This window comes from Citrobacter sp. Cf088 (genome assembly GCF_030334295.1).
In the GTDB taxonomy this organism is placed as follows: domain Bacteria; phylum Pseudomonadota; class Gammaproteobacteria; order Enterobacterales; family Enterobacteriaceae; genus Citrobacter; species Citrobacter freundii.
In genome coordinates this window covers 284,225-341,895 of record NZ_JAOWEE010000053.1, presented here as the reverse complement: position 1 = coordinate 341,895, position 57,671 = coordinate 284,225, and the positions used below count along the sequence as shown (strand labels likewise).

Sequence of the window (57,671 nt, the reverse complement as noted above, 5' to 3'; positions counted from 1 at the left end):
TGGCTGGAAGGTCTGGAAGAGGTGACACCGTTTATCGATTTTGGCCCGCGCATCGGCGACATTCCCGAGCCCTTACTGGTACGAATTATGGCCTGCCGTCCGCTGGTGTCACTTAATCGTCAGGAGGCGGAAATTGCTGCCGAGCGATTTGCATTGAGTCAGGATGTGGAAGGTTTTGGCGCAGAATGGGTGCAGCGTTTCACCGCACCGGTGGTCGTGCGTCACGATAAAGACGGCGCATGGTATTTCAGCGCACAGACATCCGGCTGCGTACCGGCATTTGCAACGGCGGTCATTGATACTATCGGCGCAGGAGACAGCCACGCCGGCGGCATGCTGGCCGGACTAGCGTCTGGCTGGACGCTGGCCGACTCAGTGCTGTTAGGTAACGCGGTGGCGTCCTGGGTAGTTGGGCATCGCGGCGGCGATTGCGCGCCCTCGCGCGAGGCGCTACTCCTCGCACACAAAAACGTATAGATCGCTACGACAGTAACTGATGCTGTATTCAATAGGCCGTTGCTGCTGGTCAAGCGCTACCTGCTTGATCACCAGTACCGGCACTTTACTATCCATTTGAATGTGCGCCTGGAACTCTGCATCCGGCATTCTGGCGCTGACGCGTGAGCGCGTACGCTGCGGGAAAATATGCTGGCTACGAAAATAGTCATACAGAGAAACACCAATGGCATCCACGTCATGAATTAGATGTGCGGGTACCCAAGACTCTTCAATAGATACTGCGTCTTCGTCAACGTAACGAATGCGTTTGAGCAGAAAGACATCACTTCCTGTGACAACAGCCAACTGCTGTGCCACCTCTTCCGGGCAAGGTACAATTCTTTTGTTAACCCACAACGTATCCGGTTTTTTACCGCGCAACACCACCTGCTGAGAAAAACCGCGCGCTTCTTTGAGCGAATACTCGAAGATATTGTTGATTTGCGTTCCGTAACCGCGGGCACGTGTTACTACACCTTCTTCTTCCAGGGCCTGCATCGCCTTGCGTACCGTAATCCGAGAAACGCCGGTCAACTGGCTGAGGTCGCGCTCGCCGGGCAGGATATTGCCGTGTTCCAGGATCCCACTGCGCACAGCATTCTTCACCGTCTGCGCAAATTTCATATACAGCGGCGTGTTATCCGCCGCTGAAATACGTTCATTCAGTTGTGCGATAAGCTGGGTATGCGCTTGTTCCATTTATCTTTTCCCTGGCCGCCGTTTCTGCAGCCAGTATACCCATTACCACCACGCGTGAAAATGATGCACCGGACCAATTCCCTCGCCAACTTCCAGCGTGTCTGCCTGTGCCAGCGCCGCTGAAAGCCACAGTTTGGCTTCCTGTACGGTATCGGCCCAGTTGTTATGGCGCGGACGCAGGGCTGCCAACGCCGCCGATAGCGTACAACCGGTGCCATGGGTATTTTTGGTCATCACCCTCGGCGCGGTAAAACGCTGCTCGCCTTCGCGAGTAAAGAGCCAGTCGGGGCTTTGCGCGTCATCCAGATGACCGCCCTTCATCAACACCGCCTCGCAACCCAGCGCCCGTAGCGCTCTTCCCTGCTCTAACATCTCCTGCTCAGTCTGCGCATGCGATGCCCCGAGCAGTGCAGCAGCTTCGGGTAAATTAGGGGTGATAATCGAAACCTGTGGCAGCAAACGGGTACGCAGCGTTTCTACCGCCGAGGGTGACAGCAACGGATCGCCACTTTTCGCCAACATCACCGTGTCCAGCACCACATTTTGTACCCGATGGCGACGCAAACGTTCGGCGACCGCTTCAACAATATCCGTCTCCGCCAACATACCAATTTTTGTGGTGTCGATACGCACATCACTCAACACAGAGTCCAGCTGCGCAGCGACAAAGTCAGGTTCAATACGATACACCGACTGCACCCCGCGCGTATTTTGCGCCACCAACGCCGTAATAACGGAACAGCCGTATGCGCCCAGCGCCGAGAAGGTTTTTAAATCGGCCTGAATACCCGCGCCACCGCTTGGATCGGTTCCGGCGATCGTTAATGCGTTAATCCGTTTCATGCTTACTCCTGGGCGTTCAGGTTATAAAGGGCGTCGAGAAATGCCGGGACAAAGCTGCCCGGTCCGTTTGATTGCTCGGTGGCGATTTGCCCGGCCTGTTTCATCCAGCTACAGGCGGAGGCGACGTTATCAAGTCGGTCACCATGCAAGGCACAACTGGCTGCAACAACCGCTGATAGCGCGCATCCGGTGCCCACCACACGAGTCATTAACGGGTCGCCGCCGTCCACGCAAACGGTACGCTGACCATCGGTGACGTAATCCACTTCGCCGGTAACCACGACAATGGTCCCAATCTGACGAGCCAGCGCCTGCGCTGCCGGAAGCGCAGCGACAGCTGTATCGGTTGTATCCACGCCGCGTCCCCCACCGTTCATGCCGGCCAGAGCAAGTATTTCCGAAGCGTTGCCACGAATAGCAGCAGGCTGTAGCGACAGTAAATCCAGACAAAAGCGGCGGCGAAACTCAAGCGCGCCTACGGCAACGGGATCGAGCGTCCACGGGGTTTTAGCATGATAAGCCCGCTCAACGGCGGCGCGCATCGCCGTGGCCCGCTCCTGAGTTAAGGTACCGACATTAACCAGCAATGCACTGGCAATAGCGGCGAATTGGCTGGCTTCTTCAGGTTCGATCACCATCGCCGGCGATGCGCCCAGCGCCAGTAGTGTATTGGCAGTAAAGCTTTGCACGACCTCATTGGTCATACAGTGTGTGAGCGGGGATAGGGTTCTAAATTGGTGCAAAGTGTGAGCCGCGAGCGCGCGGCTGTGCAGGTCAGGCTGCATGGTTCAGCTCCTGCCCGCGCGAAGAAGGGACACGGGCAGTGTCAGACTTCCCTACGCTGGCATTATCCAGATCAGGTGGTACGGGTATTTCTCAGCCTTCACAAGGAAGGGCACCCCGAGTCGTTGAAACACAAACGTAATATGCTGGTTTCAGTAACAGGATACTGCCTGTGCTTAGCGATGTAAATTGGCGTACTACCCGCCCTCACAGTGAAACTACTGGTCAAGGTTGCTGCAATTCTGTACTTTCATTTACACTTTTTACGAAATGACTGGAGTGATCACAAAATAGTCCTTGTCAGACATCCGGTATGCCAGGAATGATACATGACTGATTTTGATGACCCGAAGAGGTAGAGAGGATGGGTATGAAGAATAAAATGTTGCTGGGTGCACTTCTGCTTGCAAGCAGCGTCGTCTGGGCCGCGCCAACCGCAACAGCTGCCCCCACCGGTATCGATAAGTATGAACTGAGCAGCTTTATTGCTGACTTCACCCATTTCAAACCCGGTGACAAGGTTCCACCACTGTATCTCACCGAAGAATACACCATTAAACAGTGGAATCTACGCAATCTGCCCGCGCCGACGGCAGGCACCCACTGGACCTACATGGGCGGCGCGTATGTGCTGGTCAATGATGCCGATGCTAAGATCATTAAAGCCTACGATGGCGAGATTTTTTATCACCGCTAATCGAATAAAAACACGTACTTTCAGCAAGAAAGTACGTGAGATAACCACCAATCAATTAGTCGTAAGATACCGCAAAGGTCACTTTACTTTGTACGTCACCAGGCTGTAGTGATTCTCCTGTTACGCGAACATATTTCGCAGTGATGGGAAAAGTGTAACTACTTTTGATTTCAGTCAGTTTAGCTATTTTGTTCATCAGCGTATCCCCCAATTTCAACGGCGATGTCGCACTGCCGTTAAAAATCTGGAAACCCACTCCCTTTGCGCCATTCATTACGGTATTTTTCAGTATCGTTCCACTGCTATCCCAGTCGCCGCGTACCACTTTAAAACTCACTGGATTGGTAGTGACGTTATTGATGCTTTCGCATTTCAGTTCCAGTTCTGTGGAACCAGATTTAGTATTGTTTGCGCTTAACATTTCTTTTAGCGTCGTATTCGGCATCTTAATTTCGTATGTCGACTGGGAGAAACGACAGGTTGTTGGTTTGTGCTTGACGGTAAATGTAATATTTTGTGCGTAAGTGTTTTTACCACTCAGTTTACCTGTCAACCAACACCATAGCCACGCCCCAAGACTCTTCCGACATGAATTATCAGCTAAAATATTTATTGCCGGACGCCCCAAATTTATCGTATTACCACTAGATATCGTTAAATCAGCACTGCCAGGTGTTATATATGAAACTTCAAGAATAAATGGTTTTGAGTTAAACGCCTCTTGTGTTGTATATGATTTTGAGGCAATTACCCCTCCCCCATTACCCGTCGCAACAGGAAATTCAGTGTTTTCGAGCATGTTAAACTTTAGAAAAATAGATTTATTCGCACCGGGTTCCTTCAATTCTATGACATAGTTTTGAAATGGCGTCGTATAATCCATAAAATCTGTATTTTCATTACATGAAAAAGTATCGTTTAGGTTTGTGTTTATTACAAGACGAACAGGAGAACCCACCGTTACTGTCGTCATGTCCAGCTCTATCGTTTGTTGTGCTGATGTATTCGAACCTAAGGTACATTTAGCCTGCACCAAGAAAGGAAGCAAACATAAAATTAAAACCCAATATTTTTTCATAAACGAATCCCTTATCGGCAAATATAGACTTTATTCTCATCAATCACCTTATCGAAGGTAATCGTGCAGAATTGTCCCTGATTTTTATTAACCACGACGCGTACCGATGCGGGAATATCGTTGGTGCGAATAAATAACCGACTGCCCTGGCCGATCAGACCGACGTTATTACCTGCGCTATCTTCAACCTCATAGCCGAACGATAACGGAGAGCCGTCTGGTCGTTTGGCGAGGAAATACCATAGCTTACGCTGATCGGTTTCAAACTCCGTCATCACGACCGCGCCGCGATAAGGAACAGTAGCTTTACGATTACCCAGCAGCGCCACGTCGCTTTTACTATCGGACAAATCCAGCATCAGCATATTTTCACGATACGGCGTCAGGCTGTCATACATAGCGTAACCTTTACTGTCCGTTGTTAAGTAACGGTGCCCCTGCACCGCCGCCCCCTGTAAACCCGGCGCTTTAACAATGGCGAAAGTATCGGAAAGCCGTGACGTCAGCGCCACGCCGTCAGACCACACCACAACACCGCCCTGAATATTACCGCTGGCCTGTTGATACTTATTCGACTGGCTGTAGCTGCCGCCTATGGTCGCTATCTGCGCGCGCCAGGCCATATTACCGCCCGCAGTTGTTTCATTCCCCTGCCGTTGGTGACTGAGGTTGGCGCCGTAGCTGAACTGATCGCGATTACCCGCCACCCCGCTTAAGCTGGTGTTATTCGACTGATAACCGTCATCATCGAATGTCGTTGAGTTAGAGACAAACAGATCGCGGCGAGGGGTAGATATCCCGTCCCCCCACGAGAATGGGATGGAGATATACAGGTTAAAACGCTTATCCTCGTGATTATCCTCATCGTACGTTTGGCTAACGGCAAAGGTATAGCTGATACGTTGCCAGGAGTTCGAATAACTTATTTGATAATCTTTACCCGTTCCGCTGCGTTGCCAGTAATCACGCCACAAACCGCTTACGGCCAGAAATCCCAAGTCGCCAGGCAATGCCTGATTGATGTTCAGGGAAAAACTATTCTTACGGCCAAAATCATTCTGATAATAATCAGCAATGTCATAAACATCATTTTCATCACGGTTGTAGCTATTTTTGTTATTCGCCCAAACGTGATCGTTAAAGGTACGATAATCCCGCGAAGAGTAGCGAAAGGCCGCCAGCGCAAACTGAGTTCCGGTCTGTGCGACATATTTATTCCATGCTACCTGATAACTCTGTCCGTCAAAAACGCCGTTATCCTGCTCACTGTGCGATCGTGTGGCGTCTACCGAAACCGCACCAATTGGCGTATTCCACCCTGTGCCAAGCACAAATGAATAATAGTTATCCGATAACATTGAGCCGCCATAAACTGTAAGCAGATTATTCAAGCCATAAAAATAACTACCCTGCATAAAATCAGACTGATTACTCGCACCTGCAATATCGCTACGTCCGGCAGCCAAATCATATTTCGCCACACCTGCCTGCAACATATTCGGTACCGATGAATAAGGTACCAGGTAATGTCTTATCGAACCATCTGCCTCTTTAACACTCACATCCAGATCTGCACCACCACCTGCAAGCTGCAAATCATCAATGGCAAATGGGCCTGGAGAGACCTCTTTTTGATAAATCACAAAACCATTTTGTTCGATGGTTACCAGCGCGTTACTCTGGGCAATACCACGTACTACTGGGGTAAAATTCTGTTTTGAGTTCGGTAACATTTGCATATCACGCCAGATACGCACCCCGCGAAAGCGTACCGCGTCAAAAATATCCGCCCCGGTATACATGTCCCCGACGCGCAATGTACCGAGAATTGACGGAATACCACGTTCCATATATAACGTATTACTTTTCCACTCGCCGCTACCTTCGTTGCCTTTGGTATAGTTGGCATTCGAATGCAGCTGCCAACCCAGCAAATTCAACCCGCTGTTCAGATTAACATAGCTACTTTTATCATTACCGCCGTGTTTATAATCACTGTAATACTGGCTGGCATAATAAGCCGTATAAAATGCGTTAATTCCACGGTCCCAAGTTTCGGGAGGCATATAACCCGGTTCATATTCGTTCACAAATGCCTGAGGCACGCTTAGATTTAATGCAAACTGCCCAATATCATACCCTATGTTGCCGCCCTGGACTGCTGATCGTAGCGGAACACAATCCACGCTTTTATCCGCTTTAATACCGTCGGTACGAATGCCTATCTGCTGTAATTGCGCCCAGGATAAACATGTTTCATCGGGATCGGTTTTAATATTAATATCATAATGACCACGCCATTGATTATTCAGATAAATATCCATCTCGTACATGCCTGGCATGGGCTTATCACCATCAATTAGATAGCGTGATATTTTCTCACCATTTAAACCACCAATCATAAAGTGGGTATCAAACGTTTCTTCTTCAGCCCATACAGATGATGAAGTCGCCAGCACCGACAAAATGGCCAGTGTAATCGAATTAATCTTTGACATAGCCAGTCCTTGAGCTATTTTTCAGCTTTGATTTTTTCACTCAAATAATTGCCGTGATCATCAATAAGCGTAACATTGTAATGACTCACAATAGCAGCAGTGCTCAGCATTTTTTCTGACCACGGTGCCAACAGCATAGTTTCTTTATTAAGTTTCGCTTTACCGCTAAGCTCAGGGATAGTTATCCAGTTAGCCGAATTATTCTTGATTGTAATACCGCTACCACTATTTCTGATGTTCAGCTGGGTAAAGCTACTTTTATCAACGCCGGCAATTCCCTGCGGGCGATAAATAAATTTAATACGGTTTTGCATCGCAAATTTAATGATGTTCTTACCTTCGGAATCCGCAGAGTTCGGTGGGATATCCAGCACGTTAAGGAAGAATAAACTTTCGCGATCTTTCGGCAACGTATTTGGCAACAGCTTAATTTTCAGCTGTTGGCCAGAACCACCGCTCACCTTTGCCACCGGCGGTGTCATCACAAACGGTACCTGAATTTTCTCCGGCGGCAGGTCGGTGTCACCATCATCAATCCACGACTGGACGAGTGCACTGCGATTGCCTTCATTCATTAACTGCACGGTAATCTCTTTTTTCTGCGCCGGATAAATGATACGCGTACCGTAAATATAAATCCCACCCCACGCAGGCAATACTGTGCCAGCCAAAAATAATGCTAATATCTTTTTCATTATAATTATCCTTACTACAGAAATAATCGGCGGCCGCAGCCGCCGACAAACAGGATAGTAATCTTAATCAGTAACTACGGTCATCGTAAGCGAAGAGGCAACATCACCACTCTCGACAATACCAGTTCCAACTTTCGCATAACGCGCACTAAAGTCCAGAACATATTTATTGTCGGCTGTTTTGGTTAACTGAATACCAGACTCAGGATTAACCTGTTCATTACCATAATAGACTGCAAAACCAGCACCGTTATTCGAGGCAGTATTTCGTGTAATGTATTTATTCGTGCTGTCGAATTGAGAACTGGAGAAAGTAATTTTCGGTGCTTCAGTCCCCGTACACTCTACTGTCAGTGGTACAGTAGTTTTATTTGTGTAACCATCATAAACACCACCTGCACTCAAAGCATTTAATCTGTCAGCACCAATTTGGTTCATACCAATAGTCGCGGTGGAATCACCAGTAAATTTACAGGTAGTTCCAACCACCTTACCCGTAATAATTAATTCACCTTGATCGGTATCAGCAGCAAAAGCCCCAGCGCTCATAAATACAACAGACAGAACAGCAGCAGAAATAATTGAACGTTTCATAATATCTTCCCTAATGAATTAATTTCGATTTGTTAAGAGCAGTTATCTCTTGAAAAGAAATTCTCACAACTGAAACGTTGCCGCAATGTAAACACGTTGTTTTATTGATTTAAAACAAGTTACAAATCGCAATATACATGCAACAAATAAATCAGGATTTGTATTATTTTCAGAATTAATAAATCTATGCAATTAACTGCCAGGAATGATTTATTCTATGCATAAAAAAACCACATATCATTCATTAAAATGATATGTGGTTAATAAAGGCGTTCTTTTTAATCGTAGCGATTGAGTACGATCTGTCGCGTGGTATCGCCAGGGACAGTAACCATTTCCGTCACCACCCCGCGCGCAGGTGAAGAAGCAACATCGTTAACATTTGAAAAATGAAGTGTCTTGCCACACCGCTGTTGCACGTCGTTATTCACAACATCGGTACTACAGGTTGGTTCGGTTACTCGTCCACTGATTGTTAAGGTCGCGGTATCGGAAGCAAACGCAGATGCACTTATTCCATAAGTCAGAATGATAGTTCCCATCAGCGAGCTAATTTTCATTTTTATCGTCACCTCTGTGGTTAACATCAAATAACATGCAGATGGCCTGTCAGCGTAATACGGGCAAAACGCGCTGTTCAATCCAATTGAAATTGTAGATTAATGAGATAGATTTGATCAATTACAATGATGCATTGAGATGATTTATTCGGAAAAAGGTATGAATTATAAACGCAGAATGAACAATATCGTAATATTTTTAAATTTAATATATTCACCGCATCAATAATACATTAATGCGGTGAATATCTGTAACGCTATAAATTACACCGCGCGGAAAGCAATCTCGCCCGGAATAACTTCTCCCTGCCAATACAGCTGTGCCGCCACACGCCCTGCAAGGTCGCGGTAAATGGCGGTAAATTCGCTGTCTGGACGGCTGATAACCGTCGGCGTACCGCGATCGAGGTCTTCACGCAGAGAAATATGCAGCGGCATTTGTCCCAGCAGTTGGGTGTGGTACTGCTCGGCCAGTTTCTGCGCGCCACCGGTGCCAAAGATTGGCTCATGATGGCCACAATTGCTGCAAATATGCATACTCATATTCTCAACAATACCCAATACCGGCACTTCGACTTTTTCGAACATCACAATGCCTTTTTTCGCATCGATCAGCGCGATGTCCTGCGGCGTAGTGACAACAACCGCGCCCGTTACCGGAATGTTCTGCGCCAGCGTCAACTGGATGTCACCAGTGCCCGGCGGCATATCCAGTACCAGATAATCAAGATCCGGCCATAAGGTTTCCTGCAACATCTGCAACAGCGCTTTACTGGCCATCGGGCCGCGCCACACCATCGCGTTATCATCAGTGACCAGATAACCAATGGAGTTCGTTGCCAGACCATGAGACATGATCGGCGCCATGTGGGTACCATCTGGCGAGGTTGGACGCTGGTTTTCCGCGCCAAGCATTGTCGGGATAGACGGACCATAAATATCGGCGTCCAGAATCCCCACCTTCGCCCCTTCTGCAGCCAGCGCCAGCGCCAGGTTCACGGCGGTAGAGGATTTACCCACGCCACCTTTACCTGAACTGACGGCGATGATGTTTTTCACACCATTAATACCTGGCTGATTTTTCACGCGTTTCAGCGTCGCGATGTTATGCGACAGTTTCCAGTCGATCGCTTTCGCGCCGGTAATACGCAGCAGATCGGCGCTACATTGCTCTTTTAAGTCCTCAAACGCGCTATGCCAAACGAACGGCATGACCAGCTCAACGTGCAACGTGTCATCCATCCAGGCGACGTGGTGCAACGCTTTAAGCGTCGTCAGATTATGCTTCAGGGTTGAATGCTGAAAATTCGCCAGCGTCCCGGCAACCATGGCGCGCAGGGTCTCTGGTGATTTGGCCTGGGATTGTGCGTTCATCCCGACTCCTTTTTGTTGTTCTGAATATACAATAGTCACCAGGTAGTTTACTCCAACCGCAACAATTATTCATTTACGGATAAATGCCCTTATCGCTTGGCGCAGTAATTACCATTTTGGTACTATCAAAGCCCTTTTCACTACAAAAGAAGTAATTGCCCACTATGACTCAAGTCGCGAAGAAAATTCTGGTAACGTGCGCGCTGCCGTACGCCAACGGCTCAATCCACCTCGGCCATATGCTGGAGCACATCCAGGCTGATGTCTGGGTCCGTTACCAGCGAATGCGCGGCCACCAGGTTAACTTCATCTGCGCGGACGACGCACACGGTACGCCAATCATGCTGAAAGCACAGCAGCTTGGGATCACGCCAGAGCAGATGATCGGTGAAATGAGTCAGGAGCATCAGACTGATTTTGCAGGTTTTGACATCAGCTATGACAACTACCACTCGACGCACAGCGAAGAGAACCGTGAGCTGTCTGAGCTGATTTACACGCGCCTGAAGGAAAACGGTTTTATTAAGAACCGTACAATCTCCCAGCTTTACGATCCGGAAAAAGGCATGTTCCTGCCGGATCGTTTTGTTAAAGGCACCTGCCCGAAATGTAAGTCTCCGGATCAGTACGGCGATAACTGTGAAGTCTGCGGCGCAACCTACAGCCCGACCGAACTTATCGAGCCGAAATCCGTTGTGTCTGGCGCGACGCCGGTGATGCGTGACTCCGAACACTTCTTCTTTGACCTGCCGTCATTCAGCGAAATGCTGCAGGCGTGGACACGCAGCGGCGCGTTACAGGAGCAGGTCGCCAACAAAATGCAGGAATGGTTCGAATCCGGCCTGCAACAGTGGGATATTTCCCGCGATTCCCCGTACTTCGGTTTTGAAATCCCGAATGCGCCTGGCAAGTACTTCTACGTCTGGCTGGACGCGCCAATTGGCTATATGGGTTCATTCAAAAACCTGTGCGATAAGCGCGGTGACACCACCAGCTTTGATGAATACTGGAAGAAAGATTCCGACGCCGAGCTGTATCACTTCATCGGTAAGGATATCGTTTACTTCCACAGCCTGTTCTGGCCTGCCATGCTGGAAGGCAGTAACTTCCGTAAGCCGACCAACCTGTTCGTCCACGGTTATGTGACGGTGAACGGCGCGAAGATGTCTAAATCTCGTGGCACCTTCATTAAGGCAAGCACCTGGCTGAAGCACTTCGATGCCGACAGTCTGCGCTATTACTACACGGCGAAACTATCTTCACGTATTGATGACATCGACCTGAACCTGGAGGACTTTGTCCAGCGCGTTAATGCCGATATCGTCAACAAAGTAGTCAACCTGGCATCCCGTAATGCAGGCTTTATTACTAAGCGTTTTGACGGCATTCTGGCGACTGAGCTGGCCGACCCGGCGCTGTATAAAACCTTCACCGACGCCGCAGCAGTGATCGGCGAAGCATGGGAAAGCCGTGAATTTGGTAAAGCTATTCGTGAAATCATGGCGTTGGCCGACGTGGCAAACCGCTACGTTGACGAACAAGCACCGTGGGTTGTGGCTAAACAGGAAGGCCGCGATGCCGACCTGCAGGCAATTTGCTCCATGGGCATTAACCTGTTCCGTGTGCTGATGACTTACCTGAAGCCGGTTCTGCCAACGCTTGCGGAACGTGTGGAAGCGTTCCTTAACTGCGAACTGAGCTGGGATGCCATTGAGCAGCCACTGCTCGGTCACAAGGTCAACACCTTTAAAGCGCTGTACAATCGCATCGACATGAAACAAGTTGAAGCGCTGGTGGAAGCGTCGAAAGAAGAAGTGAAAGCCGCTGCCGCACCAGTAACCGGTCCGCTGGCGGATGACCCGATTCAGGAAACCATCACCTTTGACGATTTCGCCAAAGTTGACCTGCGCGTAGCGCTGATTGAAAACGCCGAATTCGTGGAAGGTTCCGACAAACTGCTGCGTCTGACGCTGGATCTCGGTGGTGAGAAACGAAACGTCTTCTCTGGTATTCGTTCTGCGTATCCGGATCCACAAACCCTGATTGGCCGCCAGACCATTATGGTTGCTAACCTGGCTCCTCGTAAGATGCGCTTCGGCATTTCTGAAGGGATGGTAATGGCCGCAGGTCCTGGCGGGAAAGATATCTTCCTGTTAAGCCCGGATGAAGGTGCAAAACCAGGCCAACAGGTGAAGTAAGTCAAGTATCTCAAGCGCTGCAACCGCAGCGCTTTTTTTTTGCTACGTGAGTGCTTCCTCTAATCTTAACCCTTGCTCCATTTTCGGACTGCTCAGTTGTTAATATTAGATTTATTCTATACTGCTCTGGGATCAAGATAGTCCGGGCTTACCAGATTCGTGGAGGTTATTGTTTAACATCCGATATTCATGAAATGGAGTTTTACATGAAAGCGTTACAAAAATTTTTCTCTCTCGCCGTGGTATCGGTTGTGGTTTTTTCCCTGGCAGGATGCGGTGATAAAGTAGAGACAAAAACATTTAATGCCAACCTCAACGGTTCGGATATCACTGTCTCTTACACCTATAAAGGTGATAAGGTCCTGAAGCAAATCTCTGAAAGTAAAATCAGCTATGCGTCAGTCGGTGCCAGCAATAAAGAAGAAGCAGCAAAAGTATTCGACGCATTAAGCGCCAAATATCAAAACATTACTGGCATAGAAGAAAAACTCACCTATTCAGATACCTACGCGCAAGAAAATGTCACTATCGATATGGAAAAAGTTGATATAAAAGCGTTGCAGGCCATTTCAGGGATGAAACTATCTGAAAACGCCGATAAAAACATCAGCATGAAGCAAATGCAAACGGTAATGGAATCGGCGGGTTTTAAAGAAGTGAAGTAAAGCATCGGCGACCCGATTTTGATCGTGGTCGCCAGCGCAGCTTTACGCTTTCTTTTTATGCTCTCGCGACGTTAAACCACGCAGAAAATAACGCAGGAACTGATCGCCGCATTCGCGATAATTCTTATGGTCCGGTGCGCGCATCATGGCGGTAATTTCCGGCATCGACACACGGAATTTCTGCTCGGTCATAATTGCCAGAATATCATCGGTTTTCAGTGAAAAAGCGATACGCAGTTTTTTCAGCACCGTATTGTTGTTAACACGACGCTCAAGCGCCAGTTCCGGTGCAGAATCATCTTTACCACGCAGATGATAAATCAGACCGTTTAAAAAACCGGAGAGAATGATATCCGGGCAGCGGACAAACCCGTCTTCATCTTCTTTTGTCGTCCAGGTATCGAAATTTGCGGAGATGGATTCCATGTCAGCAAGCGCAAGAATACGCACCATGTCGTTATTGTTCGCTTTCAGGGTGTAGCGCAGGCTACGAAGAATATCGTTACTTAGCATAGAGCCTTCAACAGTCGGTGATGCAATGGCGCGCAGTGTATCAGTTTTACAGTCCAATCGCCTCTTTTAGACTTTTAAGATAACGACGACTCACCGGAACGGTCAGCCCGTTACGCAAAATCAGTTCCGCCTGGCCGTTGTCTTCCAGACGGATCTCCTGCAATTGCGCCATATTTACCAGATATTGTCTATGACAACGCAGCAGAGGAGTACGGCTCTCCAGCGTCCTGAGCGTCAACTCAGTGAAGCCTTCTTTACCATCACTGCTGGTCACATATACGCCACTCATACGGCTGCTGATAAACGCCACGTCATCCATTTGCAGCAAATAAATTCGGCTGTGGCCGCTGCACGGAATAAACTTCAGCGCCTGCTGATTTTCTGGCAGGAGTGATACATCCTGCTTCGTGCGCTCCTGACGCAAACGGATCAGCGTTTTTTCCAGTCGAGCTTCTTCGATCGGTTTGAGCAGATAATCAAACGCATGTTCTTCAAAGGCTTTCACCGCATACTCATCAAAGGCGGTCAGAAAAACAATGTACGGACGATGCTCGGGATCAAGCATGCCAACCATTTCCAGGCCGCTGATTCGCGGCATCTGAATATCAAGGAACAGAACATCCGGACGCAATTTATGTACCGCGCCAATGGCTTCCACCGCATTCGAACATTCGCCGACAATCTCGATGTCGCTTTGCTCCTGCAACAGGATCCGCAGATTCTCCCGGGCTAACGGTTCGTCATCGACAATTAGCACTTTGATCATGCCAGTTCCTCCAGAGGAAGTCGTAAAGTGATTCGGGTAAAGCGGTCAGGTTCACACGCTACGCTGATGCCAAAATCATCGCCAAACCGCTCGCGCAGTCGTTTATCGACCAGATTCATACCCAGTCCACTGGCTTCTGATGTTGGCTGATACAGCCCGGCATTGTCTTCGATATCCAGCATCAGATATTGCCCTTCTCGACGGGCGGTAATCGATACTTCACCGGTATCCAGCAACTGAGAAGTACCGTGTTTGATGGCATTCTCCACAATGGGTTGCAGAGTAAAGGCGGGTAATTGCTGATGCGAAAGTTCTTCTGGCACCGTCAAGGTCACCTGAAGACGCGATTGGAACCGTGCCTTTTCAATTTGCAGATAAGCATTAACGTGTTCAATTTCATCGGCCAGCGTCACAATTTCCGACGGGCGTTTTAAATTTTTACGAAAGAACGTCGACAGATACTGCACCAGTTGGCTGGCCTGCTCGCTATCACGTCGGATCACAGCTTTGATGGTGTTGAGCGCATTAAACAGAAAATGGGGATTGACCTGGGCGTGCAGGAGTTTTATTTCCGACTGCGTGAGCATCGCTTTTTGCCGCTCATACTGCCCGGCCAGAATCTGCGCCGAAAGCAGTTGGGCGATCCCTTCCCCCAGCGTGCGGTTGATTGAGCTAAAGAGGCGGTTTTTGGCTTCATACAGTTTGATGGTCCCCATCACCCGCTGGTTTTCACCCCGCAAGGGGATCACCAACGTCGAACCTAATTTGCATTGCGGATGCAAAGAGCAGCGATAAGGGACTTCATTGCCGTCGGCATAAACCACCTCACCGGTTTCAATCGCCCGCTGGGTGTACGAGGAAGAGATAGGTTTGCCCGGCAGATGATGGTCGTCACCAATACCGGTAAATGCCAACAGTTTCTCACGATCGGTAATCGCCACGGCCCCGATATCCAGCTCTTCATACAGCACCTGAGCAACCTTCATGCTGTTAACCTCGTTGAACCCCTGGCGCAAAATCCCTTCCGTTGAAGCGGCAACTTTGAGCGCGGTGGCGGAAAAAGCGGAGGTATATTTTTCAAACATCGCCCGTTTATCGAGCAAAATACGCATAAATAAGGCGGCGCCGACGGTATTGGTCACCATCATAGGCGCGGCAATATTGCTGACCAGTCGATAGGCATCATCAAACGGCCTGGCGATCAATAAGATGATCAACATCTGCACCAGTTCAGCAACAAAGGTAATGGCGCCCGCCGTCAGCGGGCTGAATACTTTATCGGTACGACCACGACGGGTGAGCACGCTGTGCACCAGTCCGCCGAGCAACCCTTCCACAATGGTCGAGATCATGCAGCTAAGCGCCGTCATGCCGCCCATTGAATAACGATGTAAACCACCGGTCAGACCGACTAAGCCGCCAACCACAGGGCCGCCAAGCAGCCCGCCCATTACCGCACCAATAGCGCGAGTATTCGCAATGGAGTCATCAATGTGCAGCCCGAAATAGGTGCCCAAAATGCAGAAAATGGAAAAGGTAACGTAGCAAAGCAGTTTGTGCGGCAGCCGGATAGTCACCTGCATCAGCGGAATAAACAAACGCGTTTTGCTCATGAGCCACGCGATAACGAGAAACACGCACATCTGCTGAAGCAGCAGCAACACCAGATTAAACTCGTACATACCCGCCAACCACACATCTCTTAAAAGCGCGTAACATACATGGGCTGCGCGTAACTTTCTTTGAAGTGTTGCAAAAAAAAAGGAATTTGTGAGAACGATCACTCGAAAGCGCGATCATGACTACAAACTCACCCATTCATTGATCAAAAAACAGACAAAACTACCTGGTTCGCAAAAGAGCGTCTAAAGTAAAACTGGGACCTCGCAAGCATAAGTGAGACGACGATGGCGCTTTACACAATAGGTGAAGTGGCTTTGCTTTGTGATATCAACCCTGTCACTTTACGCGCGTGGCAGAGGCGTTACGGATTACTGAAACCGCAACGGACAGACGGCGGACATCGCCTGTTTAACGACGCGGATATCGATCGGATCCGTGAGATAAAACGCTGGATCAACAACGGTGTCCAGGTCAGCAAGGTTAAAATGTTGCTCAGCAATGAGAGCATTGATGTGCATAACGGTTGGCGTGAACAACAAGAGACGCTGTTGAGCTATTTGCAAAGTAATAATCTGCATAGCCTCAGACTGTGGATTAAAGAGCGTGGTCAGGATTATCCCGCACAAACGCTCAACACCCATTTATTCATTCCGTTACGCCGACGTCTGCAATGTCAGCAGCCGATCCTCCAGGCGTTACTGGGGATCCTCGACGGCGTACTGATCAACTACATCGCGATTTGTCTTGCCTCAGCACGCAAGAAACAGGGCAAAGATGCTCTGGTGGTTGGCTGGAACATTCAGGATACGACCCGCTTATGGCTGGAAGGTTGGGTCGCCAGCCAGCAGGGGTGGCGCATTGACGTCCTTGCCCATTCGCTGAACCAACTGCGACCGGAGCTGTTTGAAGGTCGCACCTTGCTTGTCTGGTGCGGCGAGAACCAAACGCCCGCTCAGCAACAACAGCTGAATGAATGGCGCGCGTTGGGTCACGATATTTATCCACTCGGTATTTAATATTCTATTAACAAACGTGTACAATCCTTGAATTCACATAAGGAGTGCATAATGAGCGCAGCTAAAATCGGTGTCATTACCCTCTTCCTGCTGATGGCCATCGGCGGTATCGGCGGTGTCATGCTGGCAGGTTATACCTTTATTTTACGTGCCGGGTAAGATGTCTCGCTAATTTCTCAAAACCGCGGTCAACAATTACCGCCGCCAGTGCGACCAACAGCGCCCCCTGAATTACATAGGCGGTATTGAACCCACTCAGCCCGATAATAATCGGCGTACCCAGCGTGTTCGCTCCAACGGTTGAGGCGATGGTTGCGGTGCCTATATTAATAATCACCGACGTGCGAATCCCGGCCAGAATAACCGGGGCCGCCAGCGGTAACTCTACTTTACGCAGCCGTTGCCCCTGACTCATGCCCATTCCACTGGCAATATCCATCACGCTGGAAGAAATGCCGCCAAGTCCCGCCAGGGTTGCCTGCAAGATCGGTAATACCCCATACAGGATCAGCGCAATAATTGCCGGTTCAGGACCAAATCCCATCACCGGTACAGCTATCGCCAACACCGCAACTGGCGGAAATGTCTGCCCCACGGCGGCAATCGTTTCCACTATCGGCCTGAATTCCGCGCCCCAGGGTCGGGTTACCGCAATTCCAGCACCAACGCCAATAATGATGGCGATCAGGCTTGAAATCCCCACCAGAGAAAAATGGGCCAGCGCCAACGCCGTAAAACTTTCCTGCTGATACACGGGACGTGGCAGCTCAGGAAACAGCGAACTAAACAGGGTCTGACTGTGAGGCAATCCAACCAACAGGATCAGAAACAACGCAACAAGCCACAGCAGTGGATCAGCAAGACGTTTCACGGGTCGGCATCTCCGAAAGCAAATCGCGAAAATGGAGCGTTCCGCAGGGTAACCCCTGCAGCGTCACGACAGGTAAAACGTCGCAACCGCGCGCCACGAACACCGATAACGCATCACGAAGCGTCATCTCATCCACCAGTGGCTCGCCGTCTGAGTGTTCTCCGCGACGGATAAAATCGCCTACCGTACGCAGCGACAACAGCCGTACGCCCAGTTCACTGCGGCCAAAAAAGGTTTGTACGAAATCATTCGCTGGCGCGGTGAGCATCGACAGCGGCGTGCCTTGCTGCACGACCTTTCCTGCATCCATCAGCACCAGATGCTCCGCCAGTCTTAGCGCCTCGTCGATATCATGCGTCACCAGCACAATGGTACGCCCGAGCAGACGGTGAATACGCGTCATCTCCTGCTGCAGCGCACCACGAGTGACCGGGTCCAGCGCGCCAAAAGGCTCATCCATCAATAGCACCTGCGGATCCGCCGCCAACGCACGCGCAACCCCGACCCGCTGCTGCTGTCCGCCGGAAAGCTGATGCGGATAACGGTGGCGCAAACTCGCCTCAAGGCCCAGCAGAGCCATCAGTTCATCTGTTCGGTCATCAATACGTGAGCGCGACCACTTTTGCAGTTGCGGTACGGTGGCGATGTTCTGCGCGACGGTCCAGTGGGGAAACAAGCCAATAGACTGAATCGCGTACCCCATGCGCCGTCGTAGCTCCAGCACCGGCAGGCTACGAATTTCTTCTCCGGCAAAGCGGATCTGCCCGCTGTCGTGTTCAACCAGCCGATTGATCATCTTTAGCGTGGTGGACTTCCCCGAACCTGACGTGCCGATTAGCACCGAAAAGCTGCCCTCCCCTAACTGCAGGTTAAGGTCATCAACGGCTTTTTGCTGACCATAGGTTTTACTGACCTGGCGAAATTCAATCATTATTCGATACCTTTAGCAGCGCGAGACCTAAATCAAACAGCGCATCAATCAACACTGCCAGCACAACGACCGGGATCACGCCCAACAGCACTAAATCGACGGCGCTACTGAGCAATCCCTGAAAGACCAGCGCGCCAAATCCCCCTGCGCCAATCAGCGCAGCAATCACCGCCATCCCCACCGTCTGGACCATCACTACCCGTAAACTGCGTAAGAAGACCGGCAGCGCCAGGGGAAATTGCACCGAGATAAACCGTTGACGCGCGCTCATCCCCATAGCCCGGGCGCTTTCCAGCACATCGCGCGGAACCTGATTCAACCCAGCCACAACGCCACGTACAAGCGGTAACAACGCATACAGCACCAACGCAATAAGCGCAGGCGTCATACCAGTTCCCGCGACGCCGAACTTGCCCAATAAAGGAAAGTGCTTCACCAACCCGGCAAGTGGCGCAATTAACAGGCCAAACAGCGCGACTGAAGGAATGGTTTGGATGATATTCAGTGCCGCAAAAACCGGCCCCTGACGGGCGACAGAGAAAGCACACCAGATGCCCAGTGGCACACCAATGAGCAGCGCGGGCACCACGGTAGCGAACAGAATCGTCAAATGTTGCGCCAGGGCGTCGTTGAAGACATCCTGGCGGTTGGCATATTCTTTAAGCAGGGATAGATCGTTAAACGTGCCGGAGAACAAAAGCACCAGCGGCACAATGAATATTTGAGCATGCAGCGCCCAACGCCACAGTGCCTGAGCGGTGATGCGACGAATAGCGTCACTGGCGGCCAGCAGCATCAGCCCCACGCCCAACCAGAATCCACTGCCCAGACTGGTTCTGGCCAGCGGACTCCCTGTCTTCGCCAGATACGTTGCCGTTGTACCTGCGGTTACCAGCGCGGCGATCACCAACAGTTGGCAAACGATAAGCGCCAATATATTGCCGGACCTTCCCGGTACAACGCTCAGAAGACATAGCAGCAAACAGGCCACCGCCAATCCCCATGCCGTGTCGGAGCTGATATCCCAGAGTTGACGACCTTCGCCGGACACCAGACGATTAGGGGCATAGCTAATGAAAGGCAGCGCTGCCGCCGCGAAAGTAAGAAGCACCAGCAACAACAGCACCCGATTGACTGAAATATTCGACAAAACACCCACCCGCTGCAAACGCCGTTACTTCACCCATCCTTTTTGCTTCAGGTAATCTGCTGCGACTTTTTTCGCATCCAGCCCCTCCACGGCAATACTGGCATTCAGCTGCTGCAACGTTTTTTCATCCAGACTGGCAAAAACCGGCTGTAGCCACTCTCCCATTTGCGGATAGTCTTTCAGCACAGATTCACGTACGACGGGTGCTGGCGCATAAATGGGCTGGACACCTTTTGGGTCGCTTAAAGTTTGCAGACCGAGCGCCGCAACCGGGCCATCGGTGCCATAAGCCATCGCCGCATTGACTCCAGAAGTCTGCTGCGCCGCCGCTTTAATCGTCACCGCGGTATCCCCCCCAGCCAGCGACAACAGCTGATTTTGATTCAGTTTGAAATCATAAGCTTTTTCAAACGCTGGCAGCGCGTCAGCCCGTTCGATGAATTCCGCAGAGGCGGCAAGTTTGAACGTTCCTCCGTCCTTCAGGTAACGGCCTAAATCAGCAAGGGACTCAAGTTTGTTCTTTTGCGCAACATCCTGGCGTACTGCAATGGTCCAGGTGTTGTTGGCGGGTGCAGGGGTTAGCCAGACCAGCTTATTTTGCTCTGCATCCAGCTTTTTCACTTTGTCGAATCCAGCCTGCGCATTTTTCCACGCGGGATCATTTTCATCTTTAAAAAAGAATGCGCCATTACCGGTATATTCCGGATAAATATCCAGCTCACCGGAGGTGATTGCCCCACGAACAACTGGGGTGGTACCAAGCTGTATTTTATTGACGGTTTTCACGCCATGGCTTTCGAGCACCTGCAAAATAATGTTGCCGAGCAGCGCCCCTTCGGTATCTATTTTTGAACCGACCGTGACGGGTGACGCGGCCTGTAAGGGTAGGCTTATCGCAGCTAACAGCGCCAGCGAACCCACCGATACTTTTGAGATTATCATGCTGTACTCCTCATCCTTTTGCGGCCCTTTTCAGAGACTTGAGGAAAAAGCATAGTCGAAAAATCAGGGCTTAACCTGGCAATTGGGGAGTAAGAGAGAGATTCGTTAGCAATAACGTGATGAGAAATAAGAAGCAGACGCGGCGCATACACCTAAAGATAAAGGCCGGAAACCCGGCCTTTACTCGCTAATCAATTACAGCAGCTCAAATTCGCCCTGCTTCACTCTGGCGGAATCCACGCCGATAAAGACGTTAAACTTGCCCGGTTCTGCATCGTATTGCATACGCTGATTCCAGAACTTCAGCGCGTCAATGTCAATCGGGAAGCTGACGGTCTGGGTTTCACCCGGCTTAAGATTCACTTTCTCAAAACCTTTCAGCTGTTTTACCGGACGACTCATGGAAGCGGTCACGTCCTGCAAGTACATCTGAATCACCGTCGCACCTTCGCGCTTGCCGGTGTTGGTCACCTGCACGCTGGCCGTCACGGTCCCGTCACGCTTCATCGTTGGAGAAGAGAGCTTCACATCAGAAACCGTGAACGTGGTGTAACTCAGGCCATAACCAAAGGGATACAACGGACCATTCGCTTCATCAAAGTAGCGCGACGTGTACTTGTTCGGCTTATCTGCGTTATACGGGCGACCGGTATTGAGATGGCTGTAATAGACCGGGATCTGTCCGACAGAGCGCGGGAAAGACATCGGCAGCTTGCCTGACGGGTTGTAATCGCCAAACAGCACATCGGCGATGGCGTTACCGCCTTCCGTCCCGGCAAACCAGGTTTCGAGGATCGCATCGGCCTGTTGATCTTCTTTAACCAACGCCAGCGGACGTCCGTTCATCAGTACCAGAACCAGAGGTTTACCGGTGGCTTTCAGCGCGGCAATCAGGTCACGCTGACTCTGTGGAATAGTGATATCGGTGCGGCTGGAAGCTTCATGCGCCATACCCTGCGCTTCGCCGACTACCGCAACCACCACGTCAGACTGCTTCGCTGCGTTCACGGCTTCATCGATCATCGCCTGCGGCGAGCGCGGGTCAACCTTCACCGCCTCTTCATATAGATTGAGGAAATCGACAATGCCTTTGTCGTTGGTGATATTCGCCCCTTTGGCGTACAGCACTTTGCCCTGATCGCCGACGGCATTTTTAATTCCCGTCAGTACCGTTACCGACTGATCGGCAACACCGGCAGCGGACCAACTGCCCATCACATCACGCTTGCTGTCGGCCAGCGGACCGACGACTGCCACGGTGGCGGATTTTTTCAGCGGCAACGTTTCCAGACGGTTTTTCAGCAGCACCAGGCTTTCTCGCGCTACTTCACGCGCCTCTTTGCGGTGCAAGCGGCTTTCCGCGTTGGTGTCCTGTGGGTCAGATTCTTTGGCCCCCAGATGACTGTACGGGTCGTTAAACAGCCCCATATCATATTTCACATTCAGCACGTGGCGCGCGGCGTCATCCAGCTCCGCCATCGTCACTTTGCCGGATTTAATCAAGCCCGGAAGATATTTGCTGTAATACTCATCGCTCATACTCATATTGATGCCGGACTTGATCGCCACACGCACCGCATCTTCAGGATCGGAGGCGGTACCGTGCTTAATCAGTTCCTTAATCGCGCCGTGATCGGAAACGGTAATACCCTTAAAGCCCCATTCATCACGCAGCACGTCTTTTAACAGCCATGCATCTGAGGTTGCAGGCGTACCATTTAGCGAATTAAGTCCTACCATTACCGCACCGCTACCAGCGTCCAGTCCGGCTTTATACGGCGGCATGTAGTCGTTGAACAGACGCTGTGGGCTCATATCGACGGTGTTATATTCCTTGCCACCTTCAACCGCGCCATAAGCGGCGAAGTGCTTGACGCTGGTCATCACCGAATAGCGATCCGCCGGGCTTTTACCCTGCATCGCTTCTACCATGGTTTTACCCATCGTAGCCGTTAAATACGTGTCTTCACCAAAACCTTCTGAAGCACGGCCCCAACGCGGATCGCGAGAGACATCGACCATTGGCGCCCAGGTCATATTCAGACCATCATCGGCGGCTTCATACGCGGAAATACGGCCAACGGTTCTGACCGCATCGAGATTAAAAGAGGACGCCAGGCCGAGACTTATCGGGAACACGGTACGTTGGCCGTGCAATACGTCGTAGGCAAAAAAGAGAGGAATTTTCAGGCGGCTGAGTTCCATCACCTGATCCTGCATTTTGCGGATATCCTGGCGTGTGACGGTGTTAAAAATTGCCCCAACCTGCCCGTCTTTGATCATCTCGCGGATGGCTTCTTTCGGGTTATCAGGCCCGACGCTTATCAAGCGTAGTTGCCCAATTTTCTCATCCACGGTCATCTGTTTAAGTAAATCGGTAACGAATGCATCCCGCGCTTCTGGAGTCAGAGGATGGTTACCAAACAGCGTGTCCGCCTGCGCTGGTTGCAACGCCAGACTCACCGCGACACCTACAGAACATAGCCATTTCATGTTGATTCTCTCTTTATTTTTTCCCGACGAGGCAGCGAAAATATAACAAAAACCGCAGTTTGCCGTAAGACTAAACGGGAGCGATAAAGAAAGCTAAGGTTATTCTCCTAATTTTCAAAACCAGCGCAAATCATTAGAAGACGAACCAGAGACAATATGAATGAGAAAGCGTATTGTCATACAAAGCGCTATGCTTGTTCCTGATATTGAGTCCCACCACAAGGAGTGGAGAATGTCTTCCATTACAACAGATAATAAAGCTTTCCTGAATGAACTGACCCGTCTGGTTGGTCATTCTCACCTGCTCACTGAACCTGCTAAAACAGCCCGCTATCGCAAGGGATTCCGCTCCGGCCAGGGCGAAGCGCTCGCCGTCGTGTTCCCCGGCTCGCTTTTAGAGCTGTGGCGCGTTCTCAATGCTTGCGTCGCCGCAGATAAAATTATCCTGATGCAGGCCGCCAATACCGGCCTGACCGAAGGCTCTACGCCGAGCGGAAATGATTACGACCGCGAAATTGTCATTATCAGCACCCTGCGCCTGGATAAACTGCACGTCATCGGCAAAGGCGAACAAGTGCTGGCTTATCCCGGTACAACGTTGTATTCGCTGGAAAAGGCGCTCAAACCGTTTGGCCGTGAGCCACATTCTGTGATCGGGTCATCCTGTATTGGCGCTTCGGTAATTGGCGGCATTTGCAACAACTCCGGCGGCTCGCTGGTACAGCGCGGCCCGGCATATACCGAGATGTCGCTGTTTGCGCGTATTGACGAACAAGGTAAATTGCAGCTGGTCAACCATCTGGGTATCGAGCTGGGCCAGACCCCGGAACAGATCCTGAGCAAACTTGATGACGAGCGGATTAAAGATGACGATGTCCGCCACGACGGGCGACACGCGCACGATCACGACTATGTCACCCGCGTCAGAGATATTGAGGCGGACACGCCCGCCCGCTATAACGCCGACCCGGATCGCTTGTTTGAATCATCCGGTTGTGCAGGTAAGCTCGCGGTTTTCGCCGTGCGTCTGGACACCTTCGAAGCCGAAAAAAATCAGCAGGTCTTTTACATCGGTACCAATCAGCCTGAAGTGCTGACGGAAATCCGCCGTCATATTCTGGCAAAATTCGAGCACCTGCCGGTTGCTGGTGAATATATGCACCGCGATATTTACGACATCGCCGAGCAATATGGCAAAGATACGTTTCTGATGATCGACAAGCTCGGCACCGACAAAATGCCGTTCTTTTTCACCCTGAAAGGTCGCACCGATGCGATGCTGGAAAAAGTGAAAATTTTCCGTCCGCATTTCACCGACCGGGCAATGCAGAAATTTGGTCATTTGTTCCCCAGCCACTTACCGGCACGCATGAAAAGCTGGCGCGATAAGTACGAGCATCACCTGCTGTTAAAAATGGCCGGTGGCGGCGTGGCTGAAGCGCAAAACTGGCTCAGCGAATATTTCAAAACCGCTGAAGGCGACTTCTTTGCCTGTACCCCAGAAGAAGGCAGCAAGGCGTTTTTGCATCGCTTTGCGGCGGCTGGCGCGGCGATTCGTTATCAGGCCGTACATGCCGATGAAGTAGAAGATATTCTGGCGCTGGATATCGCACTGCGTCGTAACGACACCGAATGGTATGAGCATCTACCGCCAGAAATCGACAGTCAACTGGTGCATAAGCTCTATTACGGTCACTTTATGTGCTATGTATTCCATCAGGATTACATCGTGAAAAAAGGCGTGGATGCACATGCGCTGAAAGAGCAGATGCTGGAGCTTCTGCACGAACGCGGAGCACAGTATCCGGCAGAGCATAACGTCGGACATCTGTATAAAGCACCGGAAACATTAACCCGTTTTTACCGCGAGAATGACCCCACCAACAGTATGAATCCGGGTATTGGTAAAACGAGTAAGCAAAAGTTCTGGAAAGAATCGTAGGCCCGATAAGCGTAAGCGCCATCGGGCACGTTGCCGGGGGCGCTTCGCTTGGCCAGCCTACGGTTTAATCGTTTTGCGCGGTTTGCTCACCCGTAGCTGAACCTGCCGCCGCCATCTGCGCCGCTTTTTGCTTTTTGTAGCTCAGCGCTGCCGCCGGAACCGGCATCACCTTGCCGGTTTCAATCCAGGTGCGTAAACGGCTGGCATCGGCAAAGTGGGTATATTTACCGAACGCATCCATCACCACCAGCGCCACCGGTTTGTTATTGATCACGGTGCGCATCACCAGACAGTGGCCTGCCGCATTGGTAAATCCGGTTTTGGTTAACTGAATATTCCAGTTATCGCGGTATACCAGATGGTTGGTGTTACGGAATGGCAGCGTATAAGCCGGGTTGGCAAAGGTCGCCATATCTTCACGCGTAGTGCTTAACTGGCCAATCAGCGGATACTGCTTGCTGGCGATCAGCAGCTTGGTTAAATCACGAGCTGTCGAGACGTTATGAATCGATAAGCCGGTTGGTTCCACAAAGCGTGTCTGAGTCATGCCGAGCGCTTTCGCTTTGGCATTCATGGCTTTAATAAACGCGTTATAACCGCCAGGGTAATGATGCGCCAGACTGGCTGCCGCACGGTTTTCTGACGACATCAGCGCCAGCAGCAGCATGTCTTTACGGCTAATTTCACTGTTCAGTCGCACACGAGAGTAGATGCCTTTCATTTCCGGTGTCTGACTGATATCAACTTTCAGTTTCTCATCCAACGGCAGTCGTGCATCAAGCACCACCATCGCGGTCATTAACTTGGTAATCGACGCAATCGGACGCACAAGGTCCGGGTGGTTCGAATAGATAACTTTGTTGGTATTCAGATCAACAATCATCGCGCTACCGGACGCTATCTCAGGTTGAGAAGCCGCTGCGGTAGTTGCCGTTTTCGCCACGGCTTGGGGTGCAAAAGGAACGGCCAGCACCAGGGCAAGGCTTAATAATGAAACTCGGAATTTCAGCATGATGAGATTTCTGATAATGGTTCACGCACGTCACAACGCACACCGCCAGAGACTAAGTATTATCTCAAGCTAGCTCAGGCATCATAGCGATCCGGCAGGTTTGCCGCCACAGGAGAATCGTCTCGAAATGCTGCGTTGCTGACTTTTACGTCAACAACGCAGCGCAGACAGGTTTATCCGTCAGAATAATCGGTAGCCGTAACCCCACAGGATTACCGTAATAGCCAGCAGAACTTCCAGTACCAGCACACCGATCGCCAGCGTCGAACTGGAAAAACTTAACCCTTCCTCGCGTGTGATATTCAGGAACGTAGGTATACCGAGATAAAGTAAATAGCCGGTGTAAAACAACGCGATGGTCCCCACCAATGCGCACAGCCAGACCAGCGGATAAAGTGCGACCAGTCCGCTTAAAAACAGCGGCGTCGCGACATATCCTGCAAAAACCATACAATGCGCCAGCGACGGACGTTGCGGATAATTACGCGCCATCCACCAGATAACCCGCCCCATAACGGCGACGCCCGCCAGCATCACCCCGTAAAACAGAATTGCCATCGCAAATCCGGTCAACAGAGATAGCTTCAGGATATTGCCATCGCCAAAATTCCAGCCGATTTGCGTGGTGCCGATAAATGCGCAAACCACCGGGATTGCCGCCATCAGCAGTACATGGTGGGTATAGTGATGCGAAACGCTTTCGTTTTCGCTGTTGATCACGTGCATTTCACGATCGGGATGGGAAAACAGCCCCCAGACATGGTTCATACCGCCCCCTTGTTGTCAGCTCCGGACCTCAACACTTCAAGTATAATTCAGCTTTTGATTGTTTTATGTACACAAGAAAAATACCGAAGCGCCGGGTAAAAAGTTTGTCAGGCGTCGGCATGATAAGCGAAGCGCCATCAGGCATTGGAGAGCTGAGCGACCTTAAGCGCTACTACGCGGCTTTTCCGGCATCAAACAATCATAGGGTGTATGCTATTAGCAGTGGAGGTCATACAATCGTATGGATATAAATCATTATGTTGCGCAATACGGCTATGCTGCGTTAATCATCGGCAGTCTGGCGGAAGGCGAAACCATTACCCTGTTAGGCGGCGTTGCGGCGCATCAGGGCGTCCTGAAATTTCCCCTGGTGGTACTCTCGGTCGCGCTGGGCGGGATGATTGGCGATCAGTTGCTTTATTTACTCGGACGTCGTTTTGGCGGCAAAATTTTACAGCGTTTCTCGCACCACCAGGCGAAAATTGATTACGCACAGAAGATGATCCAGCGACGTCCTTACCTGTTTGTGGTCGGTACGCGCTTTATGTACGGCTTTCGCGTTATTGGTCCCTTACTGATTGGCGCCAGTCACCTGCCGCCGAAGATCTTTTTACCGCTAAATATTCTTGGCGCGTTTGTCTGGGCATCGTTATTTACGACTCTGGGCTACATCGGTGGTGAAGTGATAGCGCCGTGGCTGCACAGCCTTGACCAGCATATCAAGCATGGCATCTGGCTGGTGCTGGTTATCGGGATTGTCGCGGGCGTCCGCTGGTGGATGAAACGGCGAAGCACGCGTAAAGCGCAATGAAGATGGCCCGACAGCGGAACACCGTCGGGCCGATTAATCAGAACGCGTGATAACCGCCGCCCAGCGCACTGGTCAACTGAATTGAGGCATCCAGCCATTGGCCCTGCAAAAGCAGACCGTTGCACTGCTCACGTAATGCCGGGATCTTTGCCTCGCTGACCCTGGAGCCCGCAATAATACCCGCATTAAAGCGCGCCTGAGCCAGCCCCACTACGCGCTGAGCGTCATGTTCAATCTGCTGCTGATGCTGATTTTTCTGCGCTAATGTTTCTACCTGCGATGCGGCACGTGCCACGTCATTCACCGCATCCACCACCGCTTTGTTGTAATTCGCCACCGTCAGGTTGCTTTGCGCTTTCGTAATATCGAGATTTGCGTTCAACCTGCCGCTGTCAAAGATAGGCAGAGTCAGCCCGGCGGTTACGCCCATTTGCTGCGCGGAATGGCGGAACAAGTCACTCAGATGTAACGCATCCTGTTGTAAAAATGCCATCAGATTCACATCTGGATAAAACGCCGCTTTCGCCGCATCAATGCTGCTCAGCGATGACTCAATGTACCAGTGCGCCGCCTGTAAATCCGGGCGGCGGGCCAGTAGCGAGTAACCCAATTGTGACGGGAGCTGGCTTTCGACCGCGGGCAGTGGGGTCGAATGGAGCTTCAGGGCAGTGGACTGGGCATTGGTCAGCGCGCTCAGCCGTGCTTCAATCACCTTCATTTTGCCGCTGACATCATTCAACTGCTGCTCTGTTTTGCTGGAGTCAATATCAGTTTCAACGCCTTCCACTGAAGAAGTTAGACCGTTTTGATACAGCTGACGATCGACGCTTATCACATTTTGCTGCTCGCTTTCGATTTGCGTCAGTACGGTTTTCAGCGCCGCCTGCGTCTGCCATTCCCAGTAAAGGCGGGAGACACCGCTCGCCAGCAACTGCCGGGTTTGCTCGCGCTCAGCCTCACGTGCCTTAACGGCCCCAATACGCGCCGTCACTTCAGCCCGATTTTTACCCCACAGCTCCAGATTCCAGCCAGCGGTTAAACCAAAGGTTCCATTGGTGTACCACGGTCCTGTTGTTCCGGCGGCCGGATCGGTAATGGCAAACGGTCCCATCAGACCCTCAGCTGACATTCTCTGACGCTCAACGTCTGCGGAGAAGTCGATCTCCGGGCCATCCTGTGCTTCCACGGCCTTAGCCTGCGCCTCCGCCAGTTGAATGCGCTGTTCCGCTACCTGCATATCAGGAGAATTTCGCAACGTGCTGTCAATCAACGCATTAAGTTGTGGGTCGTGATATGCCCTCCACCACTGGCTGTCCGGCCAGCCATTTTTTAACGCGGCAGGCAATGTGGTATCGACATTCGCAGCAGGGGTCTGCTGTGACAGAGACTGGCGGTCATCATGCATAGGCGCACAGCCTGCCATCAGAACAAAAAGCGGCAACAATGCCGTGGTGATAAACACAGAATTACGATTCATGGAGATATACAGGTAAGAAAAGATGTGCAGAGATTACGACTTGTCGCTTTTGCTTTTTTAGTTACGCGTGGCAATACATCTTTGGCAATAAAAATATAAAATCAGAAAAATATACACCTCGTGAATAATATAGGTTAAATAGTTTTAATAATTAATGGATGGAGATTTTATGTCACAGAATATCTATGACGATCCTGAGTTCTTTGCTGGATATGCCACACTGGATCGTTCAGTAAAGGGGCTCGACGGCGCGCCAGAATGGCCGACAATACAAGCGATGCTCCCCTCTCTTCAAGGCAAAAACATTCTTGATTTGGGCTGTGGATATGGCTGGTTTTGCCGCTACGCACGCGATAATCAGGCTGCCAGTGTAGTGGGGCTGGATATTTCACAAAAAATGTTAACTCAGGCGCACAGTATGACGCAGGGTAATGGCATCGTTTATCAGCGTGAAGATCTCGAAACGCTTACCTTGTCCCCAAATTCCTTTGATCTGGTTTATAGCTCGCTTGCCCTGCACTATTTGCACGATATAGAACGATTATTCGTAACCATTTACCAGTCATTAACACCGGGAGGCATGTTGGTTTTCTCTGCTGAGCATCCAATTTATACCGCACCGCTTAACCAGGGCTGGATCAAAGATAAAACCGGGCAACTCTCCTGGCCGATTAATCATTATCAGCAGGAAGGTGAGCGCATCAGTAACTGGTTTGCTGAGGGCGTCAAAAAACAGCACCGTAAGCTGGCGACCTGGATTAATGCGCTGATTGGGGCCGGATTCGACATCGTTTGTGTCGATGAATGGGGACCTTCCGCGCAACAGATTGCTGAAAACCCAGCGTTAGATGAAGAAAAAGAGCGGCCGATGGTGTTTCTGCTCAGCGCACGTAAACCAGCATAACAGCGCCTCCAGGCAGAATGATTAATACTTTCCTATACTCAATCTGAACTTACCAAAAAAAGGAAAGTTAATGAAAATTCTGCTGTGGGTTATTCTGATTATTTTTCTGATTGGACTGTTGGTGGTAACAGGCGTGTTTAAGATGATTTTTTGATATTGCTGCCTATCAGCCAGCCCGGATAAGGCATTAGCATTTAATCCGGTCTGGCGCATCAGCTGTGTTCAAAGGGTAATAGCCTGAATCGCACGCGCGATATCCGGCGAATTGTTTAACGCACGAATTTCCTGAAACAGCGCGGTTGCCTCTGAATATTCTTTTCGCAGATACCCTAACCACTGCTTAATCCGCGCTACATGATACAGCCCGGTGTCCCCCTGCTTTTCAAGACGGGTATATTTTTGCAACAGCGTCACGACATCAGGCCACGGCATACGCGGCTCGTTGTATTTCACCACGCGGCTCAGGTTTGGAATATTTAATGCGCCACGTCCGATCATCACCGCATCGCATCCGCTGATGGCCATACAATCCTGGGCGCTCTGCCAGTCCCAGATTTCGCCATTCGCGATAACCGGAATAGTCAGTCGCTGGCGGATCTCGCCAATCGCCTGCCAGTTAATATGTTCTGCCTTATAGCCCTGTTCCTTGGTTCGACCATGCACCGCCAGTTCGCTGGCGCCAGCCTGCTGCACGGCATCGGCAATTTCAAACTGCCGATCGCTGTTATCCCAGCCCAGACGCACTTTCACCGTCACCGGGAGATGAGCCGGGACCGCCTCGCGCATAGCTTTTGCGCCCCGGTAGATAAGCTCAGGATCTTTCAGTAACGTTGCGCCACCGCCGCTGCCGTTCACCAGCTTCGACGGACAACCACAGTTCAGATCGACACCGTACGATCCCAGTTCTACCGCACGCGCCGCATTCTCCGCCAGCCACTGCGGGTACTGCCCCAACAGCTGAATGCGAACCAACGTGCCGGATGGCGTCCGGCTGTTGTTATGCAGTTCCGGGCAGAGTCGATGAAATACTTTTGCCGGCAGGAGCTGATCCACCACGCGCACAAACTCGGTGATGCACAGATCGTAATCATTCACTTCAGTCAGCAGCTCGCGCACCAGTGAGTCGAGCACGCCTTCCATCGGCGCCAGTAAAACACGCATATCGTCACCCGCAAAAAAAGAGGCGCTATGGTAGCGCCTCCGTTCGGGAGATTAAAGAGGCTCAGCGTGGCAGCAAGCAGTTATCTTCTTTCCAGCCGTATAACCACTCCATACCGCGATAAAATTCCGCCTGCGACTTGTCTTTCCACAACAGATTACGCACCTGACGCTCGACGCCTGCGGCATGGTAGACGCGTCCCATTTCGCGCGTTGACCAGACGATACGTGCGGTACGCGGAATACGCACCGACTCATACAGCGCAAAGGCATCAGCCGCATCGCCGTCACACTGCTGTAACGCTTTACCTAGCGTGACAGCATCTTCCAGCGCCATACAGGCTCCTTGCGCCATATATTGCGCCACCGGGTGCGCGGCATCTCCCACCAGCGTGATGCGGTCGGTTCCCCATTTCTCTACCGGCTCACGATCGGCGGTTGACCAGCGCCGCCATGACGTCGGTTTATCCAGCATCTGACGAGGGCGTGGATGAATACCCGCAAAATAGGAGAGCACTTCCTCTTTGCTACCATCCTTCACCCCCCACTCTTCCTGCTGACGACTGTGGAAGGTCACCACCAGGTTGTACTGTTTGCCGCCGCGCAGTGGATAGTGCACCAGATGACAATGCGGTCCGGCCCACAATACCGGCGCGTTAATGCGCAAATCTTCTGGCATATCATCGCAATCAATCACGGCGCGATAGACCACGTGCCCGGTAACGCGTGGCGCATCGCCAATCAGAGACTGACGAACAACCGATTTTACACCGTCACAGCCCACCAGAATATCCGCCGTCCAGTTGTTGCCGTGCTCGTCAAATACCGTCACGTCATTCTCTGTCTGGCGAATATCAACCACATTAGTTGAAGTGCGATACTCAACGTTAGGATGCACCAGCGCCGCTTCCCAAACGCTGGCGTGAATATCAACTCGATGGATAACCGCATAAGGACCGCCAAAGTGATCGCGGAACGCCTGCCCGGTTTCAATCCGTACTACCTCTTTCGCATTTACCGCATCCATCATCGTGATGTGGTCGGTAAAAACGGCGCGTTGACGGGCAACTTCCCCCACGCCAAGGCTGTCCAGAGCAGAGAATGCATTCGGCCCGAGCTGAATACCCGCGCCAATTTCACCAATTTCGTGCGCTTTCTCCAGCAACATCACTTTAATGCCCTGACGGGCCAGCGATAGCGCGGTCGCCGCGCCGCCAATCCCGCCACCCACGATAATTGCGCGTGTCACTTTAGCCATTGTCGTTCTCCTTATCAGGCTGGAATTTTGTCTTGTTGATTCTCGGGCGCAGCGGCGATAAACGCCGGAAGCTGGGTACAGGCATCATATACCGCCTGACAGCGTGGATATCCGCTCAGATCGCAACCCATCCGCAACGCGTTTGCCCACTGCGGGATCAGACAGCAATCCGCCAGCGTCGGTGCGTCCCCCACGCAAAACGTCCCCGAGTGACTCTGGCGCAGCATCTGTTCCACCGCGCTTAACCCTTGCTGGATCCAGTGGGCATACCAGCGTTTTTTATCTTCTTCACTGACCTTTAGCTCTTCGCTCAGGTAGCGCAGCACCCGTAGATTGTTTACAGGGTGAATATCGCAGGCGATGGCATAAACGATTTCCAGCACCTTACTACGCGCCGGGAAATCGGCGGGCAGCAGCGGCGACTGTGGAAAGTGATGATCCAGCCAGTCGGTTATCGCCAGAGACTGCCCGAGTGATTCTCCGTCATCGGTCACCAGCGTCGGCACCAGCCCCACCGGGTTCATCCGCCGGTAGGCCAGTTCGTTCTGCTGACCAATGCGAATATTGACGCCCACCGTCTGGTAATCGAGCCCCTTCAGCGCCAGCGCAATGCGTACACGATATGACGCGGAGCTATTAAAGAAACTGTACAGCTTCATTATCCACCTCAGACAATCTTCACGGCGATGGGGGTTAAACCGTCTACGTTTCCGGTGATCACATCCCCTTTCACTACCGCCCCTACGCCTTCGGGTGTACCGGTGTAGATCAGATCGCCTGGCTGCAGTTCGAAAAAGCCTGACAGATAGCTGATGGTTTCATTCACAGACCAGATGAGGTGGCGAATATCGCTACGCTGGTGATCGTCGCCGTTGACCTGCAACCAGATTGGCGCATGGTTAACATCCACACTTTCGCTGGCTTTATGCAACGGCGCGATGGGCGCGGAGAGATCAAACGCTTTGCCGATTTCCCATGGACGCCCCATCTGACGCATCTCCATCTGCCGGTCACGGCGGGTCATATCCAGACCGGTGGCATAGCCCCAGATATATTCGTGCGCTTTTTCCAGCGGAATATCGCTGCCCTTTTTACCAATCGCCACCACCAGCTCTATCTCATAGTGATAGTTATCGGTCTGCGATGGGTACGGCAGTTCAAGGATCTGACCAGCTGCCACCGGGACTATCGCATCAGCAGGTTTACAGAAGAAGAACGGGGGTTCGCGATCCGGATCAAAGCCCATTTCACGCGCATGAGCGGCATAGTTACGGCCCACACAATAAACGCGGCGTACGGGAAATTGTTCATCACTACCAACCACCGGAACGGTAACAGGCGCTTGTGGTTCGAATACATATTGCGTCATTTTCTCTCTCCCAAATTAATAGCGTGCTTCACGGAACAGCCCCAGCGCTTCCTGAACCGGTCTGTCCGAAAAACTGAATAAGACGGTATCTTCATGGGTCTGGAACGACACGCCGTGCCAGGTCGGCACCACAAAAATATCTTTTGGCGAAAAGTTGAAGGTCTCGTTACCGATGGTGACCTGCCCACTTCCTTCCACCACGTGATAGATAGTGCTGTCAGTGGTACGCGCCATTCGTGAGGAAAAGCCCTGCGGCAACAGTTGCAGGAAGGTTCCCATCGAAGGCATGGGATAACCGCCGGTTACCGGGTTGACGTAACGCATCTTGTAACCGTCCCACTCATCGGCGTCGCCCATACGGGTCAGGTCATGTAGCGCTTCACGGCTGCGATCGTAGCGATAGTTAAAAATCGGCGATGAGTTACCCTTCTGATGGCGCAGCGGCAGCATATTGGCCGCGTAGCGCGGTAAGTAATCCCCTTCCTGGCGCGTGACCGGCTGCTGATCTTCCGGGTAGTCTTCCGCAAAGCCGCAGCCCAGCAGGTTCACCAGCGGCAGATCCAGACCGTCCAGCCACACCACCGGTTCACTGCCCGGGTTGCCGTGATCGTGCCAGCGCCACTGCGGCGTCAGAATAAAATCGCCTTCATGCATCTGGGTGCGCTCACCATCCACGGCGGTAAATGCCCCTTTCCCTTCGACAATAAAGCGCAGCGCAGACTGGTTGTGGCGGTGACTCGGCGCAACCTCGCCCGGCATAATTAACTGCAATCCTGCGTACAGCGTTGGGGTGATTGAAGACTGTCCGCGCAACATTGGGTTTTCCAGCACCAGCACGCGGCGAATCGCCTCTTTCGCGCCAATCAGATCGCCACTTTCTAACAGCAGAGGGCGGATCTCCTGATAGTTCCAGTGCGCAGGCGCGCAATGTGCGTTCGGTGTTGGCGGCACCAGGCGGTGCAGCGACTCCCACAGAGGGGTCAGATTCTGCCCGGAAATATGCTGGTAAAACTGCTGACGGCTGTTCTTAACATCCTGATTCAGTTCAGACATAGGGATTCTCCTTATTCATTCACAACACCTGCGCGAGGCAGAGTATTTGAGGCAGAGGCCGACTGGCGGATAACAACCGTCAGCAGCGTAAGCATCACCGCGCTGATGGCCGCCGGGACGGCAATAATGAAAAACAGGTTATCGAATGAGAAATTCATCGCCATCATCACGCCGCCGGAAAGCGAGCCGACAATCGCGCCGCAGCGCCCCACCGCATTAGACCAGCTGACGCCCGTCGCCCGGCTTTGTGTCGGATATAGCGTGGCGGTTAACGCATTTAGACCAACCTGAGAACCGCTAATACCAATGCCGGTGCCAAAAATAGCCAGAGCCATCAACCACAGACCGTTCTCGCTCAGGCCAATCATGACGATGCACACTGCGCCCAGTGCATAACTCACGGCCAGCACGCGGAAAGGATTGTATTTATCCATCAGCATGCCCAGCGCCAGCGCCCCCAGCGTTCCTCCAATCTGGAAGGCGGCAGTTACCCATGAGGCATGCTGCAGATCAATTCCACGATGGTTTAACAGCGTTGGCATCCAACTGGAGAGCAGATAAATAATCAGCAAGCTCATAAAGAACACTACCCATAGCATCAGAGTAATGGGCAGCTGTCGCCCGACGAACAGCTGGCGAATGCTTCCTTTAGCAATCGCGGTGCCCTCGTTGAGATAAAAATGGGTAGTGTCATAACGTTCCCGGGTGATGGCGCTAACGGTTCTGGCAATCACGTTTTGCGGCAGTTGGCGACGAACCTGCCAGCGCGGGGATTCCGGAAGCGCAAACAGCAGAGCCACAAACAGCATGAGTGGTAGAACGCCTCCCAGCACCAGAATGCCGTGCCAGCCAATGACCGGCACCAGTTGCGCGCTCACAATTCCACCCATCGCCGACCCCAGGGTAAATCCACAAAACATCATGGTCACCAGCGCGCCACGCCGCCGCGCTGGCAGGTACTCTGACGTCATGGTGATGGTATTTGGCATCGCGCCGCCCAGACCTAACCCGGTAAGAAAGCGCAAAATAACCAACGTTTGTAGATCGGGAGAAAAAGCCGAAATCAGGCTCAGAGCGCCGAACAGCGCCACGCAGAGTTCAATCACCCGTTTGCGGCCAAAACGGTCAGACAATGGGCCGCAGAGCAATGCGCCAGCGGTTAGCCCCAACAGGCCTGCGCCAAACAACGGCGCCAGATCGCCGGCAGTCAGCTGCCAGTGAGTACGAATGTCGGGAGCGATAAAGCCAATAGCTGCGGTATCAAATCCGTCGAGCATGACGACCAGAAAACAGCAAATGATAACGCGCCACTGGGTCTTACCGACGGGAGCGGAATCGATCAGTGCTTGTAGATCACGTTGATGAGTCATAGTGAATGCCTCAGTGCAGGTAGAGTAGATGTCTGTTTTGTTTTAGGTATGTTGCGACTTTGTATGTTTGGAGATGAAATGTACAATGGCTTTTCATGCAGAGGCATAACCTGGAGGTTATAGCAAATGGCAAACTGGGCGCAGAAACTTAAGTTGCAACACCTGCAAACGCTTATCGCGCTGGGCGAACAGGGAAATCTGACTCACGTCGCACGGATGATGAATATCACCCAGCCAGCGTTGTCAAAATGGTTATCACAGCTCGAAGATGAGATTGGCATCACCCTCTTTGAACGTCATAGCAAAGGCTTGCGTCCTTCCGAAGGCGGCAAACTGCTACTGCAGCATGCCCAACGCCTGCTCAATGATATGGAACGTTCGCAATATGAAATCGCCCGTTTTAAGCAAGGCGGCCTGGTGGGAAGTCTGAAGATTGGCTGCTCACCCGTGGCGACCGACTGCGTTTCAATGGCAATACTGGGTTTGCTCAAAGAGTTGCCAACCCTGAACCTTAATATCGAAGAGAAAGTGATGACCCCGCTGCTGCACGATCTGCTCGCGGGTTCGGTGGATGTCGTCGTCGGTCGCGTCGGTGGCCGGGCGCTTCAGTTGCCGCTCAATTACCAGGTGCTGTATACCGAGCCGGTCTGTTTCGTCGCCCGTCCCGATCATCCCTTGGCAAAATATCCCTTGCTCACCTGGCACGATCTGGCGAACTGGCGCTGGATTGTCTGGCCGACAGGAACCCCTATACGGATAAGCATTGATAACGCGCTGGTTGATAACGGCGTCATGTTGCCGGAAAACATCATTGAATCGGCGTCGATCAACGTCAGTACCAACCTGCTGCAAAGTAGCGATATGATCTCTATTCTTTCTTTGCGTCTGGCACAACGGTATGCCGCCCAGGGACAGCTGGCTATTCTGAATCTGCCGAAGATTGAACAAAAAGGCAGCGTCGGCGTATTCTGGCGCAACAACGAAACACCTACTACCGCCCTGAATCGTTTTTTGTATTATCTGGCACAGGCTTAGCGCGGAGAGTTAGGGCCATCGCCCGATGTTCCAGATATCTATTTCCTCTATGCTTAGAATTCATGATGTGATCGGTAGCACGTTTTTAAGTTTAATTGTATGATGAATCAGTCTCGTCAAGGGTTTCAACTATGAGCAAAGCACTGAACGTTATCTGGCAATATTTGCGCGCATTCGTCCTGATTTATGCCTGCCTCTACGCAGGTATTTTTCTTGCGTCGCTACTTCCTATCACCATTCCGGGCAGCATTATCGGCATGCTGATTCTGTTTGTCTTACTGGCTTTGCAGGTGTTACCGGCAAAATGGGTTAACCCTGGCTGCTACGTGCTGATTCGTTATATGGCCCTGCTGTTTGTCCCGATTGGCGTGGGGATCATGCAGTACTTTGACCTGCTCCGCGCACAATTTGGTCCGGTAGTGGTGTCCTGTACCATCAGTACGCTGGTCGTTTTCCTGGTGGTGAGCTGGAGCTCGCACATTGTGCACGGTGAACGCAAAATCGTTGGGCAAAAAGGGTCTAAAGAATGATGTCGTATATCTGGTGGTCGTTACCTCTTACGCTGGCGGTATTTTTTGGCGCACGTAAGCTGGCTGCACGATTTAAAATGCCGCTATTGAACCCGCTGCTGGTTGCCATGGTGGTGATTATTCCCATTCTGCTGCTGACCGGCATTCCCTACGATCACTATTTCAAAGGCAGCGAAGTACTGAACGATTTACTGCAACCTGCCGTGGTCGCGCTGGCCTATCCGTTATACGAACAGCTGCACCAAATTCGCGCCCGCTGGAAATCAATCATTGCTATCTGTTTTGCCGGGAGCGTTGTGGCAATGGTAACAGGTACAACAATCGCTTTGTTGATGGGCGCATCACCGCAAATTGCCGCGTCTATCATGCCAAAATCGGTCACCACGCCTATCGCTATGGCCGTGGGAGGCAGTATTGGCGGCATTCCGGCTATCAGCGCCGTATGCGTTATTTTTGTCGGTATCCTAGGGGCAGTATTTGGTCATACGTTGCTTAATGCGATGCGTATTCGCACCAAGGCCGCTCGGGGGCTGGCAATGGGCACCGCGTCGCACGCCCTGGGTACCGCACGCTGTGCAGAACTGGACTACCAGGAAGGCGCGTTTAGCTCTCTGGCGCTGGTTATTTGCGGCATTATCACCTCGTTGGTTGCCCCATTCCTGTTCCCGATTATTCTGGCGGTGGTAGGTTAACCTTCATTTATTAGCTGTTTATTTGCGATGCGTTGCACATTTTTCATTTAAGTTTCATAAGTTGCATACACAATGAGATTTAGATCACATATAAAGCCATAACAGGTCCGTAAACTACGATTCCATTACATTGTTATGAGGCATCGCCATGCATCCACGTTTTCAAACTGCTTTTGCCCAACTCGCGGATAACTTGCAATCAGCCCTGGCCCCTGTTCTGGCGGATGCGCATTTCCCCGCCATGCTGACTGCTGAGCAGGTCTCTTTGCTGAAACGCGAATCGGGACTGGACGAAGACGCGCTGGCATTCGCTCTGCTGCCGCTGGCTGCGGCCTGCGCACGTACTCCACTGTCCAATTTCAACGTTGGGGCTATTTCTCGCGGCATCAGCGGCAACTGGTACTTCGGTGGGAACATGGAGTTCCTGGGCGCGACCATGCAGCAAACTGTTCATGCCGAGCAAAGCGCTATCAGCCACGCCTGGCTGCGCGGTGAAAAAGGGCTCGCCGCCATCACCGTCAACTACACGCCGTGCGGACACTGTCGCCAGTTTATGAACGAACTAAACAGCGGACTGGATTTACGTATTCATCTGCCGGGACGTGCGCCACACGTACTACGCGATTATCTGCCAGATGCCTTCGGCCCGAAGGATCTGGAGATTAAAACGCTGCTGATGGACGATCAGGATCACGGCTTCGCACTGCAGGGCGATGCGTTGACCCAGGCAGCAATCACCGCTGCCAACAGATGTCATATGCCGTACAGCAAATCCCCAAGCGGCGTGGCGCTGGAGTGTAAAGATGGTCGTATTTTTAGCGGCAGCTATGCTGAAAATGCCGCTTTTAACCCAACCCTGCCACCACTGCAAGGCGCGTTGAACCTGTTGAATCTGAACGGTTATGATTATCCGGATATCCAACGCGCCGTGCTGGCTGAAAAAGCCGATGCGCCGTTAATTCAGTGGGATGCGACATCTGCCACGCTGAAAGCACTGGGCTGCGACAATATTGAGCGCGTGCTACTCGACTAAGTCGTGTTGCCCGATGGCGTAACGTCATCGGGCAACAGTGACTAAAATCCCCTCAATCAGATTACTGTTTCTTGCGCTACGTCTTCCGGTACAGTAGCCTGATTGAAATTCCATCCAAATAACGAGTTTTCTGCATGTTAAAGCGCGTGTTTTACAGCCTGTTAGTCCTGCTGGGCTTGCTGCTTTTGACTGTGCTTGGACTCGATCGGTGGATGAGCTGGAAGACTGCTCCCTACATTTACGACGAACTGCAGGATTTACCCTACCGCCAGGTAGGTGTGGTTCTGGGCACGGCGAAGTATTACCGCACCGGCGTCATCAATCAGTATTACCGCTACCGCATTCAGGGCGCATTGAACGCCTATAACAGCGGGAAGGTAAACTATCTGCTGTTAAGCGGCGACAACGCGCAGCAAAGCTACAACGAACCCATGACGATGCGTAAAGATCTGATTGCCGCAGGCGTCGATCCCGCTGACATCGTGCTTGATTACGCCGGGTTCCGAACGCTCGACTCCATCGTGCGTACCCGTAAGGTGTTCGATACCAACGATTTCATCATTATTACCCAGCGATTCCACTGTGAGCGTGCCTTGTTTATTGCGCTCCATATGGGTATCCAGGCCCAGTGCTACGCCGTACCTTCGCCAAAAGATATGCTCACCGTGCGGGTACGTGAATTTGGCGCCCGTTTTGGCGCACTTGCCGATCTCTACATTTTTAAACGTGAACCCCGCTTTTTAGGCCCACTGGTCCCTATCCCAACCATGCATCAGGTACCGGACGATGCACAGGGATATCCGGCAGTCACGCCTGAACAACTGCTCGAATTACAAAAGAAACAAGGAAAATAAGCATGGATGTACAAACCCTTTTCGTCGTGTTGGCCTTTCTGCTCATTCCCGTGTTTTGTTTTCGTGAAGCCTGGAAAGGCTGGCGCTCGGGAGCCGTAGATAAAATTAAAAAGAATGCGCGCGAACCGGTTTTCGCTTATCGCAATCAAGAGCCGCTGCAATTTTGGTCTTACGTACTGGTTTATGCTGGATGCGGGTGCTTATCCTTCGGTATGGTTATTTACTTAGTTTTTTATCGATAACGCATTTGCCTTTATATTAGCGTTTGAGAATAGCTAATATTTTGATAATAATTACCATTTCAAGATAAGGGATTAATGCTGCCCGTCAGCATTTCCCTCAAACTATCTTCTATTTGTGAATCCTTTCACAGAATACTCTTCCTGCAGTGCTTAGCCTTAAGAATAGCCTTTCACTTTTTATATTTTGTTATTAACGGTTTGCCTTAATTTACTCAAGCATTAAGGAAGAAAATATGCCACAACAAAATTATCTGGATGAGCTCACGCCTGCTTTTACCCCATTATTAGCAATAAAAGAGGCTTCCCGCTGTTTATTATGTCACGATGCCCCCTGTAGTCAGGATTGCCCGGCGCAAACCGACCCGGGGAAATTTATTCGCTCCATTTATTTCCGTAATTTTAAAGGCGCAGCCGAAACTATCCGCGAAAATAATGCGCTCGGTGCGGTGTGCGCTCGAGTTTGCCCAACCGAAAAATTATGCCAGCGCGGGTGTACGCGTTCAGGAATTGATAAACCTATTGATATTGCGCGTCTGCAGCGCTTTATAACCGATTTTGAACAGCAGACCGCGATGAAAATATATCAGCCAGCAACAAAAACGCTGGGCAAGGTCGCCATTATCGGTGCAGGTCCGGCAGGATTACAGGCCAGCGTAACGCTGAGCAATCTTGGTTATGACGTAACCATCTTCGAAAAACAGGCTCAGCCAGGCGGCTGGTTGCGCTATGGCATCCCAGAGTTTCGTTTGCCGCATTCGGTTTTGGATCATGAAATTGCCCGTATCGTTGAAATGGGCGTGACCATCAAGTGCAATTGTGAAGTCGGCAATGCCCTTTCCGTTGAGCAACTCAAAGCAGAATATCGCGCCGTACTGGTTACCCCAGGTATGTCTTACGGCTCAACATTGCCTCTTTTTGAGAAAGCGAATCACGTTGAAATTGCCGTCGATTTTCTGCAACGCGCCCGGCAATCAAGCGGCGATATTACCGTCGCCAAAAGTGCATTGATCATCGGCGGTGGCGACGTGGCGATGGATGTCGCCAGTACGTTGAAACTGCTGGGCTGCCCGTCAGTCACCTGTGTCGCGCGTGAAGAACTGGCTGATTTTCCGGCCAGCGATAAAGAATTCAGCAGCACCCAGGCATTAGGCGTGTCGATTATTGACGGTTTCACGCCCGTGGCGGTAAGAGGAAATCAAGTTACCTTTAAGCACGTACGCCTGCCAGGCGAACTCATGCTAGAAGCCGAGCACATTATTCTTGCCGTCGGTCAACACGCTCAGCTTGATAATTTCGCCACGTTAAAGCCACAGCGCAATCTTATCAATACGCAAAACTACCAAACCGCCGATCCGGTTCTGTTTGCTGCGGGCGATATTGTTGAAGGCGATAAAACGGTCGTTTACGCCGTGAAAACCGGAAAAGAAGCCGCTCAGGCCATTCATCACTATTTAGAGGGAGCTTGCTCATGTTAACGAAAGATCTTTCTATTACCTTTTGCGGCGTCAAATTTCCCAACCCGTTCTGCCTCTCTTCCTCCCCGGTGGGCAACTGTTATGAAATGTGCGCCAAAGCCTATGATAGCGGTTGGGGCGGCATTGTTTTTAAAACGATCGGTTTCTTTATTGCGAATGAAGTCTCCCCACGCTTTGACCATCTCAGCAAAGAAGATACCGGCTTTATTGGCTTCAAAAACATGGAGCAAATTGCCGAGCATCCGCTGGAGGAGAATCTGGCTGCTATTCGGCGACTGAAACAAGACTACCCGGATAAGGTTCTGATTGCGTCGATCATGGGGGAAAATGAGCAGCAATGGCAGGAACTGGCCCGCCTGGTTGAAGAAGCGGGTGCAGATATGATCGAGTGTAACTTCTCTTGCCCGCAAATGACCTCGCATGCTATGGGCAGCGATGTAGGACAAAGCCCTGAGCTGGTTGAAAAATACTGTCGGGCGGTTAAACGCGGTTCGCCCCTGCCAATGCTGGCTAAAATGACACCAAATATTGGTGATATGTGTGAGGTGGCGCTGGCGGCAAAACGCGGAGGAGCCGACGGTATCGCGACCATCAATACGGTTAAATCCATCACTAATATCGACCTGAACAGGAAAATCGGGATGCCGGTCGTCAACGGTAAATCCAGTATTTCCGGCTACTCCGGCAAGGCCGTTAAACCTATTGCTTTGAGATTTATCCAACAACTACGCATGCACCCTGAACTGCGGGATTTTCCGATTAGCGGCATTGGAGGAATTGAGACCTGGGAAGATGCCGCCGAGTTTTTACTGTTAGGCGCGGCCACGCTGCAGGTGACCACCGGGATCATGCAGTATGGATATCGGATTGTGGAGGACATGATCAGCGGGCTGTCACATTACCTCGCCGATCAAGGGTTTGACTCACTGGAGGAGATGGTGGGTCTGGCCAATGCCAATATCATCCCCGCCGAGGAGCTTGACCGTAGCTACATTGTCTATCCGAACATCCATCTTGATAAATGCGTCGGCTGTGGTCGTTGCTACATCTCCTGCTATGACGGCGGGCATCAGGCGATGGAATGGAATGAGGAAACCCGTACACCGCACTGCAATACAGAAAAATGTGTGGGATGTTTATTGTGCGGTCACGTTTGCCCGGTAGCCTGTATTGATCTGGGCGAGGTGAAATTTAAACCCGGAGAGAAAGAACATGCGTTAACGTTGTAACGCGGATAAAAAAGCCCGGTGCAGGTTGCGCTGCTCCGGGCTTTTTACGTTGTACGATTACTTCTTACGCGCGTACTTCAGTGAGTCCAGCGCGACCGCGAAGATGATAATGCCGCCCTTGATAATATACTGCCAGTAAGGGTTTACGCCGATGTAGGTCAGACCGTAGTTGATGACGGTGAAGATAATCACACCGGTCACCACGCCAAACACGGTACCTACCCCGCCGCTGAACGACACGCCACCAACCACGCACGCCGCAATCGCATCCAGCTCATACATAAAGCCGAGGTTGTTGGTCGCCGAGCCGATACGCCCGGCTTCCAGCAAACCACCGAAGGCATAGAACACGCCAGACAACGCATAGATAATCAACAGGTTCAGCGCAACGTTTACCCCAGACACTTTCGCAGCTTCCGGGTTTCCGCCGATGGCGAAAATGTTTTTACCGAAGCGGGTCTTGTTCCACAGCACCCACACAAAGGCCACGGCAATCAGCGCGTAGAAGGTGATGTAGGAGAGTCGGAAACTGCCCAGTGCAATAAAGCCCTGTGCAAAGGTTGAAAATCCGCTGTCAAAGCCAGAGATTGGCGATGCACCGACGAAGTCGTAGTACAGGGAGTTGATCCCGTAAACGATAATCATCGTACCCAGGGTGGTAATAAACGGCGTCACGTTCAGGTAAGCAATGATAATACCGTTCACCAGACCGATAATGGCACCAATCACGCAGACAATCAGCACCACTACAATGATCGGCATCGTCGCCATTTCCGGGAACACCTTGTTGGCATTCTCCATCGACTGCAACAAAGTCGCTGCCACCACTGCCGCCAGGCCAACCTGACGCCCCGCCGACAGGTCGGTCCCTTGGGTAACAATCAGTCCAGCCACACCCAATGCGATAATAATACGCACCGAGGATTGTGTGAGAATATTACTCAGGTTTAGTAAGCTTAAGAAAGTGGGATCCTGGAAAATAATAATCGCCAGCAAAACCAAAAGAACAACGTAAATTCCGCCTTCTTTCAGGTAAGTAAGAAAACTTTTCTTATTTAACGCACTCATGAGGAGCCCCTAATCTTAAAGGTGCAAAGACGCAAGACGGAGGATTTCGTTTTGCGTTGTTGTTTTAGTGTCAACAATTCCGGCAACGAGACCATTGCTCATCACCAGAATACGATCGGTAATACCCAGCAGCTCCGGCATTTCAGAGGAAATAATAATAATCCCCTTATCCTTTTTCGCGAGTTCAGCAATTAACTGGTAAATTTCAAATTTCGCGCCAACATCGATTCCACGCGTCGGTTCATCCAGCATCAGAATTTCTGGCTGCGTTAATAACCAACGACCAATAACCACCTTTTGCTGATTACCGCCAGAAAGTGAACCGATTTGCGTACGATGGCCCGGTGTTTTCACCCTCATGGAGTCAATTACCCACTGGGTGTCACTCTTCATGCGGGAATTATCCAACAGACCGACTTTGTTTTTGTAATTTTGGATATTAGAAATTAACGAGTTAAAACCAATGTCCAGATACGCATAAATACCGGTTGAGCGGCGCTCTTCCGTGACCAGCGCAAAACCATGGTTGATGGCTTCATTTGCACTGTGGTTATTAATCTTTTTGCCGTGTAGCGTAATTGTACCCGATGATTTCTCACGAATACCAAAAAGCGTTTCAACAATATCCGTGCGTTTTGCACCCACCAGACCGGCAATCCCGAGAATTTCCCCTTTGTGTAAATCAAACGAGATATCACGAATCGACGGCTGACGCAGCGAGGTCAGGTTACGCACTTGCAGAATGACTTCACCAGGTTTGTTTTCTTTATCCGGAAAACGTTGGTTCAGTGAACGCCCTACCATCATGGCGATGATCTTATCCATATCCAGCCCTTCCAGCGGCTGGGTCGCAATCCACTGGCCGTCGCGTAGAACGGTAATTTCATCACACAGCTGGAAGATTTCTTCCATTTTGTGAGAAATATAAACAATACCGCATCCACGCTCTTTCAGCTTACGGATGATGGTGAACAGATGATTAACTTCTTTCTCGGTTAACGATGACGTTGGTTCATCCATGATGACGATTTTGGCGTCATAGGAGAACGCCTTCGCAATTTCAATCATCTGCATTTGTGAAACGGATAATGTGCCGACGCGCGCACGCGGATCGATATCAATATCCAGTTCATCAAATATCGCTTTGGTATCGCGGTACATTTTTTCCTGATCGACAAACATGCCTTTGGTGGGATAGCGTCCCAGCCACATGTTGTCCATCACAGAGCGTTGTAATACCAGGTTTAATTCCTGGTGTACCATCGAAATACCATTCTCAAGCGCTTCCTTAGCAGAATGAAAGTCGATTTCTTTACCCTGAAATAAAATACTGCCGGAATCTTTTTGATAGATGCCGAAAAGACATTTCAATAATGTTGATTTCCCCGCGCCATTCTCCCCCATTAAGGCGTGAATAGAATGCGGACGGACTTTTAAATTGACATTATCAAGCGCCTTAACGCCGGGGAAGGACTTGTTGATGCCGGTCATTTCCAACAAGTATTCGCCTGACGACTGAGTATGTGTGCTGACCATAATTATACCTTGTTGGCCTTGCAGAGTGCGTTATTAAGGGCGCAATGAAATTGCGCCCACAGACGGAGTATTTACTTATTGGTGAACTCGGCCAAATTATCTTTATCGACACCTACGTACGGAACGCGAACAATCTTGTTCTCAATTTTCCAGTTAGTGCCATCTGCCGCACCTTTGCCATCAGCCAGGTTTTTCGCCAGATCAAAGGTGGCTTTCGCCTGGTTATTAGCATCGTTCAGCACGGTACCGGCCATAGCGCCAGATTTCACCAGCGCCAGTGCTTCTGGCAGGGCATCCACGCCAAATACCGGTACGCTGGTTTTATTGTGTGCCTTCAGCGCTTCAACTGCGCCCATTGCCATCGCATCGTTGTTGGCGATAACGACTTCGATTTTGTTCGCGTTCGGACCGGACATCCACGCATCCATCTTATCTTTCGCCTGAGCGGTATCCCACATTGCAGTATCTAACTGCAGTTGCTCAGTTTTAATGCCTTTGTCGTTCAGCTCTTTAATCACGTAAGTAGTACGTGCTTCAGCATCCGGGTGTCCCGGTTCGCCTTTCAGCAGAACAAACTGAATTTTGCCGTCTTTGTTCAGGTCCCAGTTCGGGTTAGCTGCCCAGTGTTTGGCAATCAAATCACCCTGAATAATACCGGACTCTTTAGAGTCAGTACCGACGTAATACGCTTTGTCATAGCTGTCCAGCGCCTTGCGAGAAGGTTCTTTGTTGAAGAACACGATCGGTACGTTCTGTCCGCGTGCTTTTTCAATGACCGTGCCTGCAGCTGCCGGGTCAACCAGGTTAATCGCCAGTGCTTTAACGCCTTTTGCCAGCAGCACGTCGATCTGATCGTTTTGTTTGGACTGGTCGTTCTGCGAGTCGTTCATCAGCAGTTGTACATCTGGCGCCGCTTTGGCATCTTTTTCAATAGCCTTACGTACCACTGACATAAAGTTATCGTCATACTTATAGATAGTCACACCAATACGGGTATCAGCAGCGTGCGCAGCCGCGCCGAATAACATGCTTGCCATTACAGCAGACAGGGTCAACACCTTCTTATTCATGGTATCTCCGGTTTTATTATGCAGGGTAGTACTTGAGATAAATGCTCGGCAGGCAGAACGTTACTGAAGTGTTACTGAACGCCGAAGCTCACTTTTAAAAATATTTCTTCCGTGTCTGGCAACGCTCCCAAAACAGGCTTTAATTATCGTTTAAGGCAGCTATACCTCGATGAAAGTGATTATTCACCGTTACATAGTAGTTACAGCGCAACAAACAGTGTCATCATAGCTATCGCATTGTTAATATACTGTGAATTTACTCACATATTGAAAGCGGTTACATCGCGCTGCGTTATAAGTTAGTGATCGGTGCCGCATTCTGCCGCAGCGCCACTGAATGGCGACGTACCAGCGTCGGCATAAAGCAATGCGTCGCCTGCGGATCCAGCGTGCCAGCCGCGCCCTGTAGTGCAAGCTCCGTCGCCATTTTTGCCATAGAGGCAATGGGATAGCGCACGGTGGTTAGCTGCGGATCGGTGTAACGCGCGATGGGAATATCATCGAAGCCAATGATTGAAAGGTGTAATGGAATAGCGATACCGTTATCTTTTAGCGCGGTCAGCGCGCCAGCGGCCATATTGTCGTTATAAGCGAAGACTGCCGTCAGTTGTAAATTGCGCCCCAGCAGTTCCACCATCGCAGACTCTCCGCCCTGCATATCGGGCGAACCGGTGCCGACCCAACTTTCTGCCGCAACAATCCCCTGCTCTTTCAGAGCAGTTAACCACCCTTCTTTGCGCATGGTGTCATCTTCAATGCGATGGCTTGATGCCAGATAACCGATGCGTTGATGACCATTATTCAGCAACATACGGGTCGCCATTTTAGCGCCGCTGATGTTATCCAGGCAGACGCAACGGTGGGCGTAACCCGGTACCAGGCGATTGATCAGCACCATGCCGGGGATTTGATCCATAAACTCGGCCAGTTCCCGATCGCTCAGTGCTTTAGAGTGTACAATCAATGCGTTACAGCGTTGGCGAATCAACACCTCAATGGCATGACGTTCTTTTTCCGCCTCATGGTAGCTGTTGCCAATCAGGACATACTTCTGATGCTGCTGGGCAACCATATCCACGGCTTTTACCAGCGCGCCAAAAAACGCATCTGATACATCCATGACGACAACACCAATCGTATCGCTTACCTGCGTCGCCAGCGCTTGTGCGTTGGCATTAGGTCGATAGCCAAGCTGAGTGACTGCTTTCATTACCGCTTCACGCGTATCGGGACTCACCAGCGCACTGTTGTTCAGTACGCGGGAAACGGTCGCTACAGAAACGCCAGACTGCCGTGCCACATCACGAATGGTTACCATATTCACTGCCCTGTTTTAGATTGCGGCTGCCCGCAGACACCCCAGGCTGGGTATTTTGTCAGCACAATGAAACGGACTGCGTGAGTGATGTCACAGGAATGAAAGCGCTTACATCCATTTTGTTAATGAATGTGATCCAGATCGTTATCTGGATGTTCGCGGTAATGATGTCCCTGCAGCACGCAGGGTTAATTGACGCCACAGCCATTCCACCGGGCCCTGGCGGTAATAACGTAGCCATATCACGGAGAAAAGTAAGTTAATGACCCAGACCGGGATGACGAAATACAGCAGCTCCAGTCGGTCGAATTTCATAAATAAGCCGAATTGATAGAACAGCGTGGTACAGATTAAGGTTTGTAAAAGATAGTTGGTTAATGCCATGCGTCCCACACAGGCGACGGCAATGACCCATTTTAAACGGCTAAGCTGCGGCCAGAAACCGTACATCAGCGCGGCGTAACCAATGGTCTGCATCGGCGCTCCCAGCTCTCGCGGGGCTTGTAACAGGAAAGCACACCAGCGGTAGGCCCAGTCCAGATTCCACTGAGCGATGATAGCAGGCAGGTTTATCGCCATCCCAACGATGACCAGCAGCACGCCGGTACGTCGATAGTGCTGCAAACTGTACTGCCCTTTTAGCCAACCGCTGCGCATTAATGCCGCGCCGAGCAGCATCATCCCCGCCAGTTGCCAGCCGTACTGAGCACCCAACGCCAGCAAGCTATTGGACATCATATCCACGCGATTGCTGATTGCTTCCATTCCGCCGTTCACTTTCCAGTATTTTTCATACAGCAACGCTGAAGCATCCGGCGTCCAGGCGCGGCTGGTTTCGCTCCCGGAGATCACACCCAACAGCAGCAGTACGCCAACGCCCACCAGATACAGCAGCACACCAGTGTTAAATAAGCTTTTTACCGACGGCGCATCCCGGATCAGCCGCCAGCAAATCAGGCCGATCAAGCCATATGCCAGCAGGATATCGCCATCCCAGAAGAGTAAACCGTGAATAAAACCCAATAACACCAGCAGCGTAAGCCGTGACTGGATCCAGCGTTTACCGCGTGGGAGCAGCATTTGCAAACCGGCACCGAACAGCAGCGCAAACAGCGTGAGGAATTTTACCTGCGCAAAGAGATCGAGCAGCGCCCAGGTCCAGGCATCGGATAAGGTGATGTCGCCATACCACGCAGGATTGAGATATGCCGCCTTTGGCAAGCCAAAGGCGCTAATATTGAGAAGCAGGATACCTAGAATGGCGACGCCACGAATAAAATCCAGCGTGACATTACGCTCCATGGTTCCTGCCCTAATCAGTTGTGATGACGTACTGCGCGCAGGAATTCCTGACGCGTGTTCTGGCTGGACTTAAACAATCCACCAAGAGAAGTGGTGGTGGTCGCACTGGTCGCATCACGAATGCCGCGCGCTTTCACACAGTAATGCACCGCATCAATCGACACCGCCACATTATTCGTCCCGAGCAGCGTTTGCAGCGCGGTGAGAATTTGCTGGGTCAGGCGTTCCTGTACCTGTGGGCGCTGGGCGAAGAACTGCACAATGCGGTTAATCTTCGACAGACCAATGACCGAATCTTTCGGAATATACGCCACCGTCGCTTTGCCATCGATAGTGACAAAGTGGTGTTCGCAGGTGCTGGTCAGCGTAATATCGCGGACCGTGACCATCTCGTCCACCTTCATTTTATTTTCAATGACGGTGATTTTCGGGAAGTTGGCGTAATCGAGGCCGGAGAAAATCTCATCGACATACATTTTCGCAATGCGATGCGGAGTTTCCATCAGACTGTCATCGCTCAAATCGAGATTGAGCAATTGCATAATCTCGGTCATATGGCCAGAGATAAGACGTTTGCGTGTTTCGTTATCCATCTCTTGCACGGGCGGGCGCAGCGGGGTTTCGAGACCACGCGCAACCAGCGCTTCATGAACCAGTGCCGCTTCTTTACTGAGTGATGACATTTCTTCTTCTCCTGCAGGTGGGGCGCCTCTGCCCTGCATGGGGCAAAGTTTTTAGGCTGTATCACAGCCAGAACATTGTGCGTGAGGCGGCGCACATAATCCAGTATTCACCGCGATAATTATTGAAATTGGCACAGCCTTTCAGCTGTAGCAACTTCACTTTCTGTTCAGCCCGGTGACGTCGAGTGTTAATGTAAAGTTATATAGATGATGAAGTATGTTTGCTCAATGCGGAAGTGAAAGTTACTCACAGCGCAATGAATAATCTGTATTATGGTGAGTTCGCAAACACATACAGGTTCAACACAACAAGGAGCCACGCATGGAAATGCTTGAAGAGCACCGCTGTTTTGAAGGCTGGCAGCAACGCTGGCGTCACGACTCCACCACGTTAAATTGCGCCATGACCTTCAGTATTTTTCTTCCACCACCCCGCGATAACGCCCCGCCTCCGGTGCTGTACTGGCTGTCGGGCCTGACCTGCAATGATGAAAACTTCACCACCAAAGCCGGCGCACAGCGCATCGCGGCTGAGCTCGGTATTGTTCTGGTGATGCCAGACACCAGCCCGCGCGGCGAGCAGGTTGCCAACGATGATGGTTACGATTTAGGCCAGGGCGCGGGATTTTACCTCAATGCCACTCAGCAGCCATGGGCAACGCATTTTCGTATGTATGACTATCTGCGTGATGAGCTTCCGGCACTGATTCATTCGCAGTTTAACGTCAGCGATCGCTGCGCCATCAGCGGGCACTCTATGGGGGGTCACGGCGCATTGATTATGGCGCTGAAAAATCCCGGGAAATACACCAGCGTTTCAGCCTTTGCGCCGATCGTAAACCCTTGTCGCGTTCCGTGGGGCGAGAAGGCTTTTAGCGCTTATCTGGGTGAAGATAAAACACAATGGACTGAGTGGGATAGCTGCGCGTTAATGCTGGCCAGTAAGCCCACAGACGCGATTCCGACGCTAATTGATCAAGGAGACAGCGATCAGTTTCTTGCCGATCAGTTGCAGCCAGCAGTGCTGGCCGAAATAGCCCGTCAGACCGCATGGCCAATGACGCTACGCATCCAGCCAGGTTACGACCACAGCTATTACTTTATTGCGTCGTTTATTGAGGATCACCTGCGCTTCCACGCCCAGTATTTGCTGAAGTAATTTCTGAGTTGAGGGCGTAAGCCCTCTTCATTTCTCCATCATTCCTTCACTTTTTCTCCTTTTTTCTTCCTTCACTATCTTATTGATTAAAAAAGTATTTCACCCCAAATCACATCAAACACAAATGATTTCTATTATCATTTGTGTTTACAAATATTCATACTTTTGTACAATCCTCCCGCTTCTTTACTGAAAAGAGTCCTTAAAAGACAAATACATACAATTGTCATGGCCTTTCACATGACGCGCAGTTTGATTCATTTAAATGGAATGATACAAATGACTATACCTCACGTTAAGGCTGTAGCTGCCGCAGTATGCGTCGCCAGTCTCCCATCACTCGGCGATGCCGCTGAACAAGATACCGTGGTAGTTACCGCTACCGGCTTTGAGCAGAAAATTCAGGATGCCCCGGCTTCGATATCTGTTATTACCAAGCAGCAGATTGAGGACAAAGCCTATCGCGATGTCACCGATGCGCTAAAAGATGTCCCTGGCGTCGTCGTCACCGGCGGGGGGAGCAGCAGCGATATCAGTATTCGCGGTATGGCTTCGCAATACACGCTCTTCCTGGTCAACGGTAAACGCATCAGCACCCGCGGCACACGTCCTAATAGCGACAACTCAGGTATTGAACAAGGTTGGCTGCCGCCGCTTGAATCCATCGAGCGTATCGAAGTCATCCGTGGCCCGATGTCATCACTATACGGCTCCGACGCGATGGGCGGTGTCATTAACGTCATCACCAAGAAAGTGTCGAATACCAAAGCCTGGACCGGTTCTCTGCACGGCGATGCCACTTTCCAGGAAGACAGAGACTCCGGTGATATTTACCAGACCAACGCCTATGCGTCTGGGCCACTGATTGACGGATTACTTGGCGCGAAGGTGACCGGGTTATTCTCCCATCGGGCGGAAGATAAAATCCTCAATGGCTACAATGAACAGCGTATGCGTAACGGGGGCTTAACCCTGAACTTTACGCCAGACGATAAAAACGATATCGATTTCGAGTACGCACGTGAATTGCAGGATCGCGACAGTACCCCAGGCAAATCTATGGCTGAGGAAAACTGTCGTAACGGAAGCTGTAAGCCGAACAGCAAAAGCGAAAGCAAGTATGTGCACACCACATATTCACTAACCCACAGCGGTTATTACGACGACTTCAACTCCACCAGCTATGTCCAGCAGGAAGAGAGCGAAAACCCGGGTCGCCAGATGAAGTCCTACAACACGATTTTCAATAACCAGAATCAGGTATTCCTTGGAGCGCATACCCTGACGCTAGGCGGGCAATACCGTTATGAAAAACTGCGCGATAACGGCAACCAGCTGCAAGCGGCTGATGGGCTGAACAAACTGACCCGCTGGAGCTGGGCGTTGTTTGCTGAAGATGAATGGGCCGTTACCGATACCTTTACGCTGACCGGCGGTCTGCGTATGGATAAGGATGAAAACTACGGTGACAACTGGACGCCACGCGGCTATGGCGTATGGCATCTGAGCGATCAATGGACCTTAAAAGGCGGCGTTTCAGCGGGCTACCGTGCGCCAGACTTGCGCCAGTCATCAGCAAACTGGGGACAGGTCACCGGCGGCGGTCGTCTGAACGGAATCATTGTCGGCAACCCGGACCTGAAGCCGGAGAAAAGCCTCAGCGAAGAAATCGGCTTACTGTGGGATAACGGCGATAACCTCAACGCGGGCGTCACCCTGTTCAATACCGACTTCAAGAACAAAATCACTGAAGTGCGCCGTTGTAACAGCAGTTCCGATCCGGCCTGCACCATCGGCAATACCCATTATGACTTCGTCAGCGATCGCGTTAACGTCGATAAAGCCAATATGCGTGGCGTAGAATCCACCTTCGGCTGGAAAATAACCTCTGACATCAACTGGACCGCGAACTACACCTACACGGAATCTGAGCAGAAAAGCGGTCAGTTCTCCGGCCAGCCGTTGAACAAAATGCCGAAGCATATGTTTAACACGACGCTGGACTGGCAGGCCACGCAGGATCTCGGTTTCTGGAGCCGCCTGAATCTGCGTGGAAAAACGTCTGAATACCTGAGCCGTACTTCCATGGCACAGGGTACGCCGTCCTATACGCAGGTCGATGTGGGTTTACGTTACTATGCCACCAAGGATCTGTTGATGACCGCTGGCGTGTATAACGTGCTGGATAAGCAAATCGATTACGATACCTACGACACCGTTCTCGATGGTCGTCGTTACACGGTTGGCATGACTTACAGCTTCTAAGTTTGACGCAATAAAAAACCCCGGCACTCATCATGTCGGGGTTTTTGTTATGCTTTTTATACTGTTATTTTTTTACGCGACCCGGGAATTTCATTTCGCTGTAGCGAACAAAATGGGTTCCTTTGGTCAGCTTATAGCCAAACCAGATAATCAGGAACAGCGGGATACCAATATAGGTAGCCATCACGCCGCCCCAGTCAATGCTGTCTTTCAGGAACGCTTCGTAGTTCTGGCCGAGAGTGATAATCAGGCACAGCACAAAGGCGAAGATCGGACCCAGCGGGAAGAAGCCAGAACGGTACGGCAGATCCTTCACATCGTGGCCCTGCAGCACATAACCGCGACGGAAGCGATAGTGGCTAATGGCGATCCCCAGCCAGGCGATAAAGCCCGTCATCCCGGAAGTATTCAGCAGCCACAAGTATACGGTCTGGTTGCCAAACATCGAGGTCAGGAAGCACAGCCCCGCCACCACGGTGGTCGCATACAGCGCGTTACGCGGTACGCCGCCACGAGACAGTTTGCCGAAAATACGTGGCGCTTTACCGTCGCATGCCAGGGTGTAAAGCATACGCGTCGAGGCATACATCCCGGAGTTACCTGCAGACAGTACCGCCGTCAGGATAACTGCGTTCATCACCGCTGCCGCAGACAGCAGACCCGCATGCTGGAATACCAGCGTGAACGGGCTAACGCTGATGTCTTTCACATCGTTACGCAGCAGGCTTGGATCGGTGTACGGAATAATCAGGCTGATAATCAAAATCGCGAACACATAGAACAGCAGGATTCGCCAGAATACCTGACGTACCGCACGTGGAATGTTCTTTTCAGGATCTTCAGATTCACCTGCCGCGATACCGATAAGCTCCGTCCCCTGGAATGAGAAGCCGACGATCATCGCCACGCCAATCATCGCAGCAAAACCACCGGCAAACGGTGCATCACCGGTCGTCCAGTTGCTCCAGCCCACCGGCTGAGCGCCTTTGAAGATACCGAAAATCATCATTACGCCAACTACGATGAAGATAATGACGGTGGTCACTTTGATCAGTGAGAACCAGTATTCCGCTTCACCAAATCCGCGAACGGAAATGTAGTTCAGCAGGAAGATCACGCCGAGGAACAGCGCACTCCAGATCCAACCCGGCGTGTCCGGGAACCACCAGCTCATCACCAGCTGTGCGGCCACCAGGTCAACGGCAATCGTTACCGCCCAGTTGTACCAGTAGTTCCAGCCCAGCGCGAAGCCAAAGCCTTCTTCTACGTAGTTCTGACCGTAGGTGGAAAACGAGCCAGAAACCGGCATATAGGCCGCCAGTTCACCGAGGCTGGTCATCAGGAAATACACCATCAGACCGATCAGAATATAAGAGAACAACGCGCCGCCAGGACCCGCTGCAGAAATAGTTGCACCAGATGCAACGAAAAGACCTGTACCGATGGAGCCTCCAATGGCAATCATCGTCAGGTGACGCGCCTTCAGTTCACGACGTAGCGTGGGCGCTTCTGTGGTTTTAGTTTCGGAAACCATGTGAAAATGCTATCCATCCAAAAAATGAGGCGCGATTGTAGCAGACGAAACGGCATTCTTCCGGCACAAATGCGCTGTTATAAGAGACCTTCATGACTGGCCGCGGATTATAAGTAAAGCAGAAAATAGAGGGTGCAAGGCGGTTAAAACGCAACCGCCAGTATGCAAAAAGGAGTCATTACGACAGTGAACGTCCTATTCCCCCTGTTCTACCTGGTCGCTGTAGTGCAAAAAGCGCGTAATGGCATTGGAGATATGTTTTTGTCGATGATGAACACGCCACAGCGTGCGGACCAAACGCGGAAGCGGCACAGGAACTTCGCTCAGCGTTCCCGCCTGTAACTGCTCGGCAATGACCCGCCGTGACAAACAGCTGATCCCGAGGCCATGGCGCACCGCATGCTTAATGGCCTCGGAGTTACCCAACTCCATTGCCATCTGAAATCTCGGCAAATGAGACAACAGCAGGTAATCCACCAGTTCACGCGTACCCGATCCTCGTTCACGCAGGATCCACGGCGAAGCAGCCAGTTGTTCCAGCGTAACGGGTCCCTTTGTAAGCGGTGACGACGGTGCGGCGAACACCACCAGCTCGTCTTCCAGCCACGGTTCAGAGATAATTTCCGTACTGTGACACGGCCCTTCAATCAGCCCGATGTCTACCCGGAAATCCAGCACCGCATTGATCACGTCCTGGCTGTTGCCCACGCTAAGCTCCAGCGGCAAATCGGGGAAATCATGCCGATAGCGGGCGATCATGGCAGGGAGAATATAGTTGCCAATGGTGCTACTGGCATAAACCCGGATAGCGCCATTATCTTCGCGGAAAAGCTGTTCGATTTCGGTCGTTTGCTCGAGTAGCGCCAGCGCCCGTGGGTAGAGCAAGCGCCCGTGTTCGTTGACCACCAGTCGTTTACCAACACGGTCAAACAGTTGCACGCCGAGTTGCCCTTCCAGATCGGTAAGTGCCGCACTCACCGCCGACTGCGACAATGCCAGCATGACAGATGCCTGGGTCGTTGAGCCGCTTTTTAATACCTCAGCAAACACTTCAAGTTGTCGCAGGGTGATATGCATAGTCGTTTTCCACCGGATAACCGTTACTTATACCCTAAATAATTCGAGTTGCAGCCAGCGCACATGCAACCTGAAGTATGACGGGTATACCACTTATATAGATTAATTATAAATATATAATCAATTTTATTTTTAAACCACTTCGCCGTACTCTTTTACCCAGATAAAGGAGAAGGATATGACAGAACTCACCTTGCAGACTCATCGTCGTACAGCGTGGCATTTTATTCCGGGGCTCGCCCTGAGTGCAGTTATCACTGGGGTCGCCTTATGGGGTGGATCCATTCCCGCCGTTGCAGGTGCCGGGTTCAGCGCCCTCACCTTAGCAATCTTACTGGGGATGGTTCTCGGCAACACCGTCTATCCGCACATCTGGAAAAGCTGTGACGGCGGTGTGCTGTTTGCTAAACAACATTTATTACGTCTGGGGATCATCCTCTACGGCTTCCGCCTCACCTTCGCGCAAATTGCTGATGTCGGCGTCAGCGGTATCGTGATTGATGTGTTAACGCTAAGCAGTACCTTTATGATTGCCTGTTTCCTGGGGCAAAAAGTGTTTGGTCTGGACCGCCACACCAGTTGGCTGATTGGCGCGGGGAGCAGCATTTGTGGTGCCGCCGCCGTGTTGGCAACCGAACCGGTAGTGAAAGCGGAAGCCAGTAAGGTAACCGTCGCTGTCGCCACCGTAGTGATCTTCGGTACCATCGCTATCTTCCTGTATCCGGCAATGTATCCGCTGCTGGCACACTGGTTTAGCCCGGAAACCTACGGCATTTACATTGGTTCCACCATGCATGAAGTCGCTCAGGTTGTGGCTGCCGGGCACGCCATTAACCCGGATGCGGAAAACGCCGCAGTTATTGCCAAAATGCTGCGCGTCATGATGCTGGCACCGTTCCTTATCCTGTTGGCCGCTCGCGTTAAACAGCTGTCTCCGGCCTCCGGTGGTGAGAAGAGCAA

General features: G+C 51.3%; 55 protein-coding genes and 1 riboswitch (2 of these 56 running past the window's edge). Of the genes, 21 read left to right on the top strand and 34 right to left on the bottom strand.

Annotation, left to right across the window (positions count from 1 at the left end; all coding sequences use genetic code 11):
* On the top strand, positions 1-477 hold the 3' end of the coding sequence (locus OGV71_RS14480) for a PfkB family carbohydrate kinase (protein ID WP_071697507.1). Its footprint begins 489 nt before the window's first position; 477 of the gene's 966 nt are visible here — the last part of the coding sequence; its start codon lies off the left edge, out of view; the stop codon is at positions 475-477.
* On the opposite strand, the gene OGV71_RS14475 is transcribed toward OGV71_RS14480, so the two are convergent.
* From OGV71_RS14475 to thiM, 3 genes are read right to left on the bottom strand one after another with little or no spacing between them, the layout of a single operon-like run.
* Positions 451-1,197, bottom strand: a complete 747-nt coding sequence (locus OGV71_RS14475; RefSeq protein WP_003027325.1) for a GntR family transcriptional regulator — start codon at positions 1,195-1,197, stop codon at positions 451-453. The two genes, OGV71_RS14480 and OGV71_RS14475, sit on opposite strands and share 27 nt — an antisense overlap.
* A gap of 42 nt (positions 1,198-1,239) precedes the next feature.
* A complete protein-coding gene (gene thiD, locus OGV71_RS14470; protein WP_003027328.1) occupies positions 1,240-2,040 on the bottom strand; it encodes a bifunctional hydroxymethylpyrimidine kinase/phosphomethylpyrimidine kinase in 801 nt (266 codons plus the stop codon).
* A gap of 2 nt (positions 2,041-2,042) precedes the next feature.
* Positions 2,043-2,825, bottom strand: coding sequence for a hydroxyethylthiazole kinase (gene thiM / locus OGV71_RS14465; protein ID WP_071697506.1), 783 nt, complete (start codon positions 2,823-2,825; stop codon positions 2,043-2,045).
* Positions 2,826-2,856: 31 nt separating this feature from the next.
* A riboswitch (TPP riboswitch) is annotated at positions 2,857-2,953 on the bottom strand.
* A 234-nt stretch (positions 2,954-3,187) separates the two neighbouring features.
* Here thiM and OGV71_RS14460 point away from each other — a divergent pair.
* Positions 3,188-3,520 (top strand): RcnB family protein, encoded by a 333-nt coding sequence (locus OGV71_RS14460; RefSeq protein ID WP_016150637.1) that lies wholly within the window; start codon positions 3,188-3,190, stop codon positions 3,518-3,520.
* A gap of 55 nt (positions 3,521-3,575) precedes the next feature.
* On the opposite strand, the gene OGV71_RS14455 is transcribed toward OGV71_RS14460, so the two are convergent.
* The 6 genes from OGV71_RS14455 to apbC form a co-directional block, all read right to left on the bottom strand.
* Positions 3,576-4,598, bottom strand: coding sequence for a fimbrial protein (locus OGV71_RS14455; protein WP_071697505.1), 1,023 nt, complete (start codon positions 4,596-4,598; stop codon positions 3,576-3,578).
* 11 nt (positions 4,599-4,609) lie between these two features.
* Complete coding sequence (locus tag OGV71_RS14450; protein ID WP_128298878.1) at positions 4,610-7,096, bottom strand: fimbrial biogenesis outer membrane usher protein; 2,487 nt, start codon at positions 7,094-7,096, stop codon at positions 4,610-4,612.
* Positions 7,097-7,110: 14 nt separating this feature from the next.
* On the bottom strand, positions 7,111-7,791 hold the full coding sequence (locus tag OGV71_RS14445; protein WP_071697503.1) for a fimbrial assembly chaperone: 681 nt from the start codon (positions 7,789-7,791) through the stop codon (positions 7,111-7,113).
* Positions 7,792-7,854: 63 nt separating this feature from the next.
* Positions 7,855-8,385: a fimbrial protein YehD gene (yehD, locus tag OGV71_RS14440; protein ID WP_003844375.1), complete on the bottom strand. Its 531-nt coding sequence runs from the start codon at positions 8,383-8,385 to the stop codon at positions 7,855-7,857.
* 278 nt (positions 8,386-8,663) lie between these two features.
* A complete protein-coding gene (locus OGV71_RS14435) occupies positions 8,664-8,945 on the bottom strand; it encodes a DUF2574 family protein (protein ID WP_071697502.1) in 282 nt (93 codons plus the stop codon).
* Positions 8,946-9,209: 264 nt separating this feature from the next.
* Positions 9,210-10,319 carry an iron-sulfur cluster carrier protein ApbC gene (gene apbC / locus OGV71_RS14430; RefSeq protein ID WP_003027343.1) on the bottom strand — a complete coding sequence of 370 codons (1,110 nt, stop codon included), beginning with the start codon at positions 10,317-10,319 and terminating at the stop codon, positions 9,210-9,212.
* 164 nt (positions 10,320-10,483) lie between these two features.
* On the opposite strand from apbC, the gene metG reads away from it, so the two are divergent.
* Entirely contained in the window at positions 10,484-12,517 is a 2,034-nt protein-coding gene (gene metG, locus OGV71_RS14425; protein ID WP_204583441.1) for a methionine--tRNA ligase, read from the top strand.
* Positions 12,518-12,723: 206 nt separating this feature from the next.
* On the top strand, positions 12,724-13,182 hold the full coding sequence (locus tag OGV71_RS14420; RefSeq protein ID WP_071697500.1) for a YehR family lipoprotein: 459 nt from the start codon (positions 12,724-12,726) through the stop codon (positions 13,180-13,182).
* A 42-nt stretch (positions 13,183-13,224) separates the two neighbouring features.
* Here OGV71_RS14420 and OGV71_RS14415 read toward each other — a convergent pair whose 3' ends face one another.
* Genes OGV71_RS14415 through OGV71_RS14405 form a run of 3 tightly spaced genes read right to left on the bottom strand, consistent with a single transcriptional unit; the run spans position 13,225 to position 16,143 of the window.
* Entirely contained in the window at positions 13,225-13,695 is a 471-nt protein-coding gene (locus tag OGV71_RS14415) for a YehS family protein (protein WP_003027346.1), read from the bottom strand.
* A 46-nt stretch (positions 13,696-13,741) separates the two neighbouring features.
* On the bottom strand, positions 13,742-14,461 hold the full coding sequence (btsR, locus tag OGV71_RS14410; protein WP_003840155.1) for a two-component system response regulator BtsR: 720 nt from the start codon (positions 14,459-14,461) through the stop codon (positions 13,742-13,744).
* Positions 14,458-16,143, bottom strand: a complete 1,686-nt coding sequence (locus OGV71_RS14405; protein ID WP_003027348.1) for a sensor histidine kinase — start codon at positions 16,141-16,143, stop codon at positions 14,458-14,460. Before OGV71_RS14405 ends, btsR begins: the two co-directional genes overlap by 4 nt.
* Before the next feature lie 225 nt (positions 16,144-16,368).
* On the opposite strand from OGV71_RS14405, the gene mlrA reads away from it, so the two are divergent.
* Together mlrA and OGV71_RS14395 are read left to right on the top strand one after the other, a co-directional pair.
* Complete coding sequence (gene mlrA, locus OGV71_RS14400) at positions 16,369-17,100, top strand: HTH-type transcriptional regulator MlrA (RefSeq protein ID WP_003027351.1); 732 nt, start codon at positions 16,369-16,371, stop codon at positions 17,098-17,100.
* Between the two features lie 51 nt (positions 17,101-17,151).
* On the top strand, positions 17,152-17,259 hold the full coding sequence (locus OGV71_RS14395) for a protein YohO (protein ID WP_003027354.1): 108 nt from the start codon (positions 17,152-17,154) through the stop codon (positions 17,257-17,259).
* On the opposite strand, the gene OGV71_RS14390 is transcribed toward OGV71_RS14395, so the two are convergent.
* The 5 genes from OGV71_RS14390 to bglX form a co-directional block, all read right to left on the bottom strand.
* The gene (locus OGV71_RS14390) at positions 17,240-17,971 is read right to left on the bottom strand and encodes an ABC transporter permease (RefSeq protein ID WP_048218229.1); all 732 of its coding nucleotides are present in this window, start codon (positions 17,969-17,971) and stop codon (positions 17,240-17,242) included. The genes OGV71_RS14395 and OGV71_RS14390 overlap by 20 nt on opposite strands.
* Complete coding sequence (locus tag OGV71_RS14385; protein ID WP_204583440.1) at positions 17,955-18,902, bottom strand: ABC transporter ATP-binding protein; 948 nt, start codon at positions 18,900-18,902, stop codon at positions 17,955-17,957. Before OGV71_RS14385 ends, OGV71_RS14390 begins: the two co-directional genes overlap by 17 nt.
* Entirely contained in the window at positions 18,895-20,061 is a 1,167-nt protein-coding gene (locus tag OGV71_RS14380; protein WP_279381346.1) for an ABC transporter permease, read from the bottom strand. Before OGV71_RS14380 ends, OGV71_RS14385 begins: the two co-directional genes overlap by 8 nt.
* Before the next feature lie 15 nt (positions 20,062-20,076).
* Positions 20,077-20,994 carry a glycine betaine ABC transporter substrate-binding protein OsmF gene (osmF, locus tag OGV71_RS14375; RefSeq protein ID WP_003840148.1) on the bottom strand — a complete coding sequence of 306 codons (918 nt, stop codon included), beginning with the start codon at positions 20,992-20,994 and terminating at the stop codon, positions 20,077-20,079.
* A 195-nt stretch (positions 20,995-21,189) separates the two neighbouring features.
* Positions 21,190-23,487, bottom strand: a complete 2,298-nt coding sequence (bglX, locus tag OGV71_RS14370) for a beta-glucosidase BglX (protein WP_049015356.1) — start codon at positions 23,485-23,487, stop codon at positions 21,190-21,192.
* Positions 23,488-23,719: 232 nt separating this feature from the next.
* Here bglX and dld point away from each other — a divergent pair, with 232 nt between their 5' ends.
* Entirely contained in the window at positions 23,720-25,429 is a 1,710-nt protein-coding gene (gene dld, locus OGV71_RS14365; protein ID WP_003027361.1) for a D-lactate dehydrogenase, read from the top strand.
* 64 nt (positions 25,430-25,493) lie between these two features.
* Here dld and pbpG read toward each other — a convergent pair whose 3' ends face one another.
* Both pbpG and OGV71_RS14355 read right to left on the bottom strand, forming a co-directional pair.
* Complete coding sequence (gene pbpG, locus OGV71_RS14360; RefSeq protein ID WP_003027363.1) at positions 25,494-26,441, bottom strand: D-alanyl-D-alanine endopeptidase; 948 nt, start codon at positions 26,439-26,441, stop codon at positions 25,494-25,496.
* Positions 26,442-26,621: 180 nt separating this feature from the next.
* Positions 26,622-27,209 (bottom strand): Yip1 family protein, encoded by a 588-nt coding sequence (locus OGV71_RS14355; RefSeq protein ID WP_003840142.1) that lies wholly within the window; start codon positions 27,207-27,209, stop codon positions 26,622-26,624.
* A 241-nt stretch (positions 27,210-27,450) separates the two neighbouring features.
* Between OGV71_RS14355 and OGV71_RS14350 the strand changes: the two genes are divergently transcribed.
* Positions 27,451-28,020 (top strand): DedA family protein, encoded by a 570-nt coding sequence (locus OGV71_RS14350; RefSeq protein WP_071697496.1) that lies wholly within the window; start codon positions 27,451-27,453, stop codon positions 28,018-28,020.
* Positions 28,021-28,057: 37 nt separating this feature from the next.
* On the opposite strand, the gene mdtQ is transcribed toward OGV71_RS14350, so the two are convergent.
* Entirely contained in the window at positions 28,058-29,497 is a 1,440-nt protein-coding gene (mdtQ, locus tag OGV71_RS14345; protein ID WP_204583438.1) for a multidrug resistance outer membrane protein MdtQ, read from the bottom strand.
* A 169-nt stretch (positions 29,498-29,666) separates the two neighbouring features.
* Here mdtQ and OGV71_RS14340 point away from each other — a divergent pair, with 169 nt between their 5' ends.
* Complete coding sequence (locus OGV71_RS14340) at positions 29,667-30,401, top strand: class I SAM-dependent methyltransferase (protein WP_096889776.1); 735 nt, start codon at positions 29,667-29,669, stop codon at positions 30,399-30,401.
* A gap of 70 nt (positions 30,402-30,471) precedes the next feature.
* Positions 30,472-30,555, top strand: a complete 84-nt coding sequence (gene yohP / locus OGV71_RS25590) for a small membrane protein YohP (RefSeq protein WP_015572324.1) — start codon at positions 30,472-30,474, stop codon at positions 30,553-30,555.
* 68 nt (positions 30,556-30,623) lie between these two features.
* Here yohP and dusC read toward each other — a convergent pair whose 3' ends face one another.
* From dusC to mhbT, 6 genes are all read right to left on the bottom strand, one after another.
* Positions 30,624-31,562, bottom strand: coding sequence for a tRNA dihydrouridine(16) synthase DusC (gene dusC / locus OGV71_RS14335; RefSeq protein ID WP_016150649.1), 939 nt, complete (start codon positions 31,560-31,562; stop codon positions 30,624-30,626).
* Between the two features lie 61 nt (positions 31,563-31,623).
* Positions 31,624-32,817 carry a 3-hydroxybenzoate 6-monooxygenase gene (locus OGV71_RS14330; protein ID WP_003840133.1) on the bottom strand — a complete coding sequence of 398 codons (1,194 nt, stop codon included), beginning with the start codon at positions 32,815-32,817 and terminating at the stop codon, positions 31,624-31,626.
* A 14-nt stretch (positions 32,818-32,831) separates the two neighbouring features.
* Positions 32,832-33,476 carry a maleylacetoacetate isomerase gene (gene maiA / locus OGV71_RS14325; protein ID WP_071697493.1) on the bottom strand — a complete coding sequence of 215 codons (645 nt, stop codon included), beginning with the start codon at positions 33,474-33,476 and terminating at the stop codon, positions 32,832-32,834.
* Positions 33,477-33,484: 8 nt separating this feature from the next.
* Entirely contained in the window at positions 33,485-34,186 is a 702-nt protein-coding gene (locus OGV71_RS14320) for a fumarylacetoacetate hydrolase family protein (protein WP_016150651.1), read from the bottom strand.
* A gap of 15 nt (positions 34,187-34,201) precedes the next feature.
* On the bottom strand, positions 34,202-35,239 hold the full coding sequence (gene gtdA / locus OGV71_RS14315; protein ID WP_204583437.1) for a gentisate 1,2-dioxygenase: 1,038 nt from the start codon (positions 35,237-35,239) through the stop codon (positions 34,202-34,204).
* 11 nt (positions 35,240-35,250) lie between these two features.
* Positions 35,251-36,609: a 3-hydroxybenzoate transporter MhbT gene (mhbT, locus tag OGV71_RS14310; RefSeq protein ID WP_048232382.1), complete on the bottom strand. Its 1,359-nt coding sequence runs from the start codon at positions 36,607-36,609 to the stop codon at positions 35,251-35,253.
* Positions 36,610-36,735: 126 nt separating this feature from the next.
* On the opposite strand from mhbT, the gene OGV71_RS14305 reads away from it, so the two are divergent.
* From OGV71_RS14305 to preA, 8 genes are all read left to right on the top strand, one after another.
* Positions 36,736-37,644: a LysR substrate-binding domain-containing protein gene (locus OGV71_RS14305; protein WP_003027378.1), complete on the top strand. Its 909-nt coding sequence runs from the start codon at positions 36,736-36,738 to the stop codon at positions 37,642-37,644.
* 131 nt (positions 37,645-37,775) lie between these two features.
* Complete coding sequence (locus OGV71_RS14300) at positions 37,776-38,174, top strand: CidA/LrgA family protein (protein ID WP_003027379.1); 399 nt, start codon at positions 37,776-37,778, stop codon at positions 38,172-38,174.
* Positions 38,171-38,866: a CidB/LrgB family autolysis modulator gene (locus tag OGV71_RS14295; RefSeq protein ID WP_003027380.1), complete on the top strand. Its 696-nt coding sequence runs from the start codon at positions 38,171-38,173 to the stop codon at positions 38,864-38,866. The genes OGV71_RS14300 and OGV71_RS14295 overlap by 4 nt, the downstream gene beginning before the upstream one ends.
* A gap of 148 nt (positions 38,867-39,014) precedes the next feature.
* Entirely contained in the window at positions 39,015-39,899 is an 885-nt protein-coding gene (gene cdd, locus OGV71_RS14290) for a cytidine deaminase (protein WP_003027381.1), read from the top strand.
* A gap of 134 nt (positions 39,900-40,033) precedes the next feature.
* Positions 40,034-40,753: an outer membrane permeability protein SanA gene (sanA, locus tag OGV71_RS14285; protein ID WP_003027383.1), complete on the top strand. Its 720-nt coding sequence runs from the start codon at positions 40,034-40,036 to the stop codon at positions 40,751-40,753.
* A gap of 2 nt (positions 40,754-40,755) precedes the next feature.
* Positions 40,756-40,995: a DUF2542 family protein gene (locus tag OGV71_RS14280; protein ID WP_003027385.1), complete on the top strand. Its 240-nt coding sequence runs from the start codon at positions 40,756-40,758 to the stop codon at positions 40,993-40,995.
* A gap of 233 nt (positions 40,996-41,228) precedes the next feature.
* Positions 41,229-42,470, top strand: a complete 1,242-nt coding sequence (locus OGV71_RS14275) for an NAD(P)-dependent oxidoreductase (protein WP_204583436.1) — start codon at positions 41,229-41,231, stop codon at positions 42,468-42,470.
* Entirely contained in the window at positions 42,464-43,699 is a 1,236-nt protein-coding gene (gene preA, locus OGV71_RS14270) for an NAD-dependent dihydropyrimidine dehydrogenase subunit PreA (protein WP_057063021.1), read from the top strand. The genes OGV71_RS14275 and preA overlap by 7 nt, the downstream gene beginning before the upstream one ends.
* A 57-nt stretch (positions 43,700-43,756) precedes the next feature.
* Here the strand turns inward: preA and mglC are convergent, their stop codons facing one another.
* The 6 genes from mglC to folE form a co-directional block, all read right to left on the bottom strand.
* The gene (mglC, locus tag OGV71_RS14265; protein WP_003027393.1) at positions 43,757-44,767 is read right to left on the bottom strand and encodes a galactose/methyl galactoside ABC transporter permease MglC; all 1,011 of its coding nucleotides are present in this window, start codon (positions 44,765-44,767) and stop codon (positions 43,757-43,759) included.
* Positions 44,768-44,782: 15 nt separating this feature from the next.
* The gene (mglA, locus tag OGV71_RS14260) at positions 44,783-46,303 is read right to left on the bottom strand and encodes a galactose/methyl galactoside ABC transporter ATP-binding protein MglA (protein WP_003027396.1); all 1,521 of its coding nucleotides are present in this window, start codon (positions 46,301-46,303) and stop codon (positions 44,783-44,785) included.
* 71 nt (positions 46,304-46,374) lie between these two features.
* Positions 46,375-47,373, bottom strand: coding sequence for a galactose/glucose ABC transporter substrate-binding protein MglB (mglB, locus tag OGV71_RS14255; protein ID WP_003027399.1), 999 nt, complete (start codon positions 47,371-47,373; stop codon positions 46,375-46,377).
* 292 nt (positions 47,374-47,665) lie between these two features.
* Positions 47,666-48,691, bottom strand: coding sequence for an HTH-type transcriptional regulator GalS (gene galS / locus OGV71_RS14250; RefSeq protein ID WP_003027402.1), 1,026 nt, complete (start codon positions 48,689-48,691; stop codon positions 47,666-47,668).
* Between the two features lie 144 nt (positions 48,692-48,835).
* Positions 48,836-49,993: a DUF418 domain-containing protein YeiB gene (gene yeiB, locus OGV71_RS14245; protein WP_061548540.1), complete on the bottom strand. Its 1,158-nt coding sequence runs from the start codon at positions 49,991-49,993 to the stop codon at positions 48,836-48,838.
* Positions 49,994-50,007: 14 nt separating this feature from the next.
* The gene (gene folE / locus OGV71_RS14240; RefSeq protein ID WP_003027410.1) at positions 50,008-50,676 is read right to left on the bottom strand and encodes a GTP cyclohydrolase I FolE; all 669 of its coding nucleotides are present in this window, start codon (positions 50,674-50,676) and stop codon (positions 50,008-50,010) included.
* Between the two features lie 322 nt (positions 50,677-50,998).
* Between folE and fghA the strand changes: the two genes are divergently transcribed.
* Together fghA and OGV71_RS14230 are read left to right on the top strand one after the other, a co-directional pair.
* Positions 50,999-51,835, top strand: coding sequence for an S-formylglutathione hydrolase (gene fghA / locus OGV71_RS14235; RefSeq protein ID WP_048218245.1), 837 nt, complete (start codon positions 50,999-51,001; stop codon positions 51,833-51,835).
* A gap of 279 nt (positions 51,836-52,114) precedes the next feature.
* Positions 52,115-54,100 (top strand): ligand-gated channel protein, encoded by a 1,986-nt coding sequence (locus OGV71_RS14230; RefSeq protein WP_286533547.1) that lies wholly within the window; start codon positions 52,115-52,117, stop codon positions 54,098-54,100.
* A 64-nt stretch (positions 54,101-54,164) separates the two neighbouring features.
* Here the strand turns inward: OGV71_RS14230 and lysP are convergent, their stop codons facing one another.
* Together lysP and yieE are read right to left on the bottom strand one after the other, a co-directional pair.
* A complete protein-coding gene (lysP, locus tag OGV71_RS14225; protein WP_003027419.1) occupies positions 54,165-55,634 on the bottom strand; it encodes a lysine-specific permease in 1,470 nt (489 codons plus the stop codon).
* A gap of 195 nt (positions 55,635-55,829) precedes the next feature.
* Positions 55,830-56,711, bottom strand: coding sequence for a DNA-binding transcriptional regulator YeiE (yieE, locus tag OGV71_RS14220; RefSeq protein WP_003840099.1), 882 nt, complete (start codon positions 56,709-56,711; stop codon positions 55,830-55,832).
* A gap of 178 nt (positions 56,712-56,889) precedes the next feature.
* Here yieE and OGV71_RS14215 point away from each other — a divergent pair, with 178 nt between their 5' ends.
* Positions 56,890-57,671: the 5' portion of a YeiH family protein gene (locus OGV71_RS14215; protein WP_003027424.1), read on the top strand. 268 nt of this gene lie beyond the right edge of the window; only the first 782 of its 1,050 coding nucleotides appear in the window; its start codon is at positions 56,890-56,892; the stop codon falls past the right edge of the window.

Bases quoted from the DNA above. Each gene is read 5' to 3' on its own strand.
- OGV71_RS14445 (WP_071697503.1), bottom strand. From the start codon at position 7,791: ATGAAAAAGATATTAGCATTATTTTTGGCTGGCACAGTATTGCCTGCG.
- dusC (WP_016150649.1), bottom strand. From the start codon at position 31,562: ATGCGTGTTTTACTGGCGCCGATGGAAGGCGTGCTCGACTCACTGGTG.
- OGV71_RS14340 (WP_096889776.1), top strand. From the start codon at position 29,667: ATGTCACAGAATATCTATGACGATCCTGAGTTCTTTGCTGGATATGCC.
- thiD (WP_003027328.1), bottom strand. From the start codon at position 2,040: ATGAAACGGATTAACGCATTAACGATCGCCGGAACCGATCCAAGCGGT.
- pbpG (WP_003027363.1), bottom strand. From the start codon at position 26,441: ATGCTGAAATTCCGAGTTTCATTATTAAGCCTTGCCCTGGTGCTGGCC.
- OGV71_RS14230 (WP_286533547.1), top strand. From the start codon at position 52,115: ATGACTATACCTCACGTTAAGGCTGTAGCTGCCGCAGTATGCGTCGCC.
- gtdA (WP_204583437.1), bottom strand. From the start codon at position 35,239: ATGTCTGAACTGAATCAGGATGTTAAGAACAGCCGTCAGCAGTTTTAC.
- mglC (WP_003027393.1), bottom strand. From the start codon at position 44,767: ATGAGTGCGTTAAATAAGAAAAGTTTTCTTACTTACCTGAAAGAAGGC.
- dld (WP_003027361.1), top strand. From the start codon at position 23,720: ATGTCTTCCATTACAACAGATAATAAAGCTTTCCTGAATGAACTGACC.
- folE (WP_003027410.1), bottom strand. From the start codon at position 50,676: ATGTCATCACTCAGTAAAGAAGCGGCACTGGTTCATGAAGCGCTGGTT.
- OGV71_RS14385 (WP_204583440.1), bottom strand. From the start codon at position 18,902: ATGATTGAATTTCGCCAGGTCAGTAAAACCTATGGTCAGCAAAAAGCC.
- maiA (WP_071697493.1), bottom strand. From the start codon at position 33,476: ATGAAGCTGTACAGTTTCTTTAATAGCTCCGCGTCATATCGTGTACGC.
- yieE (WP_003840099.1), bottom strand. From the start codon at position 56,711: ATGCATATCACCCTGCGACAACTTGAAGTGTTTGCTGAGGTATTAAAA.
- yeiB (WP_061548540.1), bottom strand. From the start codon at position 49,993: ATGGAGCGTAATGTCACGCTGGATTTTATTCGTGGCGTCGCCATTCTA.
- mhbT (WP_048232382.1), bottom strand. From the start codon at position 36,609: ATGACTCATCAACGTGATCTACAAGCACTGATCGATTCCGCTCCCGTC.
- OGV71_RS14320 (WP_016150651.1), bottom strand. From the start codon at position 34,186: ATGACGCAATATGTATTCGAACCACAAGCGCCTGTTACCGTTCCGGTG.
- mlrA (WP_003027351.1), top strand. From the start codon at position 16,369: ATGGCGCTTTACACAATAGGTGAAGTGGCTTTGCTTTGTGATATCAAC.
- OGV71_RS14415 (WP_003027346.1), bottom strand. From the start codon at position 13,695: ATGCTAAGTAACGATATTCTTCGTAGCCTGCGCTACACCCTGAAAGCG.
- OGV71_RS14295 (WP_003027380.1), top strand. From the start codon at position 38,171: ATGATGTCGTATATCTGGTGGTCGTTACCTCTTACGCTGGCGGTATTT.
- metG (WP_204583441.1), top strand. From the start codon at position 10,484: ATGACTCAAGTCGCGAAGAAAATTCTGGTAACGTGCGCGCTGCCGTAC.
- OGV71_RS14405 (WP_003027348.1), bottom strand. From the start codon at position 16,143: ATGTACGAGTTTAATCTGGTGTTGCTGCTGCTTCAGCAGATGTGCGTG.
- cdd (WP_003027381.1), top strand. From the start codon at position 39,015: ATGCATCCACGTTTTCAAACTGCTTTTGCCCAACTCGCGGATAACTTG.
- preA (WP_057063021.1), top strand. From the start codon at position 42,464: ATGTTAACGAAAGATCTTTCTATTACCTTTTGCGGCGTCAAATTTCCC.
- thiM (WP_071697506.1), bottom strand. From the start codon at position 2,825: ATGCAGCCTGACCTGCACAGCCGCGCGCTCGCGGCTCACACTTTGCAC.
- OGV71_RS14355 (WP_003840142.1), bottom strand. From the start codon at position 27,209: ATGAACCATGTCTGGGGGCTGTTTTCCCATCCCGATCGTGAAATGCAC.
- lysP (WP_003027419.1), bottom strand. From the start codon at position 55,634: ATGGTTTCCGAAACTAAAACCACAGAAGCGCCCACGCTACGTCGTGAA.
- mglA (WP_003027396.1), bottom strand. From the start codon at position 46,303: ATGGTCAGCACACATACTCAGTCGTCAGGCGAATACTTGTTGGAAATG.
- OGV71_RS14305 (WP_003027378.1), top strand. From the start codon at position 36,736: ATGGCAAACTGGGCGCAGAAACTTAAGTTGCAACACCTGCAAACGCTT.
- OGV71_RS14300 (WP_003027379.1), top strand. From the start codon at position 37,776: ATGAGCAAAGCACTGAACGTTATCTGGCAATATTTGCGCGCATTCGTC.
- apbC (WP_003027343.1), bottom strand. From the start codon at position 10,319: ATGAACGCACAATCCCAGGCCAAATCACCAGAGACCCTGCGCGCCATG.
- osmF (WP_003840148.1), bottom strand. From the start codon at position 20,994: ATGATAATCTCAAAAGTATCGGTGGGTTCGCTGGCGCTGTTAGCTGCG.
- yehD (WP_003844375.1), bottom strand. From the start codon at position 8,385: ATGAAACGTTCAATTATTTCTGCTGCTGTTCTGTCTGTTGTATTTATG.
- sanA (WP_003027383.1), top strand. From the start codon at position 40,034: ATGTTAAAGCGCGTGTTTTACAGCCTGTTAGTCCTGCTGGGCTTGCTG.
- OGV71_RS14450 (WP_128298878.1), bottom strand. From the start codon at position 7,096: ATGTCAAAGATTAATTCGATTACACTGGCCATTTTGTCGGTGCTGGCG.
- btsR (WP_003840155.1), bottom strand. From the start codon at position 14,461: ATGATCAAAGTGCTAATTGTCGATGACGAACCGTTAGCCCGGGAGAAT.
- galS (WP_003027402.1), bottom strand. From the start codon at position 48,691: ATGGTAACCATTCGTGATGTGGCACGGCAGTCTGGCGTTTCTGTAGCG.
- bglX (WP_049015356.1), bottom strand. From the start codon at position 23,487: ATGAAATGGCTATGTTCTGTAGGTGTCGCGGTGAGTCTGGCGTTGCAA.
- mdtQ (WP_204583438.1), bottom strand. From the start codon at position 29,497: ATGAATCGTAATTCTGTGTTTATCACCACGGCATTGTTGCCGCTTTTT.
- OGV71_RS14350 (WP_071697496.1), top strand. From the start codon at position 27,451: ATGGATATAAATCATTATGTTGCGCAATACGGCTATGCTGCGTTAATC.
- OGV71_RS14435 (WP_071697502.1), bottom strand. From the start codon at position 8,945: ATGAAAATTAGCTCGCTGATGGGAACTATCATTCTGACTTATGGAATA.
- yohP (WP_015572324.1), top strand. From the start codon at position 30,472: ATGAAAATTCTGCTGTGGGTTATTCTGATTATTTTTCTGATTGGACTG.
- fghA (WP_048218245.1), top strand. From the start codon at position 50,999: ATGGAAATGCTTGAAGAGCACCGCTGTTTTGAAGGCTGGCAGCAACGC.
- OGV71_RS14460 (WP_016150637.1), top strand. From the start codon at position 3,188: ATGGGTATGAAGAATAAAATGTTGCTGGGTGCACTTCTGCTTGCAAGC.
- OGV71_RS14420 (WP_071697500.1), top strand. From the start codon at position 12,724: ATGAAAGCGTTACAAAAATTTTTCTCTCTCGCCGTGGTATCGGTTGTG.
- OGV71_RS14280 (WP_003027385.1), top strand. From the start codon at position 40,756: ATGGATGTACAAACCCTTTTCGTCGTGTTGGCCTTTCTGCTCATTCCC.
- OGV71_RS14475 (WP_003027325.1), bottom strand. From the start codon at position 1,197: ATGGAACAAGCGCATACCCAGCTTATCGCACAACTGAATGAACGTATT.
- OGV71_RS14455 (WP_071697505.1), bottom strand. From the start codon at position 4,598: ATGAAAAAATATTGGGTTTTAATTTTATGTTTGCTTCCTTTCTTGGTG.
- OGV71_RS14275 (WP_204583436.1), top strand. From the start codon at position 41,229: ATGCCACAACAAAATTATCTGGATGAGCTCACGCCTGCTTTTACCCCA.
- mglB (WP_003027399.1), bottom strand. From the start codon at position 47,373: ATGAATAAGAAGGTGTTGACCCTGTCTGCTGTAATGGCAAGCATGTTA.
- OGV71_RS14330 (WP_003840133.1), bottom strand. From the start codon at position 32,817: ATGGCTAAAGTGACACGCGCAATTATCGTGGGTGGCGGGATTGGCGGC.
- OGV71_RS14395 (WP_003027354.1), top strand. From the start codon at position 17,152: ATGAGCGCAGCTAAAATCGGTGTCATTACCCTCTTCCTGCTGATGGCC.